This window comes from Catellatospora sp. NPDC049609 (assembly GCF_040675365.1).
Lineage (GTDB): Bacteria > Actinomycetota > Actinomycetes > Mycobacteriales > Micromonosporaceae > Catellatospora.
Genome location: NZ_JBFAOU010000001.1, coordinates 57,672 through 114,282, shown reverse-complemented (window position 1 = coordinate 114,282; position 56,611 = coordinate 57,672). Strand labels below are relative to the sequence as shown.

Annotated in this window: 51 protein-coding genes (1 of these 51 running past the window's edge); 22 read left to right on the top strand and 29 right to left on the bottom strand. The window is 72.9% G+C overall.

The features are described 5' to 3' along the window. The 3 genes in view from AB0J67_RS00485 to AB0J67_RS00475 are tightly spaced (each overlapping or abutting the next) and all read right to left on the bottom strand, a layout consistent with a single transcriptional unit that may run on beyond the window. On the bottom strand, window positions 1-709 hold the 5' portion of the coding sequence (locus tag AB0J67_RS00485) for an ABC transporter permease (protein ID WP_363474678.1). It extends 173 nt beyond the left edge of the window; the window shows 709 of its 882 coding nt (coding positions 1-709); its start codon is at window positions 707-709; the stop codon falls past the left edge of the window. Further along, a complete protein-coding gene (locus AB0J67_RS00480; protein ID WP_363474676.1) occupies window positions 706-1,638 on the bottom strand; it encodes an ABC transporter permease in 933 nt (310 codons plus the stop codon). Before AB0J67_RS00480 ends, AB0J67_RS00485 begins: the two co-directional genes overlap by 4 nt. After that, window positions 1,635-3,281, bottom strand: a complete 1,647-nt coding sequence (locus AB0J67_RS00475) for an ABC transporter substrate-binding protein (RefSeq protein ID WP_363474674.1) — start codon at window positions 3,279-3,281, stop codon at window positions 1,635-1,637. Before AB0J67_RS00475 ends, AB0J67_RS00480 begins: the two co-directional genes overlap by 4 nt. A 599-nt stretch (window positions 3,282-3,880) precedes the next feature. Here AB0J67_RS00475 and AB0J67_RS00470 point away from each other — a divergent pair. Next, the gene (locus AB0J67_RS00470; RefSeq protein WP_363474673.1) at window positions 3,881-4,303 is read left to right on the top strand and encodes an Rrf2 family transcriptional regulator; all 423 of its coding nucleotides are present in this window, start codon (window positions 3,881-3,883) and stop codon (window positions 4,301-4,303) included. An 83-nt stretch (window positions 4,304-4,386) separates the two neighbouring features. Here AB0J67_RS00470 and AB0J67_RS00465 read toward each other — a convergent pair whose 3' ends face one another. Genes AB0J67_RS00465 through AB0J67_RS00450 form a run of 4 tightly spaced genes read right to left on the bottom strand, consistent with a single transcriptional unit; the run spans window position 4,387 to window position 8,069 of the window. Further along, the gene (locus AB0J67_RS00465; RefSeq protein ID WP_363474671.1) at window positions 4,387-5,370 is read right to left on the bottom strand and encodes a sulfate ABC transporter ATP-binding protein; all 984 of its coding nucleotides are present in this window, start codon (window positions 5,368-5,370) and stop codon (window positions 4,387-4,389) included. Continuing rightward, a complete protein-coding gene (locus AB0J67_RS00460; RefSeq protein ID WP_363474669.1) occupies window positions 5,367-6,203 on the bottom strand; it encodes a sulfate ABC transporter permease subunit in 837 nt (278 codons plus the stop codon). The genes AB0J67_RS00465 and AB0J67_RS00460 overlap by 4 nt, the downstream gene beginning before the upstream one ends. Continuing rightward, window positions 6,196-7,041: a sulfate ABC transporter permease subunit CysT gene (gene cysT / locus AB0J67_RS00455; RefSeq protein ID WP_363474667.1), complete on the bottom strand. Its 846-nt coding sequence runs from the start codon at window positions 7,039-7,041 to the stop codon at window positions 6,196-6,198. Before cysT ends, AB0J67_RS00460 begins: the two co-directional genes overlap by 8 nt. Then, a complete protein-coding gene (locus AB0J67_RS00450; RefSeq protein ID WP_363474665.1) occupies window positions 7,038-8,069 on the bottom strand; it encodes a sulfate ABC transporter substrate-binding protein in 1,032 nt (343 codons plus the stop codon). Before AB0J67_RS00450 ends, cysT begins: the two co-directional genes overlap by 4 nt. Before the next feature lie 397 nt (window positions 8,070-8,466). On the opposite strand from AB0J67_RS00450, the gene AB0J67_RS00445 reads away from it, so the two are divergent. Next, complete coding sequence (locus AB0J67_RS00445) at window positions 8,467-9,057, top strand: antibiotic biosynthesis monooxygenase (RefSeq protein ID WP_363474663.1); 591 nt, start codon at window positions 8,467-8,469, stop codon at window positions 9,055-9,057. On the opposite strand, the gene AB0J67_RS00440 is transcribed toward AB0J67_RS00445, so the two are convergent. Next, on the bottom strand, window positions 8,996-11,566 hold the full coding sequence (locus tag AB0J67_RS00440) for a copper-translocating P-type ATPase (RefSeq protein WP_363474661.1): 2,571 nt from the start codon (window positions 11,564-11,566) through the stop codon (window positions 8,996-8,998). The genes AB0J67_RS00445 and AB0J67_RS00440 overlap by 62 nt on opposite strands. A 191-nt stretch (window positions 11,567-11,757) precedes the next feature. On the opposite strand from AB0J67_RS00440, the gene AB0J67_RS00435 reads away from it, so the two are divergent. Continuing rightward, window positions 11,758-12,729, top strand: a complete 972-nt coding sequence (locus AB0J67_RS00435; protein WP_363474659.1) for a hypothetical protein — start codon at window positions 11,758-11,760, stop codon at window positions 12,727-12,729. 245 nt (window positions 12,730-12,974) lie between these two features. Further along, complete coding sequence (gene poxB / locus AB0J67_RS00430; RefSeq protein ID WP_363474657.1) at window positions 12,975-14,714, top strand: ubiquinone-dependent pyruvate dehydrogenase; 1,740 nt, start codon at window positions 12,975-12,977, stop codon at window positions 14,712-14,714. A 19-nt stretch (window positions 14,715-14,733) separates the two neighbouring features. Here the strand turns inward: poxB and AB0J67_RS00425 are convergent, their stop codons facing one another. Together AB0J67_RS00425 and AB0J67_RS00420 are read right to left on the bottom strand one after the other, a co-directional pair. Continuing rightward, entirely contained in the window at window positions 14,734-15,471 is a 738-nt protein-coding gene (locus AB0J67_RS00425) for an ankyrin repeat domain-containing protein (RefSeq protein WP_363474655.1), read from the bottom strand. 41 nt (window positions 15,472-15,512) lie between these two features. Beyond that, window positions 15,513-16,451, bottom strand: coding sequence for a hypothetical protein (locus tag AB0J67_RS00420; RefSeq protein WP_363474653.1), 939 nt, complete (start codon window positions 16,449-16,451; stop codon window positions 15,513-15,515). Between the two features lie 183 nt (window positions 16,452-16,634). On the opposite strand from AB0J67_RS00420, the gene AB0J67_RS00415 reads away from it, so the two are divergent. Next, the gene (locus AB0J67_RS00415; RefSeq protein WP_363474651.1) at window positions 16,635-17,735 is read left to right on the top strand and encodes a hypothetical protein; all 1,101 of its coding nucleotides are present in this window, start codon (window positions 16,635-16,637) and stop codon (window positions 17,733-17,735) included. A gap of 133 nt (window positions 17,736-17,868) precedes the next feature. On the opposite strand, the gene AB0J67_RS00410 is transcribed toward AB0J67_RS00415, so the two are convergent. From AB0J67_RS00410 to AB0J67_RS00400, 3 genes are all read right to left on the bottom strand, one after another. Beyond that, window positions 17,869-19,716 (bottom strand): hypothetical protein, encoded by a 1,848-nt coding sequence (locus AB0J67_RS00410; RefSeq protein ID WP_363474649.1) that lies wholly within the window; start codon window positions 19,714-19,716, stop codon window positions 17,869-17,871. Window positions 19,717-19,853: 137 nt separating this feature from the next. Beyond that, window positions 19,854-20,597 carry an arylmalonate decarboxylase gene (locus tag AB0J67_RS00405; RefSeq protein WP_363474647.1) on the bottom strand — a complete coding sequence of 248 codons (744 nt, stop codon included), beginning with the start codon at window positions 20,595-20,597 and terminating at the stop codon, window positions 19,854-19,856. Then, complete coding sequence (locus AB0J67_RS00400; RefSeq protein ID WP_363474645.1) at window positions 20,594-21,154, bottom strand: TetR/AcrR family transcriptional regulator C-terminal ligand-binding domain-containing protein; 561 nt, start codon at window positions 21,152-21,154, stop codon at window positions 20,594-20,596. The genes AB0J67_RS00405 and AB0J67_RS00400 overlap by 4 nt, the downstream gene beginning before the upstream one ends. Window positions 21,155-21,224: 70 nt before the next feature. On the opposite strand from AB0J67_RS00400, the gene AB0J67_RS00395 reads away from it, so the two are divergent. Continuing rightward, a complete protein-coding gene (locus tag AB0J67_RS00395) occupies window positions 21,225-22,133 on the top strand; it encodes a DUF4437 domain-containing protein (protein ID WP_363474643.1) in 909 nt (302 codons plus the stop codon). 118 nt (window positions 22,134-22,251) lie between these two features. Here the strand turns inward: AB0J67_RS00395 and AB0J67_RS00390 are convergent, their stop codons facing one another. Next, window positions 22,252-22,860 (bottom strand): glyoxalase, encoded by a 609-nt coding sequence (locus tag AB0J67_RS00390; RefSeq protein WP_363474641.1) that lies wholly within the window; start codon window positions 22,858-22,860, stop codon window positions 22,252-22,254. A 151-nt stretch (window positions 22,861-23,011) separates the two neighbouring features. Continuing rightward, window positions 23,012-24,031 (bottom strand): phosphotransferase, encoded by a 1,020-nt coding sequence (locus AB0J67_RS00385; protein ID WP_363474639.1) that lies wholly within the window; start codon window positions 24,029-24,031, stop codon window positions 23,012-23,014. A 49-nt stretch (window positions 24,032-24,080) separates the two neighbouring features. Between AB0J67_RS00385 and AB0J67_RS00380 the strand changes: the two genes are divergently transcribed. The 5 genes from AB0J67_RS00380 (at window position 24,081) to AB0J67_RS00360 (ending at window position 30,281) form a co-directional block, all read left to right on the top strand. Next, window positions 24,081-25,199, top strand: coding sequence for a winged helix DNA-binding domain-containing protein (locus tag AB0J67_RS00380; RefSeq protein WP_363474637.1), 1,119 nt, complete (start codon window positions 24,081-24,083; stop codon window positions 25,197-25,199). A 97-nt stretch (window positions 25,200-25,296) separates the two neighbouring features. Next, window positions 25,297-26,076, top strand: a complete 780-nt coding sequence (locus AB0J67_RS00375; protein WP_363474635.1) for a hypothetical protein — start codon at window positions 25,297-25,299, stop codon at window positions 26,074-26,076. After that, entirely contained in the window at window positions 26,073-26,438 is a 366-nt protein-coding gene (locus tag AB0J67_RS00370; protein WP_363474633.1) for a GntR family transcriptional regulator, read from the top strand. Before AB0J67_RS00375 ends, AB0J67_RS00370 begins: the two co-directional genes overlap by 4 nt. A gap of 925 nt (window positions 26,439-27,363) precedes the next feature. After that, window positions 27,364-28,767, top strand: a complete 1,404-nt coding sequence (locus tag AB0J67_RS00365; RefSeq protein WP_363474631.1) for a glycoside hydrolase family 43 protein — start codon at window positions 27,364-27,366, stop codon at window positions 28,765-28,767. Between the two features lie 59 nt (window positions 28,768-28,826). Next, window positions 28,827-30,281 (top strand): family 43 glycosylhydrolase, encoded by a 1,455-nt coding sequence (locus AB0J67_RS00360; protein WP_363474629.1) that lies wholly within the window; start codon window positions 28,827-28,829, stop codon window positions 30,279-30,281. Between the two features lie 99 nt (window positions 30,282-30,380). Here AB0J67_RS00360 and AB0J67_RS00355 read toward each other — a convergent pair whose 3' ends face one another. The 6 genes from AB0J67_RS00355 to AB0J67_RS00330 form a co-directional block, all read right to left on the bottom strand. Continuing rightward, the gene (locus AB0J67_RS00355; RefSeq protein WP_363474627.1) at window positions 30,381-30,734 is read right to left on the bottom strand and encodes a nuclear transport factor 2 family protein; all 354 of its coding nucleotides are present in this window, start codon (window positions 30,732-30,734) and stop codon (window positions 30,381-30,383) included. Between the two features lie 115 nt (window positions 30,735-30,849). After that, complete coding sequence (locus tag AB0J67_RS00350; protein ID WP_363474625.1) at window positions 30,850-32,454, bottom strand: aminotransferase class V-fold PLP-dependent enzyme; 1,605 nt, start codon at window positions 32,452-32,454, stop codon at window positions 30,850-30,852. A gap of 64 nt (window positions 32,455-32,518) precedes the next feature. Beyond that, entirely contained in the window at window positions 32,519-32,989 is a 471-nt protein-coding gene (locus tag AB0J67_RS00345; protein ID WP_363474624.1) for a VOC family protein, read from the bottom strand. A gap of 129 nt (window positions 32,990-33,118) precedes the next feature. Then, window positions 33,119-33,874: an SDR family oxidoreductase gene (locus AB0J67_RS00340; protein WP_363474622.1), complete on the bottom strand. Its 756-nt coding sequence runs from the start codon at window positions 33,872-33,874 to the stop codon at window positions 33,119-33,121. Window positions 33,875-33,991: 117 nt separating this feature from the next. Beyond that, window positions 33,992-34,513 (bottom strand): GNAT family N-acetyltransferase, encoded by a 522-nt coding sequence (locus AB0J67_RS00335; protein WP_363474620.1) that lies wholly within the window; start codon window positions 34,511-34,513, stop codon window positions 33,992-33,994. 345 nt (window positions 34,514-34,858) lie between these two features. Then, entirely contained in the window at window positions 34,859-36,850 is a 1,992-nt protein-coding gene (locus AB0J67_RS00330; RefSeq protein ID WP_363474618.1) for a sulfatase, read from the bottom strand. A gap of 180 nt (window positions 36,851-37,030) precedes the next feature. Here AB0J67_RS00330 and AB0J67_RS00325 point away from each other — a divergent pair, with 180 nt between their 5' ends. From AB0J67_RS00325 to AB0J67_RS00300, 6 genes are all read left to right on the top strand, one after another. Further along, window positions 37,031-37,771 (top strand): hypothetical protein, encoded by a 741-nt coding sequence (locus AB0J67_RS00325; protein ID WP_363474616.1) that lies wholly within the window; start codon window positions 37,031-37,033, stop codon window positions 37,769-37,771. A gap of 108 nt (window positions 37,772-37,879) precedes the next feature. Continuing rightward, window positions 37,880-39,721, top strand: coding sequence for a choice-of-anchor B family protein (locus AB0J67_RS00320; RefSeq protein ID WP_363474614.1), 1,842 nt, complete (start codon window positions 37,880-37,882; stop codon window positions 39,719-39,721). Between the two features lie 10 nt (window positions 39,722-39,731). Further along, on the top strand, window positions 39,732-40,535 hold the full coding sequence (locus AB0J67_RS00315; RefSeq protein WP_363474612.1) for a hypothetical protein: 804 nt from the start codon (window positions 39,732-39,734) through the stop codon (window positions 40,533-40,535). A 111-nt stretch (window positions 40,536-40,646) separates the two neighbouring features. Then, window positions 40,647-41,279, top strand: coding sequence for a hypothetical protein (locus tag AB0J67_RS00310; protein ID WP_363474611.1), 633 nt, complete (start codon window positions 40,647-40,649; stop codon window positions 41,277-41,279). 115 nt (window positions 41,280-41,394) lie between these two features. Then, the gene (gene glsA, locus AB0J67_RS00305) at window positions 41,395-42,408 is read left to right on the top strand and encodes a glutaminase A (RefSeq protein ID WP_363474609.1); all 1,014 of its coding nucleotides are present in this window, start codon (window positions 41,395-41,397) and stop codon (window positions 42,406-42,408) included. Next, window positions 42,405-44,036 carry an MFS transporter gene (locus AB0J67_RS00300; protein ID WP_363474607.1) on the top strand — a complete coding sequence of 544 codons (1,632 nt, stop codon included), beginning with the start codon at window positions 42,405-42,407 and terminating at the stop codon, window positions 44,034-44,036. Before glsA ends, AB0J67_RS00300 begins: the two co-directional genes overlap by 4 nt. Window positions 44,037-44,234: 198 nt before the next feature. On the opposite strand, the gene AB0J67_RS00295 is transcribed toward AB0J67_RS00300, so the two are convergent. The 5 genes from AB0J67_RS00295 to AB0J67_RS00275 all read right to left on the bottom strand — a co-directional run bounded on the left by AB0J67_RS00295 (window position 44,235) and on the right by AB0J67_RS00275 (window position 49,482). Then, window positions 44,235-44,651 carry a GNAT family N-acetyltransferase gene (locus AB0J67_RS00295; protein WP_363474605.1) on the bottom strand — a complete coding sequence of 139 codons (417 nt, stop codon included), beginning with the start codon at window positions 44,649-44,651 and terminating at the stop codon, window positions 44,235-44,237. Between the two features lie 160 nt (window positions 44,652-44,811). Next, window positions 44,812-44,976: a hypothetical protein gene (locus AB0J67_RS00290; RefSeq protein WP_363474603.1), complete on the bottom strand. Its 165-nt coding sequence runs from the start codon at window positions 44,974-44,976 to the stop codon at window positions 44,812-44,814. Between the two features lie 53 nt (window positions 44,977-45,029). Beyond that, the gene (locus tag AB0J67_RS00285; protein WP_363474601.1) at window positions 45,030-45,563 is read right to left on the bottom strand and encodes a flavin reductase family protein; all 534 of its coding nucleotides are present in this window, start codon (window positions 45,561-45,563) and stop codon (window positions 45,030-45,032) included. 129 nt (window positions 45,564-45,692) lie between these two features. Continuing rightward, a complete protein-coding gene (locus AB0J67_RS00280) occupies window positions 45,693-47,645 on the bottom strand; it encodes an ABC transporter ATP-binding protein (RefSeq protein ID WP_363474599.1) in 1,953 nt (650 codons plus the stop codon). Window positions 47,646-47,679: 34 nt separating this feature from the next. After that, window positions 47,680-49,482, bottom strand: coding sequence for an ABC transporter ATP-binding protein (locus AB0J67_RS00275; RefSeq protein ID WP_363474598.1), 1,803 nt, complete (start codon window positions 49,480-49,482; stop codon window positions 47,680-47,682). 256 nt (window positions 49,483-49,738) lie between these two features. On the opposite strand from AB0J67_RS00275, the gene AB0J67_RS00270 reads away from it, so the two are divergent. The 4 genes from AB0J67_RS00270 to AB0J67_RS00255 all read left to right on the top strand — a co-directional run bounded on the left by AB0J67_RS00270 (window position 49,739) and on the right by AB0J67_RS00255 (window position 53,137). Next, the gene (locus AB0J67_RS00270) at window positions 49,739-50,917 is read left to right on the top strand and encodes an LLM class flavin-dependent oxidoreductase (protein WP_363474596.1); all 1,179 of its coding nucleotides are present in this window, start codon (window positions 49,739-49,741) and stop codon (window positions 50,915-50,917) included. Between the two features lie 9 nt (window positions 50,918-50,926). Further along, window positions 50,927-51,715 carry a hypothetical protein gene (locus AB0J67_RS00265; protein ID WP_363474594.1) on the top strand — a complete coding sequence of 263 codons (789 nt, stop codon included), beginning with the start codon at window positions 50,927-50,929 and terminating at the stop codon, window positions 51,713-51,715. Then, complete coding sequence (locus AB0J67_RS00260; protein WP_363474592.1) at window positions 51,712-52,770, top strand: DNA topoisomerase IB; 1,059 nt, start codon at window positions 51,712-51,714, stop codon at window positions 52,768-52,770. Before AB0J67_RS00265 ends, AB0J67_RS00260 begins: the two co-directional genes overlap by 4 nt. A gap of 61 nt (window positions 52,771-52,831) precedes the next feature. Beyond that, entirely contained in the window at window positions 52,832-53,137 is a 306-nt protein-coding gene (locus AB0J67_RS00255) for a hypothetical protein (protein WP_363474590.1), read from the top strand. Window positions 53,138-53,203: 66 nt separating this feature from the next. Here the strand turns inward: AB0J67_RS00255 and AB0J67_RS00250 are convergent, their stop codons facing one another. Then, window positions 53,204-54,037 (bottom strand): glucose 1-dehydrogenase, encoded by an 834-nt coding sequence (locus AB0J67_RS00250; RefSeq protein WP_363474588.1) that lies wholly within the window; start codon window positions 54,035-54,037, stop codon window positions 53,204-53,206. A gap of 274 nt (window positions 54,038-54,311) precedes the next feature. Here AB0J67_RS00250 and nhaA point away from each other — a divergent pair, with 274 nt between their 5' ends. Next, a complete protein-coding gene (gene nhaA / locus AB0J67_RS00245) occupies window positions 54,312-55,643 on the top strand; it encodes a Na+/H+ antiporter NhaA (RefSeq protein ID WP_363474586.1) in 1,332 nt (443 codons plus the stop codon). 13 nt (window positions 55,644-55,656) lie between these two features. Here nhaA and AB0J67_RS00240 read toward each other — a convergent pair whose 3' ends face one another. Next, complete coding sequence (locus AB0J67_RS00240; protein WP_363474584.1) at window positions 55,657-56,079, bottom strand: hypothetical protein; 423 nt, start codon at window positions 56,077-56,079, stop codon at window positions 55,657-55,659. 61 nt (window positions 56,080-56,140) lie between these two features. Further along, on the bottom strand, window positions 56,141-56,485 hold the full coding sequence (locus tag AB0J67_RS00235) for a metalloregulator ArsR/SmtB family transcription factor (RefSeq protein ID WP_363474582.1): 345 nt from the start codon (window positions 56,483-56,485) through the stop codon (window positions 56,141-56,143). Window positions 56,486-56,611 lie beyond the last annotated feature (126 nt).

The following is a 56,611-nucleotide window of genomic DNA, read 5'->3' as shown; positions in this document are numbered from 1 at the left end:
CCATGCCGAGGAAGCTCAACCCCGCCGCGGCCAGGATCGCCTCGCCGAGCCCGATCACCGCGAGCACCGGCACCGGGCCGAGCACGTTGGGCAGCACGTGGCGGGCCACCAGCCGGGCGCGGGACGCGCCGAACGATACGGCCTGCTCCACGTAGCCGGACCGGCGTACCACCAGCGTCTGGGCGCGGACCAGCCGGGCGTAGTGCGGCATCGTGGCGATGCCGATCGCGATGATCAGGCTGACCGTGCCCGGCCCGGCCAGCGCGATGAACAGCAGCGCGAGCAGCAGCAGCGGGAACGCCGACAGCGCGTCGAACGACCGGGCCAGCGCCTCGTCGGCCAGCCGGTGGGCCATCCCGGCGAGCACGCCGAGCAGCACCCCCGCGCCGGCCGCGAGGAGCGTCGCGGCGATGCCGATGGTCAGCGAGTGGCGGGCGCCATGCACGACCCGGTCCAGCACGTCGCGGCCCAGGTGGTCGGTGCCGAACCAGTGCCCCGCGCTCGGCGGCCGCAGCACGCCCAGCGGGTCGGCGGCCAGCGGGTCCCCGGCGAGCAGGCCCGGCCACAGCACCGCGAGCGCGGTCAGCGCCAGGAAGCCCAGCGCCGCCGCGAGCCCGGGGCGGACCGTACGCCGCCGGGGCGCGCCGGTGCCCGCGGCGACGGCGGCCAGGCCCGAGCCGGCGGTCCGGGTTGCCTGCGTGGTGGTCACGTTCCGCTCCTTCGCAGCCGGGGGTCGACGAGCAGGTACGACAGGTCGGCCAGGGTGCTGACGGCGACGTAGACCGCCGCCGACAGCAGCACCACGGCCAGCACCACCGGCATGTCCCCGGCGGTGACCGCCTGCAGGGTGACCTGGCCGAGGCCGGGCCGCCCGAACACCTGCTCGGTGATCACGGTGCCGCCGAGCAGGATGCCCGACAGCCAGCCGACCAGCGTGATCGCCGGCAGCAGGGCGTGGCGCAGCGCGTGCCGGGCCACCACGGCCCGCTCCCGGATCCCCCGCGACCGCGCGGTGACGACGAACGGCTCCTCCAGCGCCCGCTCCAGGCCGTCGCGCAGCACCTGCGCCAGCACTCCGGCGATCGGCAGCGCCAGCGTGACCGCGGGCAGCACCAGCGCGGCCACGCTCTGGCCACCGGCGACCGGGAACCAGCCCAGCTGGAACGAGAACACGTTGAGCAGCACGATGCCGATCAGGAATCCGGGGGTGGACACCAGCACCAGCTCGCCGGCCGACGCGCCGCGGCGCAGCAGCGGGCGGCGGCCCGCGGTCAGCAGCGCCACCACCAGGGCAAGCACCACGCCGATCAGCGCGGCGGCTACGGCCAGGGTGACCGTCGCGGGCAGGTGCTCGCCGAGGACGTCGCCCACCGGGCGCTGCAGCAGGTACGAGCGGCCCAGGTCACCGAGCAGCGCGCGGCGCAGGTAGTCGAGGTACTGCACCACCTCGGGGCGGTCCAGCCGCCACTCGGCGATGATCTGCGCGCGGATCACCGGGGTGTCCGGGCCGTCGCCGATGATGTTGTCCACCGTGTCGCCCGGGGCCAGCAGCAGGGCGAGGTAGGCCGCGGTGGCGGCGGCCCAGAGGACCACCGCCGCCGTGGCGAGGCGTCGCGCGACGGCCCGGACCAGGATCACTTCGCGATCCAGACGCCATAGGCCCCGGCCGGTACGCCGGCCGTGGGCTCGAACCCGACGCCGCCGAGGGCGCGCGACGCCGCGATCTGGTCGGCGGGCGCGTACAGCGGCACCACCAGCGCCTGGTCGGCCAGCACGACCCGCTGGATCTCGTGGTAGACCTTCACCCGCTCGGCCTGGTCGCCGGTGGCCTGGCCCTTGGCCAGCAACGCGTCGAGCGCGGGGTCGCGGTGGTTGGTCCGGTTGATCGCGCCGGTGGACGCCAGCAGCAGGTTGAGCGCCGCGCCGGCGTCGGTGTCGGCGCGGGAGTTGTCGAACACCTCGTACTGGTTGTCGGCGATCGCCTGCAGGGCCGTGCCCTGGTCCACCACGGACACCTTCAGGTCGATACCGGCGCTCTGCTTGACGGCGGCCTGCACGGCCTGCGCGAGGATGTCGCGCCGGTCGCGCACGTACGGGGCGGACTGCACCAGCCGCACGGTCAGGCGCCTGCCGTCCTTGGTGCGGAAGCCCTCGCCGTCGCGGGCGGTCCAGCCCGCCTCGTCGAGCAGCTGGTTGGCCTTGGCCGCGTCGAACCCGAAGCGCCCCTCGTAACCCTTGTCGTACAGGGGGCTGGTCGGGCCGACCACGCTCCACGCCCGGGTGGCGGTGCCGCGGTACACGGCCTGCAGCACGGCATCGACGTCGACGGCGTGCCGGAAGGCCTGGCGCACCCGCAGGTCGTCGAACGGGGCGTGGCCGACGTTGAGGTAGTACGAGTACGCCGAGCCGGAGTTGAGCGAGCGGTGCAGCGCCAGCTGCGGGGAAGCGGTGATCAGCTCCTGGTCGGTGGCGGGGACGCCCTCGATGAGCTGCACCTGACCCGAGGTCAGCGCGCCGACGCGGACCGAGGACTCCTTGAGGAAGCGGTAGACGACCTCGTCGAGGTAGGCCGGGCCGGTGTGCCCGGCGTTGGCCGGCGCCCACTGGTAGGCCGGGTTGCGCCGGTAGACGACCTGCTGGCCGGGAGTGTACGCGGACAGGATGAACGGGCCGGTGCCCACCACGTCCACGCCGCCGGCCTTGAGGTTGGCGGCCTGGCGCAGTGACTTCGGCGAGACCTGCGCGCCCTGCGGCGAGGAGAGGAAGTCCAGGATCAGCACGTCGGGGGCGGTCAGGTGCAGCCGCACCGTGGCCGGGTCGACGACCTCGACGCTCTTGAGGTTCTTCAGCTGGACGGCGGCCACCGTGGGGGCGTAGCTCGGGGCGAGCAGCTGGTCGAAGTTCGCCTTCACCGCCGCCGCGTCGAACCTCTCGCCGTCGTGGAACGTGACGTCGGTGCGCAGCTTGACGGTGTAGGTCATCCCGTCGGCCGAGGCCTGCCAGCCGGTGGCCAGCCAGGGCAGGTAGCCGCCCTTGTCGTCGTGGGTGAGCAGCGCCTCGAACGAGTTCCACACCAGCAGCCGGGCTTTGGCCTGGGCGTACTGGTGCGGGTTGAAGGTGATCGGTTCGGTCTCGACGGCCCAGGTGAGGGTGCCGCCGGTGACCGGTCGACCCGCCTCGCCCGAGATCGGCACGGGCTCAACCGGAGCGCAGGCGGTCAGGGCGAGCACGGCGGTCGTGGTGAGCAGGAGTCGCCGGAAGGGTCGGCGGGTACGGCGCATGGAGGTGTCTCCCGTCAGGGTCCGGACACGGTGCGGCGACCGCGGGGTCGGCGCGTCGACCGGCCGGTGCAGGCAGAGGGGTGGGGTGGGCGGCGTCCGGTCGCACCGCTCGTCGTCGAGCCGGTCTGCGTGCACGGATACGCCGGGACCCGCCAAGGCAGCTGGCGGTCCCGGAACGGGTGCTCAGCGGGTCAGCTCAGACAGGAGCTCGACCACACCCGACCGAAGTCGATGTAGGAGCGCGTCGTCAACCGCAGCTCTCTGGACATGTGACTAATGAAGCACGCTGCGTATAGGTGGCGTCAACGGTTCGGCGCGGTCTTGTCATTTTGCCCACTTTGGAGGCTGATTTCGTTGACGATATCCTACTTCTCCGATAGCATTTATAGATTTGATTTCGGGGTGACCGGGCCGTCCCGCTCGCCGGCGGCACAACGTGAAGGTCGTGACCGCACGCGGCGGTCACGACCTTCGCACCACTCGGCGCATTGCGCTCAACCCGTCAAACCTATATTATCTATCGACATTATAGGAATACTGCAGACAGCACCGTCCTGCTGCGACGGTGCCCGCTTCGTCCGGACAGGATCTGCGAGGCAGTGCACATCACGGCGCGACACGACTACGCGGTCCAGGCGATGCTGGCCATCGCCGCGGCCGGCGGCCGGCTCGTGACCACCAACGGACTCGCCGCCCGGCAAGGCATCCCCGCGACCTACCTGGCACCCCTGCTCTACGACCTGCGCCGTGCCGAGCTGCTCACCAGCCGCCCCGGCAACGACGGCGGCTACACCCTGGCCAGGGCGGCGGAGCGGATCACCGTCGGCGACGTGATGCGCGCCGTCAGCGGGGATCTGAGCAGCATCCGCGGCCGCCCGGCCGACTCGATCAGCTATGTCGGCGCGGCCCGCGCCCTTCCCCGGTTCTGGCAGTCGGTGCACTCGGCGACGGGCCGGCTGCTGGACAGCACGACGCTGCGCGACCTGCTCGACCAGCTCCCCGCGCCCGCCGCGGACGGCTGACCGGCGCGCCGCTGCAGACCTCCCGCGGGACGACGGTGGGCGCCTCCTACGGCCACCGCCGCCCCGCGGGTTCGTTCCTCCGGTCAGACCGCGCCGACCGCCTGCGACCGGTCGTCGGCCCCGGTGATCGCGGGCGCGACCCGCACCCGCACCTCGGAGCCGACCGCGATGCCCAGCGCCACGAACTCGTTGCGGTTGAGCGTGACGGTGACGGCCTGCTCCCCCACCGCCACCTCGACCCGGATCTCGAACCCGATCCGGGTGATCCGGGTGACCCGGCCGGTGAGCGCCGCCGGATCGCCGGCGTCGGTCAGCAGCTGCAGGTCGTGCGGCCGCACCAGCCGGTCGCCCAGCTCCGTGACCGGGCCGAGGAACCGCATGACGAAGTCGTTGGCGGGACGGTCGTAGAGCTCGTCCGGCGAGCCGATCTGCTCGACCCGGCCCTCGTTGATCACGACGATCTCGTCGGCGACCTCCAGGGCCTCCTCCTGGTCGTGCGTGACGAAGACCGTGGTGACGTGCACCTCGTCGTGCAGCCGGCGCAGCCAGTCGCGCAGCTCCTTGCGGACCTTGGCGTCCAGTGCCCCGAACGGCTCGTCCAGCAGCAGCACCGACGGCTGCACCGCCAGCGCCCGGGCCAGGGCCATGCGCTGGCGCTGGCCGCCGGACAGCTGCGCGGGCAGCCGGTCGGCGAACTGCGACAGGTGGACCAGCCTGAGCAGCTCGTCGACCCGCTCCCGGATCTCGGCCTTGGGCTTCTTCCTGATCTCCAGTCCGAACGCGACGTTGCGTGCCACGGTCAGGTGCTTGAACGCCGCGTAGTGCTGGAACACGAAGCCGACATTGCGCTTCTGCGGCGAGAGCCGGGTCGCGTCGACGCCTTCGATCTCGACCCGGCCGGTGTCGGCGGTCTCCAGCCCGGCGATGATCCGCAGCAGCGTCGACTTGCCGCCGCCGGACGGTCCGAGCAGGGCGGTGAGCCCGCCGGACGGGATGCTGACGGAGACGTCGTCGAGGGCGACGAAGTCCCCGAAACGCTTGGAAACTCCTGTGATCTCGATGCTCAACGGTCTTCCTTCGGACGGAGTGCGGAGACGACGATGATGCAGGCCACCGCCACCAGGGCGAGGAGGAAGGAGGTGGCGTACGAGCCACCCTTGTCGAAGTTGAGGTACTTCTCCTCCACGACCAGCGTGGCGGTGCGGGTGTCCCCGAGCACGTTGCCGGAGACGACCTTGACCGCGCCGAACTCGCCCAGCGACCGGGCGAGGCTGAGCACGACGCCGTACATGACGCCCCACTTGATCGAAGGCAGGGTGATGCGCAGGAACGTCTGCCACGCGTTGGCGCCGAGGCTGCGCGCGGCCTGCTCCTGCTCCTCGCCGACCTCCTCCAGCACCGGCACGACCTCGCGGATGACCAGTGGCAGCGCCACGAACACCGTGGCGAGCACGATGCCGGGCGTGGAGAAGATGACCTGGAAGCCGATGTCCTCCAGGGCCGGGCCGAACCAGCCGGTGCGTCCGCCGTAGACGAGCACCAGCGCCAGGCCGACCACGATCGGCGAGACGGACAGCGGCAGGTCCAGCAGCGCGCTGAGCCACCGTTTGCCGGGCAGGTCGTAGCGGACCAGCAGGATCGAGATCCCGACGCCGAACAACGTGTTGATCACGACGGCGATGAGCGCCACCCGGACGGTGAGGCTCAGCGCGTGCACGATGTCCGGGTCCTCGAGGATGCCGTTGATGTTGTCCATGCCGTCGGCGAAGGTGTTCTTGGCGACCAGGTACAGCGGCCACGCCACCAGGAAGAACAGGTACACGATGGCGATCAGGCGGACCAGGTAGGCCCCTGGACCACGACGGCCGCGCGCGTAGGAGCGCTGGGTCAGCTCAGCCACGGCGCACCATCCGGCGCTGGGCGGCGTCGACGAGGATCAGCACCGCGAACGAGATCACCAGCAGGATCGTGGCGACCGCCGCGGCGCTGTCGAGGTTGTCGTTCTCGATGCTGCTGAGGATGCGCACCGAGGTGACCTCCGTCTTCATCGGCAGGTTGCCCGACAGCAGCACCAGCGTGCCGTACTCGCTGACGCCGCGGGCGAAGGACAGGGCCGCGCCCGCCGCGATGGCCGGGGTGAGGCTCGGCAGGATGATCCGCCGGAACACCGTGAACCGGCTCGCGCCGAGCGACATCGCGGCCTCCTCCACGTCGCGGTCGAGCTCGGCCAGCACCGGTTGCACGGTGCGGACCACGAACGGCAGCGTGACGAACAGGAAGGCCAGGAATACCGCCTGCGGGGTGTTGGCGATGTTGACGCCGACCGGGCTGTTGTTGCCGTACAGCGACAGCAGCACCAGGCCCGCGACGATGGTGGGCAGGGCGAACGGGATGTCGATGAGGATCTCCAGGACCCGCTTGCCGAAGAAGCGGTCCCGGACCAGCACCCACGCGATCATGGTTCCCATGACGACGTTGATCAGCGTCACGTAGAACGCGGTGCCCACGGTGAGCTTGATCGCCGCGGCGGTCTGCTCATTGGTCACCGCCTGCCAGAAATTGCTCCAGCCGCCCGTCGACGCCGTGACGACCACGGCGGCCAGCGGGATCAGCACGAGCAGACTGAACCACAGCATCGCCACGCCGAACCCCAGGCCGGAGACCGGGGTCAGGGGGCGTCCATGCCGGATCGGCCGGCGGGAGACCGCCGGCCGATCCGAGGTGAGCGTTGCCGTCACTTGGCCTTGCCCGAGGCTGCGATGATCTTGACGATGACGCCCTCCTTCTCGTCGAAGAACTTCTTCGACAGAGCCGACCAGCTCTCGAAGTCCTTGGACACGGTGAGCAGCTTCTGCGGCGCCGGGAACGGGTTCGCCGGATCCTTGGCGCCCTCGACACCGGTGGTGTCCACGCCTTCGATGATCGGGCGGAAGCCCTTGAGCGCGAACTGGCGCTGGCCGTCCTTGCTGAGCACGAAGTCCAGCCACTCCTTGGCCTTGGGGTCGGCCTTGGTGAGGATGGCGCCCGGGTTCTCGATCAGGATGGTGGTGTTCGGCACGATCCAGTCGAACTTCTCGCCCGCCTGGGTGGCCAGGATCGCCTCGTTCTCATACGCCAGCAGCACGTCGCCGGTGCCGCCGAGGAAGGACGTGGTGGCGTCGCGGCCGCTGCCCGGCAGGGCGACGACGTTGGCGAACAGCTTGGTCAGGAAGTCGGTGGCCTGCGCGTCGGTGCCGCCGTTGGCGGCGATGTGGCCCCATGCGGCCAGCGCGTTCCAGCGGGCCGCGCCGGAGGAGGCGGGGTTCGGCGTCACGATCTGGACACCCGGCTTGACCAGGTCGTCCCAGCCCTGGATGTTCTTCGGGTTGCCCTCGCGCACCGCGAGCACCACGATCGAGGAGGAGACGATGCCCTTGTTCGGGCCCGCGTTCCACTCCTTGGCCACCAGACCGGCGTCGACCAGGCGGGTCACGTCACTGGAGACCGAGAAGTGGACGTAGTCGGCCTTGAGGCCGGCCACCACGGCCCGGCTCTGGTCACCGGAGGCGCCGTAGGAGGTCTGGAACTTGACGCCCTTGCCGGCGTCGGTCTTGTTCCACTCGGCGGCGATCGCCTTGTTGGCCTGCTCGGGCACCGCGAAGCCGACGATGTGCAGCGTGGCGTTCGAGCCGGGCGTGCCGCTGTTGTCGTCGCTGCTGCCGCACGCCGACAGCGCCAGGACGGCGGCGGCGGCGAGCGCGACGGTTGCTCTGATCCGGTTCTTCATGACGGAACCTGTCCTCCTCGGACGCGTGGAAGCACACCGCATCCCGCCGGAGCCACCAGCGAGATCGGCAAACATCAATGTAAGAAGGTGCGGCTGATCCGGTGCGAATGGTCGACCGGCACGTCGTACGCAGCACCGATGCCGCGCACCGAGCATTCAGGACACTCGGTTCACGCGGTCCGGCTCAACCACGGAACGAATATCCCACTAAACCGCTAGACTTTCAAGACTTTGCCGCCGCCCCCGGACCGGACGCGAATCTTATGTCCGGTTATGAGGCGAAGACCGTGCCCGAACGGATGAGCTGCGCATCAGACGCACGAGGCCGGGCAGTGACCCCGGTCCCGTCGGCGCGCACCGACCGGCCAGCCGCCGCGGCCCTCGGCAAGATAGAGGCATGACCAGCGACGACACGGCCGTACCAGTGACCATCGCCATCACCCGCCGGGCGGACCCCGGCCACGCCCGGGAGATGATCGCCTGGATGCGGGCCGGGACGACGCTGGCCGAGGAGTTCCCCGGGTTCCTCGGGGCGGGCTGGGTCCGGCCCGGCCCCGGCTCCACCGACTGGCACATGCTCTACCGGTTCGCCGACGCGGCGGCGCTGCACGACTGGGAGACCTCGTCGCAGCGGCAGTGGTGGCTGTCGTCGGCCCAGGGCATCGTGGAGCACACCCGCACCGAGCGGCGCACCGGCATCGAGGGCTGGTTCGACCCGCCGCAGGAGCACAGCGTCGAGGAGGCCAGGCCGCCCGCCCCGCCGCGCTGGAAGCAGGCGGTGACCATCTGGCTCGTGTTCTTCCCGCTCAGCCTGCTGGCCAACGCGGTGGCCGGGCGGCTGCTGACCGGGGCCTCGCTCCTCTCCCGCACCCTGATCATCACTTTGTGCCTGACGCCGCTGATGACCTACGTGATGCTGCCGTGGATCACCCGGCGGCTGGAGTGGTGGCTGCACGGCCGGCCCGCACCCTGGCGCCGCGCCCGCTGACCGGGGTGCGGCGCAGCAGCAGCGCGTTGCACGTGACGATGATCGTCGAGGCGCTCATCAGCAGCGCCGCCCACTCCGGGCGCAGCAGCAGGCCGAGGCTCGGATACAGCACTCCCGCCGCGACCGGGATCGCCAGCAGGTTGTAGACGGCGGCCCAGAACAGGTTCTGCTTGATCTTCCGCCGCACGGCGCGGGCGATGCGCAGCGCGTACGCGACGTCGGCCGGGTCGTCGCGGAGGAGCACCACGTCGGCCGTCTCCACCGCCACGTCGGTGCCGGCGCCGATCGCCACCCCGACGTCGGCCGAGGCCAGGGCCGGGGCGTCGTTAACGCCGTCGCCGACCATCGCGACCCTCGCCCCGGCCCGCTGCAACCGTGCGATGTGCCCGGCCTTGTCGGCGGGCAGGACCTCGGCCACGACCGTGTCCATGCCCAGCGTCCGGGCCACGGCCTCGGCGGTGGCGCGCTGGTCGCCGGTGAGCATCACCGTGCGCACCCCGGCCCGGTGCAACGCGGCGACGGCGGCGCGGGCCTGCTCGCGGACCGGGTCCGCGACGGCGAGCACACCGGCCGGTCCCCCGTCGACGGCGACGTACATCGCGGTCCGGCCGTCGGCGGCGAGCGCGGACACCCGCGGCCGCAGCGCGGTGACGTCGACGCCCTCGCGCTCCATGAGCCGCGCGTTGCCGATCAGGACCCGGCGGCCGCCGACCGTGGCGGACACACCGTGCCCCGGGAGCGAGTCGAACGCCTCGGGAGGCGACACGTCGATACCGCGCGCGACGGCCGCGTCGACGATCGCGGCGGCGAGCGGGTGCTGCGACGGCCGGTCGGCCCGGGCGGCCAGGCCCAGCAGCTCGTCGTCGGTGAACCCGGCGGCGGGCACCAGGTCGGTGACCTCCGGCCGGCCGCGGGTCAGCGTGCCGGTCTTGTCGAACACCACCGTGTCGACGCCGGCCGCCGCCTCCAGCGCGGTGGCGTTCTTGAACAGCACTCCCCCGCGGGCGCCCTGCCCGACACCGACGGTGATCGCCGTCGGGGTGGCCAGGGCCAGCGCGTCCGGGCAGGCGATGACGATCGCCGACACGGCGGCGGTGAGCGCGAACCCGGCGCCGTGCGCGCCCCACAGCGTCCACGCCGCGAACGTCAGCGCGCCCGCGGCCAGCGCGACGTAGACGAGATACCGGCCGGCGGTGTCGGCCAGCCGCTGCGCCGGGGCCTTCGACGCCTGCGCGTTCTGGACCATGGCGACGATCCGGGCCAGGGCGGTGTCGGCGCCGACGGCGGTCGCGGTGAAGGTGAACGCGCCGGTGGTGTTGATCGTGCCGCCGACCACGCCGTCACCCGCGCCCTTGGCGACCGGCACCGGCTCGCCGGTGATCATCGACTCGTCCACGTACGACGCGCCGTCGCGCACCGTGCCGTCGACCGGGACCTGCGCGCCGGGCCGGACCACGATCACGTCGCCGGTGACCACCTGGTCGAGCGGGAGCTCGGCGTCGCGGCCGTCGCGGCGTACCACCGCCGTGGGCGGCGCCAGGGACAGCAGCGCCGCCACGGCCCGGCCGGTGGCGAACCGCGAGCGCATCTCCAGCCAGTGCCCGAGCAGGCTCAGCGTGGTGAGCATCGCCGCGGCCTCGAAGAAGACCTCGTGGCCGCCGAGCAGGGTCGCGCCGAGCGAGTACAGGTACGCCACCAGGATGCCGACGGCGATCAGGGTCATCATGGTGACCTCGCCGTAGCGCAGGGACCGCGCGGCGGAGGACAGGAACGGCCAGCCGCCCCACCACACCACCACCGTGGCCGGCAGCAGGCCGAACCAGCCCATGGACAGCCCGAACGGCGGCTGCGCGGGCAGCCCGAACACCTCGCCGATCGGGGAGAACGCCACGATCGGGACGGTGAGGACCGCGCTGACGACGAAGCGCCGCAGCATCGAGGCGACCATGTCCGCCCCGTGCCCGGCATGCCCGCCGCCACCGTGCTGTCCGTGCGCCACGTGCCCGTCGCCACCGGGCTGCTCGTGCGCCGCGTGCCCACCGTCGACATGCCGTTCGTGCGCCGCGTGCCCACCGTCGACATGCCGTTCGTGCGCCGTGTGCCCGCCGCCGCCGTCGGGCCGGTCGCCCGCGCCATCGTGGTCCATCGGGGTGGCGTCGTGCGCCGCCGCGGTGTGGCTGGGATGCCGGGTGTGGATCTGCTGCTCGTCGGGGCGGCCGGCGGCGGGGTGGCCGGACTGGCAGCACGAGGCCGGGCAGTCGGCGCAGTCGCAGCCGTACCCCCGGCCGCTCAGCAGCCGCCGGATCGCGGCGGCGTCGGTGCGAGCCGGGTCGTAGGCCACGTGGAGCACGGCGCGGGTGCGGTCGGCGTGCACCGCCGTGATCGCGGGCTGGGCGGTGAGGAACCGTTCGAGCGCGGCGAGCTCGGTCCCGCAGAAGCAGAAGTCGAGCGCGACCTCGGCGACGCGGCCGCCGTGCTCGGGGCGGTGTCCTGGGTGCTCGTGCTCCACGCCGGCCTCCATCCTTGATCCACTTCGAACATACCCCCAGGTGAGGGACGGTTCTCCCCGACGGCGCGGAGACCGGCCCCGGCAGGAGCCGGGTGGTCCTTCCCACTTCGGTTCCGCACCGCTACCCCCAGGGGGTATGCTCCATTACGCGCTCAGGATACCCCATGGGGGTATGTCGCCAAGGAGGAGTGATGGGCAGCACAGCCATGAACACCCCGCTCAAACTGGGCCTGTTCGGGCTCGGCCTGGTCGCGGTGTTCGCCGCGTCGTTCGGAGCCGGTCACCTGGCCCGCCCCGCCGCCAGTAGCACCGCCCCCGCCGGCGCCGACCATTCGGGATCGGCCCACGGCGGCGCCACCGCACCGGCGGGCGTCCCGGCCGAGGTGCCCGGCGGGCTGCAGATCGTCCAGGACGGCTACCGGTTGCAGCCGCTGACCACCGCCCTGCCGACCGGGTCGACCGGCGCGCTGCGGTTCTCGGTGCTGGGCCCCGACGGCCGGCCGGTGACCGCGTACACGCCGACGCACGACAAGGACCTGCACCTGATCGTGGTGCGCCGCGACCTGACCGGGTTCCAGCACGTCCACCCGACGCTCGGCCCGGACGGGGTGTGGGAGACCGACCTGCGGGTGCCGGCCGCCGGGCAGTACCGGCTGTTCGCCGACTTCCAGCCCGCCGGGCGGGACCAGCCGCTGACCCTCGGCGCGGACCTGCCCGCCGCGGGCGACTACCAGCCCCGGCCGCTGCCCCCGGTGGCGCGCGCGGCGACCGTCGACGGCTACACCGTCACCCTGGACGGCGACCTGGTGCCCGGCACCTCGTCGCAGCTCACGCTGACCGTCGCCAAGGACGGCGCACCCGTCACCGACCTGCAGCCCTACCTGGCCGCGTACGGCCACCTGGTCGCGCTGCGCGACGGCGACCTTGCCTACCTGCACGTACACCCTGACGGCGAGCCGGGTGACGGGCGCACCGCGGCCGGGCCGCGGATCGTCTTCCACGCCGAGGTGCCCTCCGCCGGGGCGTACCGGCTGTTCCTGGACTTCCAGCACGGCGGCGTCGTGCGCACGGCGGCGTTCACCGCGGTGGCTGGGCCGGCCACCGCACCCGCCGCACCGGCGCCCGCGCCGAGCCCGTCCCACGCGCACTCGGGTGGGCACTGACCAGCACCGACGGCACACCGGCTCGGGCCGATCGGCGGCGCGCGGGCAGCCGGGGCGCGATAATGGAACCGCGCCGAGCCGCCTTTCACCATCCGATTCGCGGTCCCGCGGTCGGCGGCTCGTGGCGGATCTCGGTCGCACGATCGACGCCGATCCCACCCCCGGCGGCACGAGACCCGGCCGGACGATCCGGACACCGGCCGGCTCCGACCCGGACCCGCCACGTCCGGCGAACGAGGGGGCGGATGATGGTTAGCACGATGGCCGACCTGCTGGTCGCGACCCTGAAGGCGTCCGGCGTGCGCCGGGTGTACGGGGTGCCCGGCGACTCGCTCAACGGCCTGACCGACGCCCTGCGCCGCGACGGCACCATCAGCTGGCAGCACGTCCGCCACGAGGAGGCGGCGGCGTTCGCCGCGGCCGGCGAGGCGGCGGTCACCGGCGAGCTCGCGGTGTGCGTGGGCAGCTGCGGACCCGGCAACCTGCACCTCATCAACGGCCTGTTCGACGCGAACCGCAGCCGCGTGCCCGTGCTCGCGATCGCCGCGCACATCCCGCGCACCGAGATCGGCACCGGGTACTTCCAGGAGACCCATCCGCAGGACCTGTTCCGCGAGTGCTCCGTCTACACCGAGCTGGTCTCCGTGAGCGAGCAGCTGCCGCTGGTCATGGAGATCGCGATGCGTACCGCGCTGGCCCGCGGCGGCGCCTCGGTCGTCGTCATCCCGGGCGAGGTGTTCCTCGACGAGGCACCGGCCGGGGCCAAGCCGGCGTCGATCCGCGCGGCGTCACCGATCGTGCGGCCCGACGAGCGATCCCTGGCGGCCGCGGCCGCGGTCCTGAACGCGGCGGGCAGCGTGACGATCCTCGCCGGGGCGGGCTGCGCCGGCGCGCACGACCGGCTGCTCGACGTCGCCGGGGCGCTGCGGGCGCCGATCGTGCACGCCATGCGCGGCAAGGAGTACGTCGAGTACGACAACCCGTTCGACGTGGGCATGACCGGGCTGATCGGCTTCAGCTCCGGCTACCGGGCGATGGAGCACTGCGACACGCTGCTCATGCTCGGCACCGACTTCCCCTACCGCCAGTTCTATCCCGAGGGCGTCCCGGTGGTCCAGGTCGACGTGCGCGGCGAGCAGATCGGCAGGCGGGTGCAGGTCGGCGTCCCCCTCGTGGGCACCGTCGCCGACACCGTCGACGCCCTGCTGCCGATGCTCACCCCCAAGACCGACGCGACCCACCTGGACCGGATGACCGCCCACTACCGGCGCGCCCGCGGCCGGCTGGACCGCCTAGCCGAGAGCGCCGCCGACGAGTCGCCGCTGCATCCGCAGTACGTCACCGCCGTCGTCGACCGGCTCGCCGCCGAAGACGCGATCTTCACCGCGGACGTCGGCACGCCCTGCATCTGGGCGGCCCGCTACCTGCGCATGAACGGCCGCCGCCGGCTGATCGGCTCGTTCAGCCACGGGTCGATGGCCAACGCGCTGCCGCAGGCCATCGGGGCGCAGTCCGAACACCCCGGCCGGCAGGTCGTCACGCTGTCCGGCGACGGCGGGCTGGCCATGCTGCTCGGCGAGCTGCTCACCCTGCGCCAGCTGCACCTGCCCGTGAAGGTCGTGGTCTTCAACAACGGCTCGCTGTCGTTCGTGGAGCTGGAGATGAAGGCCGCCGGCTTCGTCAACTACGCCACCGAGCTGGACAACCCCGACTTCGCCGCGCTGGCCGAGGCCGCGGGGCTGTTCGGCGCGCGGGTGGAGAAGGCCGGCGACCTGGAGGCCGCGCTGCGGGCGGCCTTCGCGCACCCCGGCCCGGCCGTGGTCGACGTCGTCACCACCCGCCACGAGCTCGCCCTCCCGCCGAAGGTCTCGTTCGGGCAGCTCAAGGGCTTCACGCTGTACGCGACCCGGACGATCCTGTCCGGACGCGGCTCGGAGATCCTCGAACTGGCCAAGACCAACCTGCGCGACCTCGACATCGACTGACCGATGCCCCCGCCGGGGGTCACGCCTGTCCGCGCACCTGGTCCGCGCTGCGGCCACCGAGGTCGGCGAGCCAGGCGACGACGTGGTGTGCACCGCTGCGCCGCGCGGCGTCCAGCGGCGTGAGCTGGTCGTAGCCGATCCAGTCGCGATCGGCGCCGAGATCCAGCAGGTACGCCGCGGTCGGTTGCGCGCCGCCGTGGCAGGCCAGCCAGAACGCGGCGGTGATCTCCTCGGCCGGCGGCGGCGGCACGGCGGAGCACTGCTCCCGCACGGTGTCGAGCATGCCCAGCCCGGCGGCCTGCCAGAGGTTTGGCCGGGCACCGCGCGCGACGAGGCGGCGGGCCGCGTTCCACTGGGCGAAGGCGACCGCGTCGGCCAGCGGCGTGCCGTTGCCGATGACGCCGCCGTCGGCCTCGATGTCGGCCCCGGCGTCCAGCAGCGCGTCGAGGACGTCGACGTCGTCGTTGCTGGCGGCCCAGTGCAGCGGCCGCTCGGTGTGCGCACCGCCGGTGAAGCGGGCGTCGACGTCCGCCCCGGCCCGCACGAGCACGGCCACGGTGGCCGGGCCGTTCGGCCGGTGGCCGGGCCAGTCGGTGGCGACATGCAGCAGCGTGCGGTATCCGCCGCCGTCGCCGAGCCGGGCGCCCGCCAGCCGCGGGTTGTCCGCCAGCAGCCGCGTCAGGGTGTCCGTGTCACCCGCCTGGATGGCGTGCACCGCCGCGGACGCGAGCGGGTCGCCGGGGTCGAGGTCTGTCATGGGGTCCTCCTGCCGGGTCTGCCCCCGAGTACATCATCTCGTCAGGTTCTCGGCAGCCCCAGCAGCCTGCGCAGGGTGCCGCGCAGCACGTCCAGCTCCGCGTCGGTGGCGTAGACCTGGTCCTGGTCGAGGGTGACGCCGATCAGGTGCCGCGCCGGCTCCCGGCTCAGCTCCTGGTAGTAGAGCGCGCCCTGCTCCACGTCCAGCACGATGCGCACGAGACGGCCCGTGTGCAGCCGATCCAGCCTGCCGCGCAGGCTGTGCCGCAGCTCGATCAGCGCCAGGCCCTCGTCGTGGTACATCTCCCGGCGCTGGTGCGGGTTGAGCTGCCGCACCCGGTAGGCGTTCTGCTCGAACACGTCCACGCTGAACACCCGCTGCGCCGGTGCGTCCGGCGCGGCGTCCGGCGGCTCGTACACCGCGAGGTAGTGCAGCCGCTGCACGCTCAGCGCGTCCCGGCACGCCTCCAGCATCGCCCGGTCGCTGGAGTCGGCCTGGTAGTGCCCCGGCACCGTGGACACGGCGATCTCCTCAGCCGCCGGCCGGGTGGTCGCCGGGTTCTCGATCACCTCCGCCACGTCCTCGACCCGGAAGTAGAAGCAGCCGATCGCGAACGTGGTGACGCCGAGGATAAGCGCCGCCATGCCGACCACGTCCTGCACGATCTCCTTGGCGAACAGGTCGTTGGCCGCCGCGACCAGGAAGCCGTGGATGGCGCTGCCCAGCCCGGCCAGGATCAGGAACGCGCCCCGCGCGCGCTGCACGTTGAGCCAGCCCGGCCGGGCGAGGTAGAGCAGCCCGGCGGTCAGCCCCACCACGACCACGGCGATCCCCGCCCGGCCGAAGTTGAACGGGTCGCCGCTGACCATCGCGAGCAGCATCTCGAAGATCAGGGGCAGCGCGACGGTGCTGGCCAGGATGCCCGCCATCCGCTGGGACCAGTTGACTCTCGTGACCGGCGGTGACTCGGCAGCCGACATCGCGCACCTCGCAGGCGGAAGGGGTAAGGGCGCGATCATCGTAGGTAGCCGGCGCGAGCCGCTCAATGGCCACATCGGACAGAGCCGGTCCTGGTGCACGAGGTCGCTAAGCTGTCCTGTCGACGGCCGGCCCGGCGCGGAGGCACCGTCGCGACGGAGCCGACCCGCGATGAGGGGAACCACATGCGCCGCATCGGCCAGCTCGGACTGTTCATGGCCGTCGGCCTGGCGATCGCCTGGGCGCTGGACCTCGACGTGGCCGCGCTGTCCCACTCCCCCGGCTACCGGCTCGGCGCGTACGCGCTGCTGGCGATCGGTCTCTACGGCGCGACGTACGGCATCGACCTGGGCCGGGCCCGCGACGACCGGCGCGTGATCACCCTCGCGGTGACCGTCGGCGTCGGCGGCAAGGCCCTGCTCATCGGCGGCAGCCTGGCGCTGGCCTGGCAGGATCCGCTGTTCCTGATCCTCGGCGTCGCGGTCGCGCAGATCGATCCGCTCTCGGTGGCCGCGCTGCTGAACGACAGCCGGATGAGCGAGCGGGCCCGCACCGTGCTCGCGGCCTGGTCGTCGTTCGACGACCCGGTGACGGTCCTGCTGGCCGTGTACGCCTCGGCGGTGGCGGCGACCGCCTTCGGGCTGGGCGGGGCCGCCGGCCCCGGCGGCGGCACGCTGCTGTGGTACGCCGCCGACCTCGCCGGCAACGCGGCGCTGGCCGCCGCCTGCTGGGCGCTGTGGCGGCTGGCCGGCGACCGGGCGGCGCTGCGGTACGCGATCCTCGCCGCCGCCTTGGCCGCCGCCGTCGCCACGGGCTGGATGCTCGCCGTCGCGATCATCGGCCTGTTCGCCCGGCCCGCCGTGCTGGAGCCGTGGATCCCGCGGCTGACCCAGGTCGCCATGTTCGCCGCGGCCACCGCGCTCGGCGCGCTGCTCATCGACGGGGTGTCCCTGGCGCGCGGGATCACCCTGGGCGTGGCGGCCTACGCCGCGCAGGCGCTGGCGGCCTGGCTGCTGACGCGGGGCATGCCCCGCGCCGACCGCTGGCACCTGGCCGCCGCGCAGCAGAACGGCATCACCGCCATCATCCTGGCGCTGACCCTCCAGATCGACTTCGACGGCGTCGTCGCCGTGGTCGCCCCGGCGATCGTCACCGCCAACCTGCTGCACGCCGGGGTCAACCACCTGCTGGACCGCCGCCTGGCCCGACCGGCCGCGGTGCCCGCACCCCGGGCCGCCGACGATCTCGTCCCAGGTCCCGAGGAGCTGCCCGGCACCGGCCACTGACCCCGCGATCCCCACCGGCGTGCCCCGGCCGGACCCGCCAGGCCGCCGGCAGGTCCCGCACCACGACGCACGAGCCGTGCCCTCGGCACCGGGTGCCACCTCCGGTGCGGGCCCGGCGGGCAGTCCCGTGGGCTCAGTCCGTGGAGATCACCACGATGCTGTCGGCGACGTCCAGGCACACCGGCTGCGACCTGCGCGGGTTGAGCACCACGCCGTACGCGGGCGGCTGGTCGGCCTCGCGGCGGGTGCGGTAGCCGATCGCCGACTCGCCCCGCCGCCGCGCCGACTCGACCACCGTCGCGAACGTGACCTCCGCGCCCGGCTGGACGTAGTCGGCCGCCGGCTTGAGGTGGATCTCCGCACCGGACGCCTCGAACAGATCGGCGAACACGTCGTACAGGTGCCGGTTCTCCGCCAGCTGCGTCATCAGCAGGCTGATCAGCCGGGCCGAGACGACGAAGTCGTCGGCCTTGGTGACCTGGGCGACCTCGCGGTTGCTGTCGTCGTTCATCTCGGTGACGATCGAGTACGGCTCGCCGAGGTTCACCTCGATGTCGCGCAGGTGCAGCAGCGTCACCAGGGTCCGGTCGTCGGCGTGGTCGGGCGCGGCGGTGTCGTCGGACAGCACGATGATGTGCTGGTATCCGCCCAGGTCCAGCGACTCCAGGTCGCGGCGGCTGGTCGGCTGGCAGCGCTTGAAGCCGACGGTCAGGTTGCTGCGCTCGACCGCGAGCGCCTCCTGCGGCTCGCGCGGCGCGGCGACGTCGAGCGCGGAGCCGGGCTCGGCGAACCGGTCGAGCAGGTCGAGGGCGCGCTCGGCGCGGGAGTTCCAGCCGACCATCAGGGTCCGGTCGGGGGCCTGCTTGCTGTCGGGCACGAGCACGATCGCGTCGGCGTCCACCCGGGGCGGCGTCGCCGCCAGCTCGATCAGCAGGTCGTCCTCGGCGACGAGGATGACCTCGTCGGTGCCGGTCAGGACGGTGTCCATGGGCGGGTTGACCGCGATGGCGCCGTCGGCGCGGCGCAGCCCGATGGGCGCGCCCGCCTCGAACGCCCCGAGGATGTCGCCGTAGCTGCGCCCGGCCAGCGACGGCTCGGCCCGCAGGTAGATCTCGTTGCCGGCGAAGTCGAGCAGATCGGTGCAGACGGTCGACAGGCCGGACTGCCGGTGGGACTGGACCACCATCCGCACCGCGATGTCGTCGGCGTCGACCACCAGCGCGTGCCTGCCGGCGGCGAGCCGGGCCGCCGCGACGTTGGCCGACTCCTGCACCGCGGCGACCACGTGCGGCCGCACCGCGGGCCAGGGCCGGTTGTTGAGCAGCAGCAGCACCTTGATGACGTCGATGTCGGGGTCGTCGTCGGCCGGGGACAGCACCATCACCGCCCGCGCGGTGTCGAGGCTGACCAGGTCGAGGTCGGCCCGCTTGAGCGGGCTGCCGGAGCGGCACACCACCCGGGTGCGGCCGGTGTCGCCGACCCGGGCCCGGAGCTGGTCCTCCATGTCGATCTTGTCGCGGTCGGCGAGGATCACCACGCTGGTCCGGCGCGAGCTGCGGTTGGCCGCGGCCAGCTCGGCCACCACGGTGAAGACCTGGTCCGACCAGCCCAGCACCACGATGTGCCCCTGGGTGATCACCGGCGAGCGGCCCTTGCGCAGGTTGGTGATGGCGTCGTTGAGGCCGGTGGTGAGCACGCCGATGAGCGAGCTGACGATGAAGATGCCGCCGACGGTGACCACGAGCATCAGGCCGAGGAAGACCGGCCCGCCGCCGTCGCCGCCCATGGTGCCGGGGTCCAGGGTCCGCATCAGGCTGTCCCACAGCACGGCCGCCCAGCCGCCGCTCTTGCCGGTCTCCTCGGCGGCGAACAGCGCGGCCAGTCCGGTCACGACGGTGATCAGCGCCAGCGAGGCCAGCCCCAGCCAGCCGATGAGGGCGGGGGTGCCCCGGTCCATCGTGCCGTCGAACCAGACACGCATGCGTCGCCGCATTCCGAGCCGCACCACCGTTGGATCTCCCCACCGCCGAACGCCACCGGCCGTCACCGGCGGTCCACATTGCAGGCACATCCTAGGAATGCCCGTCGCGGCCGCCGCCCGCAGCCCACCGTTCGCGGTCAGTGCTCGCGCAGCAGCCGCCCCGCGCCGTCGACCCGGTCGGCGAGGCCGTGCTCGCGCAGCGCGTGCCACAGCGTCGCGGCGTTGATGGCGAGCACCGGTTTGCCGAGCTCCTGCTCCAGCCGGTCGGCCAGGGCCACGAACGACAGGTTGGTGCCCACCTGCACGATCGCGTCGACGTCCGGGGCGTCGAGCGAGGCGACGACCTCCCGGAGCCGGTCGTCGGGCACCTTGGCGATGTCCATGGCGGTCGGGCAGCGCAGGCCGGTGACGGCCGCGACGTCGAACCCGGCCTCGGTGAAGAACCGGCCGACCTCGCGGTCGGCGATCGGCTGGTACGGCGAGAACACGGCGATGCGCCGGCAGCCCAGCTCGTGCAGCGCGGCCCGGCAGGAGCTCGCGCCGGTGGTGACCGGCAGCCCGGTGCGCTCCCGCAGGCGCTGCTCGAAGGCGGCGTTGCCGGCGACGCCGCCCCAGAAGGTCTCCGCGGACATGCCCATGACCATGCGGTCGGGCTCGGCGGTGAGCACGTCGCGCACGGCGGTGTCGATCGAGGCGCGGATCTGCCCGAGCAGGGCCTGGAAGTCCTCGTCGTCGCCCATCACCGGGTTGGGGATGTACATCGAGCCCGCGCGGTAGGCGATGCCCGGCACGCGCGCCGACCAGTAGTCGTGCTCGACGACGGTGTTGGTGCTGGGCACGATGACGCCGAAGACGGCGCGCGGCCCGACGGCGTTGGTCACGGCCGGACCACCTTCGCCACGACGTCGTCGACGATGCGGTGCGCCCGGTTGCGCGCGGTCGGCCGGTCGAGCAGCAGCGCGTCCAGCAGCAGCGGGGAGGCGATCACCGCGACGGCGTCCTCGCGCTCGGTCGCGGGCACGCCCGCCGCCCGCAGCACCGCGTGGAACGGCGCCAGCAGGTCGCCGACGTACCGGTGGCGCAGCAGGGCCGCGTCGGGGTCGGCCGCGGCGGCGACGACGAGGGCCTGCAGGAAGGCGCCGACGGGCCGGTCCCGCAGCCGGTTGCACAGCTGGTCGACCTCGGCGTGCAGGTCGCGGGCGAGGTCGCCGGACGGCTCGGCGGGCGGCAGCGGGGCGACGTCGATCAGCGCGGCCAGCACGGCGCTCGGGGTGGGCCAGTGGCGGTAGATCGTCGAGCGGGACACGCCGGTGGCCTGGTGCAGCCGCTGGGCGGTCAGCGCGGTGGCGCCCTCGGCGAGCAGCAGCTCCAGGGCCGCGGTGAGCACGACGGTGACGGTGTCGGCGGTGGGGCCGGCGGGGCGGCCAGGTCGGTTCACAGGCGTTGACGCTACACCTTGTACTCGAATCTGTTAAGCGATACGTTCTGCACCGGAAATAGTCACGCACATGGAGGAGGCAGCCGTGCGCCCGCACGTGGAGATCATCGACGAACGCGACCTCATCTGGCACGTCGCGGAGTTCCAGCACGCCACCGGCAGCGCCGAGCAGCGCAACCTCAGCTACGACGAGGAGGACGGCTCGGCCTCGCTGAAGGTCCGGTTCACCGGCGACTGGTCGCGCCCCGGCGGCGTGCACCGCGCCGACACCGAGTGGTACGTCCTGTCCGGACAGGTCACCATCGGCGACACGGTGCTGGGCCCGGAGGGCTACTGGACCGCACCCAAGGGCGTGTGGACGCCACCGGTCACCGCCACGGCGGGCACCGAGATCCTGCTGTTCCGCGAGTACGGCGACTGGCGTTTCGACCTCGCCGACACCGGCCTGGACACCGTCCGGCCGGACCAGGTGCTCGTCGTGCGCGACAGCGCGCAGATGCCGTGGATCGACGTCAAGGACGGCAGCCCGATGCGGTTCGACCTGGGCGGCACGCCGGTCCCCGGGCTCTACATCAAGCTGCTGCACCGCGACACGCAGACCGGCTTCTACACCCGGCTCATCAAGGCCAAGCCCGGCTGGCGCGAGGTGCCGCTGGCCCACCACCCCTGCTCCGAGGAGGCGTACTGCCTCGACGGCGGGTTCGACTACAACTTCGGCAAGATGTGGCCGGGCACGTACTTCTGGCGCCCGCCGCTGATCCGCCACGGCGACTTCACCGCCGACGCCGAGACCGGCTGCACCTGGATCGTGCGCTCCGACGCCGACCTGGTCGACTGGTACACCGACAACGCCCGCGTGGTGATGGAGGGCGACGCCACGAACTGGGGGGACGGCTTCCCGCACAGCGCCGCGCCCCGGTTCATCGAGCCGGTCCGCTCCCGCAGCATCGGCCGCTGGACCGACCCCACCCACCAGTGACGGCCGGCCGGGCGGCGTGGGGACGGCGGAGACCTGAGCAGCGCCGAGTGGGCTGTGCCGGAGCCGTTGCTTGCGGCACAGCCCACTCGTGGCGGTCAGTGGTGTGACCCCGCAGCACCTAGGCGGACGCGGCCTCCCACCGGAAGCCGTCGAGGTCGACGAAGCCTCCGGCGTCGCTGCCGACGGTGATGCGGTGCGAGCCGGAGCCCTCGGGTGACACGCCGGAGTCCTTCGCAGCGAACTTGCGGCTGTAGAGCGCCATCTTGATGGTCGAGGTGCCGAACTCGACGTACTTGCTGCCGAAGCTCTTGGCCACCGGCAGGCCGCGGTCGGCGTAGAACTGCCTGGTCGCCTTGACGTCGCCGACGCCGAGCAGCAGCACGACATCGGTCACCTGCCGCGTGGCGGGGCCGGAGTTGTTCTTCTGCGCCGACGCGAGCTTCCAGATGGTGCCGAACGGGTCCTGCAGGGTGCCGCCGTAGCCCCAGAAGCTCTTGCTCGCCGGCTTGAGCGTCGTCGCCCCGGCGGCCAGGGCGGTGCCGAAGAAGCTGTCCACGTCGCAGGGCTCGGGCACGACCAGCGAGATCACGTAGCCGCGGAACCCTGCCGACGGTTCGTCGCCGGCCCGCACGCGGATGCGCTCGCCCAACCCGAAGGCCGCGGTGTAGAACGCCGCGGCGGCGGCCGGGTCGGTGACTTCGAGGACGAGGTGGTCGATGGAGGTCATGGCGTGCTCCTTCGGGAGGCTGTCGTGGATCGCTGTGTCTGAACAAAGCCTCGCCTCCCGGGCCGCCCGCCACATCCGTGGTGACCACGGAAGCCGCCACGGAACCGACGTACCGAGCCACACGCAGAGCCACGATCCGCCAGCCAGCGCCCTAGCCGTCGTCGCGGCCGGTGAGCGCGGCGACGACCGCCGGCCGGTTGCCGGTCCACCAGCGAAAAGTCGCCGCGTTGCGGACGTAGAAGTGGTCGAACGCGGTGACCCCGTCCTCGTAGCGGCGGTTCAGCGGCCAGAAGCCGGTCAGCCAAGACCACCACATCCGGTGCTCGGCGTCGGCGAGCCGGCCGGCGGTCAGCGGCCGCCGCTGCCGGTAGCCGCGCACGAACGCCGCCGTACGCGGCAGGTCGAGGCCGCCGTCGCCGCTGAAGGTGAGCAGGCACGTGCGGATCAGCTCGGCCGCCGGCGAGCGGACGCCGATGCGGTCCCAGTCCAGGACGGCGCTGATCCGGCCCCGCTCCCACAGCACGTTGTTGTGGTGGAAGTCGCCGTGGACGCCGCCCCGCGGACCTGGCTCCTCGCCCGCCGGCACGAGCAGGGCCGGGGCGGTGAGCAGCTCGCGTCGCCAGGTCAGATCGCGCACCGCGAGCTCGTCGATCTCGTCGCGCTCCGGCCTGCGGGAGATCGTCGCCAGCAGCGAGTCCAGACAGGTCAGCGTCCGGCCCGCGTCGGCGACCGCGCCGCCCGGTTCGGGCGCATGCGGCCAAGGCACGGCGGACAGCGCCACGTGGATGCCGCCCAGCAGGTCACCGAGCGCCGCGGCCTGCCCGAGGCTCATCGCGGTGCCCGCGAGGTGTTCGCCGGGCGCCCAGGCGCTGACCGTGAAGCGGGCACCGTCCACCGTGCACGTCGGATCGCCGCCCGCCCGCTCCAGCGGCCGCGGGACGGGTACGCCGCGGTCGATGAGCGACTTCACCGTGCGGTGCCGCTCGTGCACGTCGCCCGCGCTCGGATCCTGCAGTTCCTTCACGGCGTAGGCGCCCGTGGTGGTCTCCACCCGCCAGTTGCGGTTCATGGCGCCGATCGGCAGGCCGCGCACCTCGCCCACCTCGCCCAGCCCGTACGCGGCGCAGACCTGCGCCAGCCGCACGCGATCCTCGTTCTCCCCCGCGTCCATGGCGACAGGGTACGGCCGCGGGTCGGACCCGGCGGCTACGGTGACGCTCGTGCCCGACAACCCGCGCGACGACGCCGTCCCCGACCGACTGCTGCGGGCCCGCGCGCAGGCCATCGGCGGGGGCGTCCGGCTCGGCTCCGCCGCGGCCGTGGTGGAGCGGGTCTTCGCCGTGCAGGCGCAGGACGCCACCGCGGCGGAGCTGGGCGTCCGCGCCCGCAGCCGCGGCCTCACCGCCGAGGACGTGCGCCGCGCGTACGAGGACGACCGCAGCATCCTGCGCGGCTGGTTCATGCGCGGCACCCTGCACACCATCCCCGGTAGCGACGCCCGCTGGGTGCTGCGGCTGCTCGGCCCGCGCGTCATCGCCGCCACGGCGAGCCGCTACCGCCAGCTCGGCCTGGACGACGACCTGCGGGAACGCGCCGACCGCCACCTCGCCCGCGCCCTGTCCGCACACGGCCCGCTCACCCGGGCGGAGCTGGCCGAGCACCTCGCGAAGCTCGGCGTCGACCCGGCCGGGCAGGCGCCGTACCATCTCATCCGCCACGCGACCCTGTCCGGTCTCGCCTGCCACGGGCCGCGCCGCGCGGGCGAGACCACCTATGTGCTGCTCGACGACTGGCTGCCCGAGCGCGGCGGCGAGCAGCCGTCGCCGCAGGACGCCGCCGCCGAGCTGGCCCGCCGCTACCTGCGGGCGTACGCACCGGCCGGGGTGGCCGACTTCGCCACCTGGTCGGGGCTGCCGGTGACGGCCGCTCGGCGCGCCTGGGCGCAGCAGGCCGGCCTGCGCGTGCGGCCCGACGGGTCGGCCGTGCTCGACGAGGCGGCCGGCGAGGTGCCCGGCGCGGACGCCGCCGACGTGCGCCTGCTGCCCGCGTACGACGACTACCTCACCGGCTACCGGAGCCGGGACGCGGTCGTGGACACCGCGTACCAGCAGCGGGTCTTTCCCGGTGGCGGCGTCATCCGGCCCGCGGTCGCGGTCGACGGGCTCGCCGTCGGCACCTGGGCGCGGCACGGCGCCCGGGGCGTCCGCGTGGACGCGTTCGCGGCACTGCCGCCCGAGGTGCAGGCCGGGATCGAGGCCGAGGCGGCCGATGTCACCCGCTTCCTGCGCACCCTTCCACCGGCAGCCCTTGCCGTGGGCCGGGACCCCGCCGCGTCCTGAGCCGACGGCGGTGACGGCGGCCGACCGGGGCTTGACTTTGTCGCATGCTATGACTCATCTTATTGAGACGAAGCTTGCGACAAACGGAGGTGGTGGCATGCGCCAGGCAGATCTCATGGAGGCCGGGCGGTGGCTGGCCCGGCACGGCCTGGCCGACGCCGAGCCGACCCCGCTGCTCGCGGAGCGGCTGGCGGTGCGGCGGCGCGCCAAGGTGGTCGACAGCCTGCTGATTGCCGCCTTCCTGATGGGCGCGGCGCTGACCCTCGCACTGGCACTGCCCAACGACGCCACGTCGTCCCGGCTGTCGCTGCCGGCGCTGGCGGCACTGGTGGTCGGACTGCTCGTGGGGCAGTGGCTGCTCGGCTGGTGGGTGCGGCGCGCCGACCGGCGGGCCGGCGCGCGGCTGTCCCGGCGGGTGGCCCACCCGGTCGAGCTCGGCTGGCCGGCGGTGCTGGGCAGGCCGTTCGCCGTCTTCGCCGTCGCCACCCTCGCCGGGGCGATGCTGCTCGCGGTGAGCGTGCTGACGGTGGCCGACCCCGGCCTGCGCTCCCGGGCGATCGTCGTGCTGATCAGCCTCGCCGGCGCCGGCGCCGGCGTCCTCATGCAGCTGCGCCAGGTGGTGGCGAGCCCCGCGGTGGCGGAGGACGCGACGTCGCTCGCGGCCGACGTCATCATGCGGGTCGAGGACGCCCGCGCCCTCGTCACGCCCAGCCTGGTGTGGTCGCTGCCAGCCATCTTCCTGTACGGGGAGTCGCTGGGCTGGTGGAACGCGGTCTCGCTGGCGCTCGTGGTGGCGGGCGCCGTCGCGCTCTGCCTGATCCACCTCCGGACCGCGGACGTCGCGACGACGGCACGGCGAGCCACGGCCAACCGATGATCGTCATCGACGCGGGCTCGCCGACACCGCCGTACGAGCAGCTCCGCGCCCAGCTCGCCAGGCAGATCCAGGAACGCTCGCTCGCCGTCGGCACGAGACTGCCGACGATCCGCCGGCTCGCGGCCGACCTCGGCCTCGCCGTGAACACCGTCGGCCGGGCGTACCGGGAGCTGGAGGAGGCCGGGCTGATCGAGACCCGCGGCCGGGCCGGCTCGTTCGTCTCGGCCGCCGGCGAGCAGGCCCGCGAGCAGGCCCGCCGCGCCGCCCAGGACTACGCGGGGCTGGTCGCCAGCCTCGGCATCGATCGCATCGAGGCGATCCGGATCGTCGAAGCGGCCCTGGGCCCCGCTCCGGGTCCGTGACCCCCGCCCGGCCCCCGAAGTCCTTTGTTAGCGCGCACATTCTCCCCACCCGTGTGGCCGAAACAAATATCGGCCACCTTCAAGCCCATGACCAGCAGGTACGATCCGATGCCCGATGACGTGACGTTGACGGGAACGTATCGACGGTGTTTCATGATGGAGCCGACCGATGAGATCGCTAACACAGGCGGGATACACCGGCCGGTCACCGGCGACACTTTCACCGCAGGACGAGTCCGCCAGTGGCTCCACCCGGCCCCCCGGAGCGCCCGAGAGCGCACCCGGGACCACCGCACCGGCTTGCCATCGCCCTCATCGTCCCGGAGGAGCCATGCACGACCGACTGCGCGCCGTCCTGCGCGCCGCCACCCGTCCGGCATCGCGTGATGCCGCACCGCCCCGTGTCCGCGGCCTCCACCCAGCGCTGACCTGACCGGCGGTCCGGTGCGCGGCGCCGAGCCCTCCCGCGACACCGGCATTCACCCGTCCACGCGGCCGGCGCCGAGCAGGAGCCGGGCGACCGCCGACACCGCATCGCCGGCCAACCCGCAGGTCGAGACGCATTGCCCTCCACCAGCAGGTCGTGGCCGCCTCGCCGACCGACCCGCAGGTAGCGGACGGTGTAGCAGCGGGCGAGCGGCGGTGCGGGAGCGCCGCGTTCCGCTGCGCACGGGCCCGCCCCGTTGACCGAGCACGCGGTCTCGGCAAACCCCTACCGATCGCCCCGCACGGCGACGGCAGTCGCATCCGCACAGCGTTCCCGCTGACGTGCGCCTCGCCCCGCCGACGGGTCGGTGCATCGTGCCCGCCCCGCCCGCGGCGCGCCGTTGCGCGAACCGACCGCCGACCGCCTTCCCGCCGCACCGCCCGGATCCGCCCCGGCCCGCCCGACGGCCCGGCGACCACCACCACGGAGGAAGCATCCATGACCACCAGACGTGAACTGCTCACCGGCCTGCTCTCGGCCGGCGCGGCCACCGCCGCGGGCGGGCTGGCCATCGCCGCCACCGGCGCACCCGCCGCGGCCGCGGGACCCTTCGGCGGCTACGTGATGGGCTACTTCACCGAGTCCCCCAACCGCCTCGCCGACAACTACGGCCTGCATCTGGCCGTGAGCACCGACGGCCTCACCTGGACACCGCTCAACCAGAACAACCCCGTGGTCACCCCCACCGCGGGCACCGGCGGGCTGCGCGACCCGTTCATCCTGCGCAAGCAGGACGACACCTTCGTGGTGGTCGCCACCGACCTCAACGGCACCGACTTCACCCGGCCCAACCAGTACATCCACGTCTGGGACTCGGTCGACCTGCGCAGCTTCACCGGCTACCGGCGGGTGCGGATGCACACCATGAACACCCACACCTGGGCGCCCGAGGCGTTCTGGGACGCCTCCCGCGGCCAGTACGGGATCATCTACTCCGCCCACAACGGCGTACGCGACGTGTTCATGGTCAACTACACGAGCGACTTCGTCACGGTCGGCGCGCCGCAGGTGTTCTTCGACCCCGGCTTCAACGTCCTCGACGCCACCATGCACCTGGGCGGCGGCACCAACTACCTGTACTACAAGAACATGGCCAACGGCCGCCTCTACGGCGCCCGGTCCAGCACCCTCAACCCCGGCAGCTTCAACAGCGGCACCTACACCGCCGGGGTCGTCAACGGCGGCATCGAGGCCCCGATCGTCGTCAAGGCGTACGACCGCAACGAGTGGTGGCTGTGGGGCGACTCGTTCAGCCCCGTCAACGGCGAGTTCTACGTCTGGCGCAGCGGCAACGTCAACGCCGACGGCTGGACGCCGCTGGCCAAGGCCCAGTACACGCAGCCGCTGAACGCCAAGCACGCCACCATCGCGCCGATCACCGCCACCGAGCGGACCAACCTGCTCAGCCGCTGGGGCGCCCCGGCCTGGCACCGGATCAAGTCGTACAACTTCCCCGACCACCTGATCCGCCACTCGGGCAACGCGGGCCGCATCGACCCCTACCCGTTCGACCCGTACGCCGACGCCCAGTGGCGGCTGCGTCCGGGCCTGGCCGACGCCGCCGGGGTGTCGTTCGAGTCGGTCAACCACCCCGGCCGCTACCTGCGCCACAGCAACTACGTCATCGGGCTGGCGGCCAACGACGGCAGCGCGCTGTTCGCCGGCGACGCGACCTTCCACCGCACCGCGGGCCTGGCCGACAGCTCCTGGACGTCGTGGCGCTCGCACAACTTCCCCACCCGCTACCTGCGCCACGCCGGTTACCTGCTGCGCATCGACGTCCTCAGCGCGTCCTCCCCGGCGGGCGACCGGGCCGACGCCACGTTCCAGATCGGCTACTGAACCCCGGCCCGCCTGCCCGCGGCCCCGCCACCCCCACCTCCCACCCTGAAGGAGTCGACATGCGCAAACCCCTGCTGCGCCGGGCGCTCTCGCTCGCCGCGGCCACCGTCCTGGGCCTGTCCCTGGCCGTCGCCGTCCACCCCGAACGCGCCTTCGCCGCCCCCGGCCCGTCGTTCACCAACCCGGCCGTCGACGTGCCCAACAGCGCCGACCCGACCCTGACCTACTACAACGGGTACTACTACTACGTCGCCACGACCTGGTCGTCCGATGTGGTCATGCGCCGCTCGCAGACCATCTCCGGGCTGCGCGGCGCCGCCGAGCAGGTCGTCGTGCGCACCGGCGGCAACACCATGTGGGCCCCGCACCTCGAAATGATCAACAACCGGTGGTACCTGTACTACTCCGTCGAGCAGTCCGGCGGCGCCCGGCGCACCCACGTCGCCGAGAGCGCGGGCACCGACCCGCTCGGCCCGTACACCATCCGGGGCATCCTCAACCTGATGCCGAACAACGGCTGGGCGATCGACGCGGCCGTGCTGAAGCTCAACGGCGCCAACTACCTGATGTTCTCCGCGTTCGCGCCGAGCGACAACCTGCAGTCGCTGTACATCGCCCCGCTGACCAACCCCTGGACGGCCGGCGCGTTCGGCACCCGGATCTCCGCCCCGACCCTGTCCTGGGAGACCCAGAACGGCGCCGTCAACGAGGGCGCGTTCGCCCTGCAGCGCAACGGCCGCACGTTCATCACGTACTCGGCCAGCCACTGCAACGGCCCCAACTACAAGATCGGCATGCTCGAGTACACCGGCAGCAACCCGCTGGCGGCGAGCTCGTGGACGAAGTCCCTTAACCCGATCTTCCAGCGCAGCGACGCCAACGGCGTCTACGGCCCCGGCCACCACTCCTTCTTCACCTCGCCCGACGGCACCGAGACCTGGATCGCGTACCACGCCAACTCCTCGGCCAGCCAGGGCTGCGGCACCACCCGCACCACCCGCGTGCAGAAGATCTCCTGGAACGCCGACGGCACACCCCACCTCGGCGTCCCCGCCGCCCTGTCCACCGTGCAGCCCGGCCCGTCGGGCGAGCCCAACGCCACCCCGGTCGAGATCCGCAACCGGCACAGCAACCTCTGCCTCGACGACTACAACTTCGTGACCACGCCCGGCGCCGAGGTCCGGCAGTGGACCTGCAGCACCGCCACCGTGCAGGACTGGTATCTCACCCCGCTCGCCGACGGCTGGTACCAGATCAGCAACCGGCACAGCGGGCTGTGCCTGGACAACAAGGACTTCGCCACCGCGCCCGGCTCGGTCGTGCAGCAGTGGACCTGCAACGGCCTGGCCGTGCAGCAGTGGCGCATCACCTCGGTGGGCAGCGGGTACTCCACGCTGACGAACCGGCACAGCGGCCTGTGCCTGGACGACTACAACTGGGGCACCTCCCCCGGCGCCGAGGTGCGCCAGTGGACCTGCCTGAACAACAACGCCCAGCACTGGCGCATCGCCTAGCCACGGCACGCACGGCGCCCGATCCGGCCGGCTCGGCGATCGAGCCGGCCGGGCCGGGCGCGACCACCGTGGCGGCCGCGCCGACGCCGTCGCGCGCCGTCAGGGAGCCGCGCGGTCGGGCTCGTCGAACTCCACCGTGAGCTCGGCGACCTGCGCGCCGGACCAGTGCACGGTCATGGTGCCCGTGCCGCCGGCGTCCCAGCGGAAGCGGGCGCTCGCGGTGTCCGGGGTGTCGGCATGGACCGAGGTGACGGTCATCGTGTCGTCCGGCGGCCGCAAGCGGTACGCCTCGACGATCGCGTCACGCCCGACATACGGACCGGCCGGGACGTTCACGAACATCATGACGGCGTCCTCGGCGAACGTCGCCAGGAAGCCGCTCCAGTCTCCACTGCGGACGGCGTCGTTGAACAGGTCGACGTGCGCGCGCAGGGCGTCGTCGAGCGCGGTCACGGGGCGCACCCCCTCGGCTGTCGGGCACCGGACATGCCCCGATCCTGCCCGACCCGCGCCACATCCGCAGCCCCGGCGGAGCGCGCATCGGCTGCCGACGGGCGGTGACGAGCGTCTACACCCGCGCCGCGGCCGCGATGCGCGTCGCCTCGGCGAGCGCGGCGACCAGGCCGCGCAGGGTGGGCCAGGTCCAGTGGCCCATGAGGCTGATCTGCAGCCAGTTGCGCCGCCGCAGGTAGCCGCTCTGGTACGCCAGCAGGTACCCGGCCGCCTCCAGGCGTGCGCCGACCCGCGCCGCGTCCAGCTCCGGGGGCAGCGCCAGGGTGACGACGCCCGGTGCGACCTCCTTCGGCGGGGCGGTCACGGTCAGCCCGAGCCGGTCCAGCCGCGCGCGCAGCCAGGCCGCGGCGCGGTCCAGCTGGGCGTACCGGGCCGGCCAGTCCGTCGCCGACAGGGCCGCCTCCAGCGCCGCGACCAGGTTCGACGACTGGGTGTACGCCACCCCGTCCGCCTCGGCGTAGCACCCGAGGTCCAGGTAGCGCGGGATGCGTCCGGGCGCGGGCCGCGGCGGCCGCCGCAGGAACACCATGGACAGCCCGGGGTACCCGCCCAGCGCCTTGCCGCTGGTGCCGGTGGCCAGGTGCGCCCCGGACAGGTCCACCGGCACGGTGCCGATCGAGCTGATCGCGTCGACGCACAGCAGCACGCCCGCGTCCGCGCACAGCCGGGTCAGCCGCGGCAGGTCGAGCAGCTGCCCGGTGGAGGTCTCGCAGTGCACCGTCCACAGCCAGCCGCCCGCGGGCAGCGCCGCGACCGCGCGCTCGATCTCCGGCCAGGGTGTCGGCGCGCCCCACGGCCCCGCCAGCACCGTGTGGTCCAGCCCGGCCCGCGCCGCGTGATCGGCCAGGCGCTCGCCGAACTCCCCGTACGCCAGCACGACGCCGGGGGTGTCGAGCAGGCGCAGCTGTGCCGCGACGGCGTCGTTGGCGACGGTGCCCGAGCCCAGCAGCAGCTGGGCGTGCCGGGCGCCGACCAGGTCGGCCAGCCGCCGGTGCACGTCCCGCACGGACCGCAGGTGCGCGTCGGAGCGGTGGTACACCGGCGGCCGGGCGAACGCCGCGGACACCGCTGGCGCCACCGCCACCGGCCCCGGCAGCAGGTTCTCGGCGGTGCCCGCCGTCGGGGTCAGGCCGGTCCAGGTCAGCCGGCGGCCGTCCTCGATGGTCAGGTACATGGGCTGGAACTGCGCTCCGGGCGCCCCGGTGAGCGGGCCGAACGGCACGCAGCCCATGCGGCGGTACATCGCCAGCGCCCGGGTGGTGCCCGACAGCACCGCGAGGTCGCAGCCCTGCGCGGCGAAGTGCTCCGCGATCATGCTCAGCAGCCGGGGCAGGATGGTGCCGCGGCGGTAGCGCGGGTCGACGGTGAGCAGCCTGATCTCGACCGGCGTGCGCCCGCTCGGCAGGTAGTCGTCGAGTCCGGACAGCTTGCCGTCGAGCGAGAAGGGCCGGGCGCACCGTCCTGCCACCATCGCGACGACGTCGGCGCCGTCGAGGCATACGGCATAGGTGTTCTCGGTGTGGAACCGGTCGACGAGGCGGCCCTGCGGGTCGGGCGGGTGCTGCGGGATCTCACCGGCGAAGGTGCGGTGGTTGAGCCGGTGGATCGCCTCCTCCTCGGCGAGGGTATCGGCGATCTTGTATCGCAGCGTCTCCGGCATCCGGGCAGGATACCGCCGCCGGCGGGTCGGCGCGGCAGAACACGAACGAGTGTCGCGATCGGTGTCAGCGCCCGGGGGCGCGCACGTTGACCTCCTGGAGCACCCAGCCGTTGCCGTCCGGGTCCTGGAAGGTGGCGTAGGAGCCGTAGTCGGCGTTGCCCGGGTAGACGCCGGGCACCCGCGGTGCGCCGACGTCGTGGACGACGTCGCCGTCGGCGTGGCCGTGCTGGAAGATCGCGTCGCCGTCGTGGAACACCTCGGACACCTCGATGCCGCGGTCCACCAGCTCCGCCCGGGCCGCCTCGATGTCCCGGACGATCAGGTAGATGCCCTGGAACGAGCCCGGTGCGGCGTTGGTCATGCCCTTGCCGATCATGATCGAGCACTCGGAGCCGGGCGGCGTGAACTGCACGCACCGGAAGTCGTCGTTCGGCACGGCGTCGATGTCCATCCGGAACCCGGCCTGCTCGTAGAAGGCCTTGGCACGGTCGACATCCGAGACGGGCAGCACCAAGACTTCGAGTTTGAGGTCCATGCGAACGTCCTTCTCTCGTGAGCGTGCCGACCCTGACTCAGCAGCCCGACAAAAACTGACATCTCAGCGTATGACGGTGCGCTCGCAGCCGTAGGCGAGTCGGACAACACCCGTGCGGCGGCGCGCGCCTCACCCCGCGGGCAGGACCTGCTGACCACCGTCGATGTCGTACGTCGCGCCGGTGAGCGCCGTGTTGGCCATCAGGTGCACGGCGAGCGCGGCGACGTCGGCCGGCCCGACCACGCGCCGGATGGGCAGCGCGGCGGCCAGCTGCGCGCGGCGCTCGTCGAGCCGGTCGCCGAGCAGCTGCGCGGACAGCGGGGTGTCGACGAAGCCCGCGGCGATGATGTTGACCCGGATCGGGGCGAGCTCGAGCGCGAGCCCGGCGGTCATCGCGGGCAGCGCGGCGGTGCCCATGGCGGCCACGACCAGGCCCGGAGCCGGCCGGCGGGCACCGGTCCCGCCCATGAACAGCAGCGAGCCGCCCGGCCGCACGGTGCCGGTGGCATGGCGGGCCACGTTGATCGGCAGCCACATGTGCTCGTCGAACGAGCGGCGCGCCTCCGCGACGTCCATCTCGGCCAGCAGGCCGTAGTACGGGCGGCCGGCGGTGATCATCACGTGGTCGACCGGTCCGGGCAGCTCCCGGAAGAAGCGGTCGAGCGCGGCGGGATCGGTGGCGTCGAAGGCGGCGCTGCCCGCCGCGCCGAGCTCGCCCGCGGCGCGCGCGAGGCGGTCGGGGTCGCGTCCGGTCACGATGACGTCGGCGCCCTCGGCACGGGCCAGCCGAGCCGTTTCGAGCCCGATGCCGGCACTCCCGCCGATCACGACGACGGTCTGCCCCGCCAGCGCCGGTTCCCGCCGGGCGGCCGCGGTGGTGGCCATGAGTCCTCCCGTTGCCGAACCATGCCGCACCCTCCTGGACTCTAACGGCGAGCACGTCCGCCCGTGCGGAATCTGCCAGGTCGCAGTGCCTGCGATGGCTGTGGCAGCGGATCGAGGTCAGCGGTCCAGCGTGATCCAGTAACGGCGCTGCGGGCCGAGCTCGGTGTCGCGGAGGCCCTCCAGGACCCCGCCGTTGCGCTCGATCGTGCGGGCCGAGGCCACGTTGTCCACGGCGCAGATCATGAGCACCCGGTCGACGCCCAGGACGTCCCTCGCCTCGCCGAGCATCTCGCCCAGCGCCCAGGTCGCCAGGCCCCGTCGGCGCGCCGACGGGCGTACGCCGTAGCCGATGGAGCCGCGCAGGTCGTCGAACTGGTGCCGCAGCGCGAACCCGCCGAGCACCCGGCCTTCCTCGACGAGCCAGCGCAGCGAGCCGTGCGGTTCGTCCGGGCAGGGCTGCCCGGCGGCGTGGGCCAGCCGCGTCCGCTGGTGCACCCAGGCGGCGAAGCCCTCGGGCGAGTCCACGTCGTCGTCGGCGTCCAGGCCGAAGCCGTCCTCGTGCAGGCCCGGCCCCCACTCGTCGCGGCAGTCGAGGAAGGCGGTGTGCAGGCGGGTCGTCGCCAGGATCAGTTCAGGCATGGGCGCCACCGTAGCCACGACCCCGCCGCCGAACGACCCGCTCATTTCCGACATCGATCATGCCCAGAAGCCGCGCCTGCGCCCTCGACCCCCGATCCGTTGAGGGGAGTACCGCCACCCCCTCCAGGGAGCCCCACGGCATCACCAGCATCCCTTGCGGAGCACTCCCGCGCAGCGCAAACCCCAACAGCCGCCGACCTTCCCCACCGCGCGCATGTGACCTGCCCCACTTTTCCGCCACACCGCGACGGTGCAGATCTCCGGTTCGGGTCGGAAAGCCTGGTCAGACCGCGGTTCCGGACCGAAAACCGCGATCTCCACCACCGCCGATGCCCGACCACCGGATCAGCGGCGGCGTACGGCGAAGCGCTCCACCGCGAGTGTGCCGCCGTCGAGCCGGACGCCGAAGCCGTACCGGTACTGCGCGCGCACGGAGGGGTCGTCCAGGCGCACGTGGCGGCCGACGTCGGCGGTGAACAGGTACTGCCACCCCTCGGCGGCGATGGCGTAGGCGGTGATCTCGTCGCGGTGCAGGACGCAGGCCAGCCGGGCGTTCGGCCCGGGATAGTTGATCTTCCCGTCGAGCTGGGTGACGCGCTCGCCGGTCAGCGCGCCGCCGATCCGCACGTCCCACCCTGCCCGCTTGAGCTTGTGGTTGTACCAGGCCAGCACGTAGTTGCCCGCGTCCTTGACCAGCCCGGCGAACAGGCTGTCCTGGCTCGTCGCCGCCGCGTTCGCGTAGTAGCGCTGGCTGACGATCGCCGCGACGTTCGTGTGCGTGGCGGCCACATCGGAGCGCAGCAGCGCGAACGCCGGTGCGCCCCCGGCCGCGACGGTCAGCAGACCGCCCGCCGCCGCGACCGTCCCGGCGCGCTGCTCCGGACCGGGCGCCAGCACGGTGAAGCCGCCCAGCCCGGTGTCGAACTCCCGCTCGACCACGAGCACCGGCAGGTTGGCCGGTGACGGCTCGGGCGGGAAGAAGTCGACGTCGCGCAGGTGCGCGTCCAGCGCCGCCCGCAGCTCCTGCGCCTTGTCGGGCAGGTCGGCGGCCAGGTTCGTGGTCTCGCCCTGGTCGGCGACGAGGTCGTACAGCTCGGTCCGCCCGTCGTGCAGGTAGCGCAGCAGCTTGTGCCGCCCGCGGCGCACGGACGCGGTCGGCGCGCCGGGGTTGTGCCAGTGCGGGTACACCCAGAACAGGGTGTCGCGCTGCGGCGCCGCGCCGCCGGTGAGCAGCCCCGCGAAGCTGACCCCGTCGAACCGCGCGCCGGCGGGCGGGGCCACACCGGTGGTGCCGAGCACCGTCGGCATGATGTCGACCGTGCTGAACGGGGTGTCCACGACGCGCCCGCCCGGCCCGGCCGGGTGGTAGGCGATCATCGGCACCCGCACGCCGCCCTCGTACAGGCTGGCCTTGGCCCCGCGGAAGGGAGCGCTGGTGGCGACGCCGCCGTCGCCGCCGTTGTCCGACAGCAGCAGGATCACCGTGTTGCCGGCGATGCCGAGCCGGTCCAGCGTCGCCCGGATCGCGCCGACCCCGTCGTCGATGACTTCCAGCATCGCGGCCAGCACCGGGCTGCGGCCCTTGTCCCCGGCGTTCGGCTTGGCCGCGTACTTGTCGACCAGTGCCTGCGGGGCGGCCAGCGTCGTGTGGGTGGCGTAGTGCGCGAGCTGGAGGTAGAACGGCGTGCCCTGCTGGTGCGCGGCGGTGATGAAGTCGACCGCCTCCAGGTTGAGCCGGTCGGTGAGGTACTCGTTCGCCAAGCGCTGCGGCAGGTCGGGCAGCATGAAGTACGGGTGGAAGTAGTCGCCCCCGGCGATGTACTTCTGCTCCGAGGCGATGACGTCGGTGAACCCGTGCGACCAGGGGTTGCCGGGGCGTTCGCGGACCGGCCCGGCGTAGGTCTCGGTCAGGTGCCACTTGCCGACGAGCCCGGTGCGGTAGCCGGCGTCGCGCAGCGTCGCGGGCAGGGTGCGCAAGCCGGCCGGCAGGAAGTCGTCGCCGGACGGGCCGAGGAACTCGGTGATGCCCACCCGCGCCGGGTACTGCCCCGTCATGATGCTGGCCCGGGTCGGCGAGCAGACCGGCGCGGCCACGTACCCGGCGGTGAAGCGGGTGCCGTCGGCGGCCAGCCGGTCGATGTGCGGCGTCTCGTTGAAGGTGTTGCCGTAGCAGCCCAGCTCGCGGCGGGCGAGATCGTCGATGAGCACGACGATCACGTTGGGCGGCGCGGCGGCCGCGGCGGCCGGCGCGCCCAGCGCCCAGCCGGTGGCCGCGCCGAGCCCCGCGGCGCCGAGCCCGCGCAGCACGCCCCGCCGGTCGATTCCCGCCTCGATCATGGCACCGTCCCGTCTCCGCGGCGCTCGGTATGCCGCGGACGCGACGCTACAGCCGGCGGAATCCGCCGACAATGAGGGATGAATAGAAATATATTATCTCTTTGTGAACAGCCGTGGCGCGGGGACCACCGCCACCGCTGCTACCGTGAGCGACCGGTTCCGGCGGGCGGAGGTACGGCGATGACCAGGGCGCTCCGGCTGATCGGGTACTGGGACGGCCCGGCGGCGCCCGACGGGCTCCCCGACGTCTGCGAGTTCGTGGACGCCGCCGCCGACCCCGCAGTGCAGCGGTCCGTCGCCGCCTATCTGCGATCCGGCACCGTCCGCGCCGCCGCGGCGGGCATCTCGCGGTGCCGCTTGTGCGGTGGCCGCAACGGCAACACCGAGCAGACCGACGGGGCGCACTTCATCTGGCCCGAGGGCCTGGCCCACTACGTCGAGGCACACGGCGTCGTGCTGCCGGACGAGGTCGCCGCAGTCGCCGCCGGCGGCCCGGCACCGACCGGGGACCCGGACCTGGACCTGGACCGGTTGCCGGACGCCGGCGAGCTGACCGTGGACCTGCGATGGTGGCGCAGCCGCCCCGGCGTGCCGCGCCCGGCGGGCGCCGCGACCGCGCACCTGCTCGGCTGCCGTCGCAACCCGGCGGTGGCCGGCTGGGACCTGCCCACCACCGCCGACATCCACGTCGACCGCGTGCCGCCGGACGCCGTCGCGATCCTCGCCCGGTTGCGCAGGCTGCTCGGCGCCGAGTGGCCGGTATCCGGCCTGCGCGGGCTCATCGCCGGGCAGCCGTTCCTGGCCGTCGCGGGCGGCGACCCGCACGCGCTCCACCGGGCGCTGACCGCGTCACCCGAGCTGCGGCCGTTCCTGTTCTACGCGGCCGACGGCGGGCTCCTGCCGGTGTGGTCGGACGGCTGACCACGAGCTGCGGCGGCGACGGCTCCGGCGGCATCCTCCCGACGCTCGTTGTGGTTGAAACATTCGCATGTGACGATGAGGCTCCCCCACCGAAGGGAGTCCCCCACCATGCGACGTGTCCTGCGAACAGCCGGCGTCGTGGCTGGCCTGCTCGCCCTGACCCTGTCGGCGACCGCGTCCTGGGCCCACGACCCGAACTCGCCCGAGGGCCGCGAGGAACTGCGGCGGATCATGGAGAACTACGAACCCGCCGTGCGCGCCCCGGAGGGCGCGAGCGCCCTCGCCGCGACGGCCTGCACCGGCGGCATGGCCGGGACGTACCCCTGCCGCAACGTCGACCTGCTCAGCGTCCTGCCGCTGGGCAGCATGGGCGGCGGCAACGGCAACAGCATGTGGGGCTGGACCGACTCCTCGACCGGCAAGGAGTACATCATCTTCGGCCGGAGCACCGGCGCCTCCTTCATCGACGTCAGCAACCCCACCGCGCCGGTCTACCTGGGCAACCTGCCGTCGTACAACGGCACGTCCAGCTCGTGGCGCGACGTCAAGGTGTACGCCAACCACGCCTACATCGGCGCGGACAGCATCAGCACCCACGGCATGCAGGTGTTCGACCTGACCCGGCTGCGCACCGTGACGACCCCGCAGACGTTCACCGCCGACGCGCGCTACACCGGCTTCGGCAACTCGCACACCCTCGCGGTCAACGAGCAGACCGGCTTCATCTACGCCGTCGGCACCAACACCTGCAACGGCGGCGTGCACATGGTCAACGTGCAGAACCCGAAGTCACCGGTCAACGCGGGCTGCGTCAGCAACGACGGGTACACCCACGAGAACCAGTGCGTGGTCTACCACGGCCCGGACACCACCTACACCGGGCGCGAGATCTGCTTCAACTACAACGTGGACACCCTGACCATCGTCGACGTCACCAACAAGGCCGCGCCCGTGCAGCTGTCGCGCACCACCTACAACGGTGTGGCCTACTCGCACCAGGGCTGGCTCACCGGCGACCACAGCCGGCTGCTGATGGACGACGAGCTCGACTCCGACCTGCCCGGCACGAAGACCTTCATCTGGAACGTCTCCGACCTGAACGCGCCGGTCAACACCGGCGTCTACACGTCCCCGACGATCCAGGCCACCGACCACAACCAGTACATCATCGGCAACAAGGTCTACCAGGCCAGCTACCGCGCGGGCCTGCGCATCCTCGACATCACCAGCATCGCCTCCAACAACCTGCAGGAGATCGCCTACTTCGACATCTACCCGGCCGCCAACAACACCGGCTTCAACGGCGCCTGGAACGTCTACCCGTTCTTCGCCAGCGGCACCATCGCCATCAGCGGCATCGAGCAGGGCCTGGTCCTGGTCAAGCACAACCCCGTGGTCGAGCCGCCCACCACGACGGTGTGGAGCGACACCTTCGAGACCGCGACCGGCTGGACGGTCAACCCCAACGCCACGGACACCGCCACCTCGGGCACCTGGGAGCGCGGTGACCCGGAGGCCACCAACTCCAGCGGCGTCAAGCAGGTCGGCACCACCGTCAGCGGCACCAACGACCTGGTCACCGGCCGGCTCGCCGGGTCCAGCGCGGGGGCGTACGACATCGACGGCGGCGTCACCAGCATCCGCTCGCCCGCGGTGACCCTGCCCGGCAGCGGCGTGCTCAAGGTGTCGATGTCGTGGTATCTGGCGCACGGCAACAACGCGTCCAGCGCCGACTACTTCCGGGTCAGCATCGTGCACAACGGCGGCACGACGCAGCTGTTCCAGCAGGCCGCCGGGGCGACCGACCGTGACGGCGCCTGGGCCACCGGCACCTGGGACATCTCCGCGTACGCGGGCCAGTCGGTGCGCATCCTGGTCACGGCGGCCGACGCCTCCGGCGCGAGCCTCGTCGAAGCCGGCGTGGACGATGTCAAGATCACGCAACAGTAGGCCCTACCTGGTGCTGGGCGTGGCCTTCCTGGCCACGGTCGCGTACGTGCTGACCGTCCTGCCCGGACGGTCGGCACCACCCGTGCCGACGGCGGCGGCGCCCCTGCCGTCGCCGTCGCCCAGCCTGCACGGCGACGGCCTGTCCGACAGCCATGACGGCTACCTCATGCGGGCCGTCACGCTGCCGGCCAAGCGGGGCAGGGCGGTGCCGGTCGCGTTCCGCATCCACGGGCCGGACGGCACCCCGCAGACCGGGTACGAGACGCTGCAGACCAAGCCGCTGCACCTCTACCTGGTCCGCGACGACCTGAGCGGCTACCAGCACCTGCACCCGGAGCTGCGCGGCGACACCTGGACGACCACCGTCGACATCACCGACGGCGGCGCCTACCGGTTCTACGCCGAATTCGTGCCGCAGGGCGGCGACGTCGCCGGGCACACCACCACGCTCGGGCTGCACTTCATCATCCCGGGCGACACGAAGCTCGCGCCGCTGCCCGCACCCGCGCCGTCCAGCGTCACCGCCGGAAAGTACGTGGTCAACCGCCTGGACGGCACGGCACACCTGCGGGTCGGGCGGTCCAGCCTGCTGCGCTTCGAGGTCCCCGGGGCGAGCCTGGAGCCGTATCTCGGCGCGCTGGCGCACATGTCGGCGTTCGAGGTCCGCACCCAGGCGCTCACCCACCTGCACCCGGCCGCCGAGGAGCTGACCTTCCACGTCCAGTTCGCCAACCGGGGCGAGTACCGGCTGTTCATGGACTTCCAGGTGGCGGGCAAGCCGCAGCGGGCCGCGTTCACCGTGTTCGTCACCTGAGCGGACGGGCACCGGGCGCGCCCACGCCCGGTTGTCCGGCCCGCCACCACGTGGTACGAAGATCGAGCACGAACCGCCAATGTGGAGTGTCGAGCGACGGAGGAGCAGCGCATGACAGCCATCCATGAGGCCGACGCCCAGGCCCCGGCGCGTCGCCGCGTCGAGCCGTACTCGGCGATCGTGGTGGCACTGCTCGTCGCCGGGTTCGACGTGTGGATGCTCGCGACGATCCCGGTGCAGCCCGCCGCCATCCTGGTGGCGGCGTCGACGGTGTCCTACGTCGCGTGGCTGCTCACCACGTACCGGCATCCGGTGCGGTCGCGCCGGATCGTGGCGGTGTACCTGTGCTGTGTGGCGTTTCAGCTGGTACACATGGCCGAGGAGTACACCGGCGGCTTCCCGCACGAGATCGTCGAGCTGTTCGACTCGCCGCGGTCGTGGAGCGAGCGGAGCTTCCTGCTGACCTTCGTGTTCGGGTTCGGCGCGCTGTGGTGCCTGGCGGGGGCGGGCGCGCTGTTCCAGGTGCGCGTGGCCAACTACATGCTGTGGTTCTACGCGCTCGGCGCGGGCCTGATCAACGCGATCTCGCACTTCGCGTTCCCGATCATCAGCGGCTGGGCGTACTTCCCCGGCCTCTACACCGCGACCGGGCACCTGGTGCTCAGCGTGCTGCTGATCGTCCTGCTGGTCCGCGAGTACCGCCAGGTCCGCGACGGCGCGGCCGGCGTGCCGACGCGGGACTGAGCACGGCTGCGCGCACAGGTTCGCCTCCAGGTCGTCGAAACATACAAATCACGCCACACCGGACACCGTCGCACCTAGAATGGCGTGCGGAACGTGTCCGTGGCGGGGGTGAGGGGTGGAGCTGGACGTCGGCGATGTCGGCCAGGCCGTGTCCACCGGCACCCTGCCCGGCTGGGACCGGGTCGAGGAGCTCGTCGCCGCCGCCTGGCACCGCAACCGCGACCTGCGCGCGGGCGAGGTCGCCGACTACATCCCCATCCTGGCCGAGGTCGACCCCGAACTGTTCGGCGTGTGCGTCGCCGAGGTCGACGGCGGCATCCACCTCGCCGGCGACGCCGACCACCCGTTCTCCATCCAGTCGATCTCCAAGGCCTTCGTGTACGCCCTGGTCTGCGACGCGGTCGGTCACCAGGTCGTCCTGGACCGGGTCGGCGTCGACAACACCGGCCTGCCCTTCAACTCCGTGATGGCCGTCGAGCTCAACGACGGCCACCCGCGCAACCCCATGGTCAACGCGGGAGCGCTCGCGACCACCGCGCTGGTGCCGGGCGCGACCCCCGCCGCGAAGTGGACGTTCATCCAGGACGGACTGGCCCGCTTCGCCGGCCGCCCGCTGCCGCTCGACGAGCAGGTGTACGCGTCCGAGGCCGCCACCAACCAGCGCAACCGGGCGATCGCCCGCCTCCTGGAGAGCTACGGCCGCATCGACACCGACCCGCTCGCCGTCGTCGACGTGTACACCAGGCAGTGCGCCCTGCTCGTCAGCGCCCGCGACCTCGCGGTGATGGGCGCGACCCTCGCCGACGGCGGCGTCAACCCGGTCACCGGCGAGCGCGTCGTCGCCGCGTCGGTCTGCCAGGACACCCTGGCCGTCCTCGCCGCCAGCGGCCTCTACGAGCGCTCCGGGGAGTGGCTCTACGAGATCGGCGTGCCCGGCAAGTCCGGGGTCGCCGGGGGGATCGTCACCGTCGCGCCGGGCAAGGCTGGCATCGGCACGTTCTCCCCGCGGCTGGACGGCGCCGGCAACAGCGTGCGCGGCCAGCGCGCGACGGCGTACCTGTCCCGGGCGCTGGGGCTCAACGTGTTCGCGTCCGACGTCCGGACACCCGACGGCAGGAGCAGCACATGACCACCACCGCCGCGCGCCCCGCCGCCGCGACCCGGGCGTCGTGGACGCCGATGATCTGCCTGTTCCTCGCCCAGGTGCTGATGTCGTTCAACGTCGCCGCGCTGCCCGTCTCCATCGGCGGCATGGTCGAGGACTTCGGTGTGCCGCCCACCGCCGTCAGCACCGCCATCGTCACGTACGGCCTCGCCGTCGCGGCGCTGGTCATGGTCGGCGCGAAGATCGGCCAGCGGCTCGGCTGGGTGCGCGTCTTCCGCGCCGTCGTCGCCCTGTTCGCCGTCGCCGAGCTGGGCATGGTGCTCGCGCCGACGGTCGGGTGGGTCATCGCCGCGCAGGCCCTCGCCGGGGCGTCCGCCGCGATCATCGTGCCGTCGCTGGTCGCCCTCATCGCCGAGAACTACCACGGCACCCAGCAGGCCACCGCCATCGGCTCGCTCGGCTCGGCCCGCGCCATCTCCGGCGTCAGCGCCTTCTTCATCGGCGGCGCGCTGGGCACCCTCGTCGGCTGGCGGCCGGTCTTCGCGATCCTGCTCGTCATCGCCGCCGTGGTCTTCGCGCTGAGTTTCACGCTCCGCTCCGACCACGGGAACCCGGCGGTCACCATCGACCTGGTCGGCGCGCTGCTGATCGGCGCGGCCGTGGTCATGCTCACCCTCGGCTTCAACAACCTCAACGGGTGGGGCCTGCTCACCGCCGACGCCGGGGCGCCCTTCGACGTCCTCGGCGTTTCCCCCGCGCCGCTGCTCATCGTCGCCGGCATCATCCTCGGCCAGGGATTCTTCGTCTGGACCCGGCGGCGCACCGAGACCGGGCGGGTCCCCCTGGTGAGCCTGTCCGTGCTGGGCTCGCCGCAGGAACGCGCCGCCGTGTACGCCATGTTCACCGTCGTCGCGCTGGAGGCCGCGCTCAACTTCACCGTGCCGCTCTACACCCAGATCGTGCAGGGCCGCACGCCGTTCGACACGGCGCTGGCGATGATGCCGTTCAACCTCACCGTCTTCGTCGCGGCCCTGGCCGTGGTCCGGCTCTACCGCAGGTTCACACCGCGCACGATCGGTGTCTGCGCCTTCATCCTGACCACCGTCGCGCTGCTGTGGCTGTCGTTCGTCGTCACCAACAACTGGGAGACGCTGCCGACCATCGTCGGGCTCATCGTGTTCGGCGCCGGACAGGGCGCCCTGGTCACCCTCGTGTTCAACGTGCTGGTCACCGCCTCGCCCAAGGAGCTCGCGGGAGACGTCGGCTCGGTGCGCGGCACGACGCAGAACCTCGCCTCCGCGGTCGGCACCGCCGTCGCCGGGGCCCTGCTGGTGACGCTGCTGAGCGTCAACGTCGGGCAGGCGGTGGTCCGCGACGTGCAACTGCCCGACTCGCTGATCGCGCAGGTCGACCTCGACAACGTCAACTTCGTGAGCAACGACCGGCTGCGCGAGGTGCTGTCGCGCACCGACGCCACCCCGGCGCAGGTCGAGGCGGCGGTGGCGATCAACACCCGCGCCCGGCTCAACGCGCTCCGGTTGGGCCTGCTGTTCCTCGCCGCGATCAGCGCGCTCGCCATCCTGCCCGCGAGCAGGCTCCCCAACTACCGCCCGCACGAGATCCCGGAGCCCGCCAACACCTCGGACGACTGACCGAACGCGCCCCTGGCTCCTATCGGCCTATCTGGACAAATCTGGTGCGCAGGCCCCTCTCCGGCAGCCACGCCATCCCGAATCGAGTGTGCCCGCGGCACGTTCTCCGGTGTGCGCGACCGCGGCTCACGTTCCGATCACCGGCTGTCGCAGCGGCGCCGGCCGAGGCGCGGTCACCGGAGAACGGCGCGTGCCGCGCTAGGCGGGCTCCCACAGCAGCAGCTGACGGTGGTGGCTGAAACCGTTGCGCAGGTAGAAGTCCACCGCCCGGCGGCCGGAATGGACCGAGACGTGCAGCAGGTTCCGGTGCCGGGCCTCGTCCAGGATCGCGGCCATCAACTCGCCGCCGATGCCGCGGTTGCGGTACGCCTCGCGCACCTCGACGGCTTGGACGTCGCCGTACCGCCGGTCGGGCGCCTTGCTGCCGGGCACCCGCTCGGCGACGAGCAGCCAGGCCATGCCGACCACGTACCCGTCGATCTCGGCCACGAACGGCAGATGCGTCTCGGCGTGGGCGGCGACCCAGTCGGCGTACGCCGGGAGGGCGTCGGATGCGATACCGCGCAGCTCGGCGAGCGCCGCCACATCCGCCACGCCGGCCTTCCTCACGATCATCCGCCGGAGTCTAGGCGAATCCGGCCACCGCCGACGACCTGCCGCCGGGCGATCAGGCGGCCTGGTGGCGGCGCGGACAATGTGGTCGCGGAAGTCCTGGCGCCCCGTCACTCGACGGGCCGTCTGCTGCCCGGCGGACAGCAGACGTCACGCGCCCGGCTCAGCCGTGGTCTATCCGGATGAACTCCGAGCCGTAGTTGACCGCCCGGATCTGCTCGACCTGGGGGTCGGGGTCGACCGTCTCCACCATCTCCGCGGGGTCGACGCGCTCTGGCAGGGTGCGCCACTTCTCGGTGGGCACGCGCTCCTCATTCTCCGCATCCATGACCCGGACTGTAGCGCCGTCCGCAAGCCCGCGCCCACCCCCTTGCGGCGCCGTCAGGACGCGAGCTGGGTGTAGTCGCCCTGGTGGTAGAGCAGCGGCTCGCCGGCGCGTTCCTCGGCGCGGACCGGCCGCCCGATGACGACCGCGTGATCCCCTACCGGGATGCGTTCGACGATCTCGCAGGTCAGCGTGGCGAGCGTGCCGTGCAGCAGTGGCACGCCGTACGGGCCGAGCCGCCAGGTCGCGAGGTCGGCGAAGCGGTCGACGCCGCGGGTGGCGAAGGTGCGGGCGAGCTGCTCCTGGTCGGCGGCCAGCAGGTGGATGGCGGCGTGCCGGGCGCGGGAGACGGCGGGCCAGCTGGTGGAGTCGCGGTCGAGGGCGAACGAGACGAGCTGCGGCCGCAGCGAGACCGACGTGAACGACGTGGCGGTGAAGCCGACCGGGCCGCCGCCGGCCGGGCCGGGCACGGTGACGACGGTGACCGTGGTGGCGTGGTGGCGCAGCAGGCCCAGGTAGCGGTGCAGTTCGATGCCGCCGACGGGCGTGGACTCGGCGATGGTGGTGGTGGGCAGGGCGGTGAGGGTCATGACGTGCCTCTTCCGGGAGGGGGGTGGGGGTCGAGGGTCGTCACCGGGGACATCGTCTGGCGCTCATGGCCCGACGCTAGCAGCAGGTACGCATAAAGTCATCATCTCCTACCGGATTTATAGACTATTTCACTGGTGGCTCGCCCAGGTCGCGAACATGTCCGCGTACCGGCCTTCGGCGACCAGCAGCTCGGCGTGCGATCCGATCTCGACGACGCCGGTCTCGTCGAGCACCACGATCCGGTCGGCCCGCATCGCGGTGGACAGCCGGTGCGCGATGAGCAGCGCGGTGCGGCCTTCGAGCAGCCGGTCCAGGGCGTGCTCCACCCGCAGCTCGGACTGCAGGTCCAGGTTGGACGTCGCCTCGTCCAGCACGACCACCCGCGGCTGGGCCAGGAACGCCCGAGCCAGTGCCAGCAGCTGCCGCTGGCCGGAGGACACGGACTGGCCGCGCTCGTGCAGCGGCGTGTCCAGCCCCGCCGGGGTCCGCTCGACCAGCTCCCGCAGCCCGACGGCGTCCACGGCGGCCCAGATCTCGTCGTCGGACGCCTCGGGGCGGGCGAAGGCGATGTTGTCCCGGATCGAGCCGGCGAACATGAACGGCTCCTGCGGCACCACCCCGATCTGGCGGCGCAGCGAGGTCAGGCTCACCTCGCGCAGGTCGTGCCCGTCGATGAGGACCCGGCCGGAGTCGGGGTCGTGCAGGCGCGTGACCAGCTTCGCGAGGGTGGACTTGCCCGCGCCGGTCGGGCCGACGCAGGCGATGGTCTCCCCCGGCTCGATGCGCAGGGTGATGTCGCGCAGCACCGGCCGGGCCGGGTCGTACCCGAAGGTGACGTGCTCGAACACGATCCCGCCGGCCACCGGCGGCAGCGTGCGCGCGTCGGCGTGCTCGGGCACCGACGGCGCGAGCGCCAGCAGCCCGCTCAGCTTCGCCACCGCGGCGCGGCTCTGCTGGTAGTTGGTGTAGAGCTGCACCAGCTGCTGCACGGGGGCGAAGAAAGCGTTGAGGTACAGCACGAACGCCGTCAGCACGCCGACGGTGAGCTCGCCGCGCAGCACCATCCGCCCGCCGATCAGCAGCAGCGCGGCCATGCCGAGCATGCCGATGACGGACGTGCCGGGGCCGTAGATCGCGCTGATGTGACCGGTGAAGTCGTTGGCGTCGCGGTAGCGGCCGACCACGGTCCGGTGCTGGGCGATGTTGCGCTCCTGGCGGTGGTGCGCGGTGACCACCCGCACGCCGTGCAGGCTCTCGGCGAGGTCGGTGAACATGGCGGCGATGGTGTCGCGCTGGCGGGCGTAGCCGACGTCGGAGGCGCGGCGGAACCACAGCGACGCGGCGAGCAGCGCGGGCACCACCAGCAGCATCGTGATCGCGGCCAGCCCGGCGTCGTAGTGGACCAGCACGGCGGTGACCACGAGCATGGTCAGGCCCTGCACCGCGAACTGGGCGAGGCCCTCCTGCAGCAGCTGCTGCAGCGACTCGATGTCCGACGACATCCGGGTCATGATGACTCCGGCCTTCTCGTCGGTGTAGTAGTCCATGGACAGCCGCTGCAGGTGCGCGAAGACGCGTACCCGCAGGTCGCGCATGCCGTCGGCGGCGAGCCGGCCGGTCTGGCGCATGCGGGCGGTGGTGGCCACCCACCCGGCGAGCACCGCGGCGACGAACGCGCCGGCCGACCACAGCAGCACGGGCAGGTCGCGGGCGACGATGCCGTGGTCGATGCCGACCTGCACCAGGTAGGGCCCGGCCTGCAGCAGCAGGGTCTCGGCCAGGATCGTCGCGCAGGCGGCCAGGAACAGCCCGCGCCTGCGGGTGAGCAGGCCGAGCATGCTCAGCGGCGGGTCGTCGCCGGGCCGGTGGGTGAAGCGGTCGGCCGAGGTGCCGTGATCCGGTTCGCTCTCCTCCAGCCGGCGTACGCCCTCGGCGAGCTCGTCGGGGATGCCCGCGAAGGGCAGCCCGGCGTCGCCGCCGCGGCGCGCGCCACGGCCGGCGCCGACGGCGGACAGCCCGCCCATGGGTCCGGAGCCCGGTCCGGCGCCGGGCCCGCCGAAACCGCCGCCGAACATGCTCATGAGCCGCCCTCCCCGCGCGCCGTCGTGCCTCTGTTCATGCCGCCACCTCCTGGTCGATGCCGCTGCCGCGGTCGGCGTGCAGGGTGGCCAGCACCTCGCTGTAGCGGGGCTCGGTGGCCAGCAGCTCGGCGTGGGTGCCCTGGGCGGCGACGCGGCCGCCGTCGACGAGCACGACGGTGTCGGCCAGGGCGATGGTGGACAGCCGGTGCGCGACGATGATCGTGGTCCGCCCGTGCAGCAGGCCGCGCAGGGCGTCGTGGATGCGCTGCTCCACGTGGACGTCGACGGCGCTGGTGGCGTCGTCGAGCACCAGCACCGGCGGGTTGACCAGCAGCGCGCGGGCGATGGCGACGCGCTGGCGCTGCCCGCCGGACAGGGTGTAGCCGCGCTCGCCGATGACGGTGTCGTAGCCGTCGGCCAGGGCGCGGACGAACCCGTCGGCCCCGGCGGCCTCGGCGGCGGCGACCACGTCGGCGAGCGGGGCGTCGGGGCGGCCGAAGGCGATGTTGTCGCGGATGGACACCGAGAACAGGAACGGCTCGTCGGGGACGACGCCGACCTGCGCGCGCAGCGTGTCGAGGGCGTAGTCGCGCACGTCGCGGCCGTCGACGAGCACCTGCCCGGCGGTGGTGTCGTAGTAGCGGGCGAGCAGCTTGCCGATGGTGGACTTGCCGGAGCCGGTGCGGCCCACGACGGCGACCGTGGTCCCGGCCGGGATGCGCAGATCCAGGCCGCTCAGCGCCACGGTGCCGTCCGGGTACGCGAACTCGACCCCGGTGAGCTCCACGTCGCCGCGGATGCGGGTGCGGACCGGGTCGGGCCGTTCGGTGATCTCGCTGCGGGTGTCGAGGACCTCGTAGATGCGCTGGGCGGACGCGGCGGCCCGCTGGCCCATCATGATCATCATGCCGAGCATGCGGAACGGCGGCTGCAGCATCAGCACGTACGAGTTGAACGCGACGATCGCGCCGACCGAGGTGTGCCCCTCGATCACCATCCAGCCGCCGCACAGCAGCACCATCGCCAGGCCGAGCCGGGGCAGGTTCTCCAGCGTCGGCGACCAGCGGCTGCGGATGTGCGCGTCGCGCCGGTACGCCCAGCGCACGCTGTCGGCCGCGGACGCCAGCAGGGTCACCTGGCGCTGCTCGCCCGCGAACGCCTTGACGATGCGCACCCCGTTGATCGCCTCGTCGACGGTGGTGGCGACGCGGGCGAGCCGGGCCTGGATCAGCCACGACACCGGGAAGATCGCCTTGCGCATCCACACGCCCATCAGCGCGATCACCGGCATCGTCGCCATCGCCACCACCGCCAACGGCGCGTCGATCGACAGCATCAGCCCGAACGCGAACACCGCGATCAGGCACTGCACCAGGATCGACGGCCCGAACGCCAGGTACATCTGCACCGCCCGGATGTCCGAGCTGGACCGCGACATCAGCTCGCCGGTCTGCACCCGGTCGTAGAAGCCGTACGGCATCCGGATCAGGTGCGTGTACATGATGTTGCGCAGGTCGTACTCGATCTCGTACGCGGTGCGCAGCAGGTAGCGGCGGGCCAGGTAGTTGACGAACCCCTGCGCGACCGCGAGCCCGGCCAGCCACCACACGTACCGTTCCAGGCTTGCCGTGCGGGCGACCAGCGCGTCGTCGATGCCCAGCCGCATCACGTTCGGGATCTGCACCTGCACCAGCAGCCCGACCAGCGACAGGCTCAGCGAGGTGAGCAGCAGCCACCGGTGCGCCAGCACCACCGGCAGCGCGCGCCGCAGCCATGACCTGCTCTGGTCGGGATCGATCGTCGACTTCGGGGCACGGTAGGGCGGTGGCGCTGACATCACACTCCAGGGGTGCAGGGGCGAGCGGGCGCGGATGCCGAGGCCACACGCGACCGGTGGGCACCTGCGGACGCGGCATCTCCACGATGGCACGGCCCGACGTCCGAACGCGACGTTCACTCGTCCCCGATACCCGGTCAGGTGTCACCCGGCGGGCGATCGGAATCATACACAGCCTGCATCTCCCATAGAAATAATATGAAATATTCGCTCGATGGATTGTGCCGCTCGACCTGGACGTGCCAGCATCCCGGTCATGGCCAGCTCCATGTCGGCTCCCTCGCCGCTTACCTTCCACTGGTTCCTGCCCACCTACGGCGACAGCCGCTTCATCGTCGGCGGCGGCCACGGCCTGCCCGCCGGGGTCGCCGGCGGCGCCCGGCCCGCGACCCTGGCCTACCTCGGCCAGATCGCCCGCACCGCCGAGCAGCTGGGCTTCGTCGGGGCGCTCACCCCGACGGGCGGCTGGTGCGAGGACGCGTGGCTGTCCACCGCCATGCTCACCGAGGTCACCGAGCGGCTGAAGTTCCTGGTCGCGTTCCGGCCCGGCCTGCTGTCCCCGACGCTGGCCGCGCAGATGGCCGCCACGTTCCAGCGCCACTCCGGCGGCCGCCTGCTGCTCAACGTCGTCGTCGGCGGCGAGAGCCACGAGCAGCGGGCGTACGGCGACTGGCTGGACAAGGACGCCCGCTACGCCCGTGCCGACGAGTTCCTGCACATCACCCGCTCGCTGTGGCGCGGCGGCACGGTCGACCACATCGGCGAGCACCTGCGGGTCGAAGGCGCCTCGCTGCCCCGCGTGCCCGACCCGGTCCCGCCGATCTACTTCGGCGGCTCGTCGCAGGCCGCCGGACCCGTCGCCGCCAGGCACGCCGACGTGTACCTCACCTGGGGCGAGCCGCCCGCGCAGGTCGCGCAGAAGCTGGACTGGATCCGCAAGCTCGCCGCCGACGAGGGCCGCGAGCTGCGCTACGGCATCCGGCTGCACGTCATCGCCCGCGACACCGCCGACGAGGCCTGGGCCCAGGCCCGCAAGCTGCTGGAGGGCATCAGCGACGACGACATCGCCGCGGTGCAGGCCGGCCTTGCCCGCAGCGAGTCCGAGGGGCAGAAGCGCATGCTCGCCCTGCACGGCGGCAAGCGCGACAGCCTGCAGATCGCGCCGAACCTGTGGGCCGGGGTCGGCCTGGTGCGCGGCGGCGCCGGCACCGCCCTGGTCGGCAGCCACACCGAGCTCGCCGACCGCATCGCCGAGTACGCCGACCTCGGCATCAGCGAGTTCATCCTGTCCGGACACCCGCACGTCGAGGAGGCGTACTGGTTCGGCGAGGGCGTGCTGCCGATCCTGCGCGAGCGGGGCCTGTGGACCCACCCCGCGGGTGATCCGGCGAAGGAGTTGCCGAAGATCCCCTTCGCCGCCGACCGGTCCCGGTAGGCGGCGGCCATGACCGGATCGACGAACCGCCAGGGCGCTGCTAGCCACACCTGCCCGCCGGTGCCGTCGACGGGCCCGTACGGCGGGCTGATCCCCCACGCCGTACGGCCCGACCGCTGGTGCTGGGCGCCTGACCTGGGGTTCCACCACAGGTCGGCCCCACACCGGCGGGTCCGGCTCCGACCGGCCGCGGGCCTGCTCACCCGCGGCCGCACCATCAGCCCGCGCCGCGCGGTGGCGCTGGGCGCCGCGGGCGCGCCCGCCGACCTGGCCCACGCCTTCAGCGAGCTGGACAGCTGGGTGACCTTCCCCGACGCCGAGGTCTTCGCCGAGCTCGGGCACGCCGTGTCGCGGCTACCGGGGGCCGGGGCGGACGAGCACGTCCAGCGGACGGTCGTGCTCGACGCGCTGGACCGCGTCGACGTGACCCTGATCCCGCCGTCGTGGCAGGGGCCGCTGGCCGTGGCCGCGGCCGGGCAGGCGGCGTCGCCGGAGGAGACGGCCCGGATGCGTGGCGCGTGCGACGCGGCGTACCGCCGGCTCACCCGGTTCGAGACCGGCTGGCCGCTGCAGCGCACGGACCGGCAGGCCTGGTGGGACTACGCGGCCGCGCGGGCGTGCACCACGCTGCTCGACGGCGACGGGGTCGGCGCGGCGCGCGCGGTGACCGACCTGTACGGGCTGACCACGCCCGACCCGGAGCAGGCCACCGCTTGGCTGCGGGAGCTCGCCGCGTGCTGCGCGCGCCTGGCCCAGGACTCCGGGCAGCCCGACCGCGGCGGTCGACTGCCGGCTTGAGCGGTCTGCGGGTCGGGTATGAGCGCACCATGCGCCTGCGCCGTAGTGACCTCTCCCGCCCCGGCATCACCCGCCGCCGCCGGGGCAGCGGCTTCTCGTACTCGTACGAGGGCGACAGGGTGACCGACCGGGCCACGCTGGCGCGCATCGCCGCGCTGGCGGTGCCGCCGGCCTGGCAGGAGGTCTGGATCAGCCCCGACGAGCGCGGCCACATCCAGGCGGTCGGGGTGGACGCGGCCGGCCGCCGGCAGTACCGCTACCACGACCAGTGGCGGGCCCAGCGCGACCGCAAGAAGTTCGCGCACCTGGCCGACCTCGCCGCCGCGCTGCCGCGGCTGCGCGCGCAGGTCGAGCAGGACCTGTCCGGCCGGGGCCTGTCGCGGCGGCGGGTGCTCGCCGCCGCGGTCCGGCTGCTGGACCGTACGGCGGTGCGGGTGGGCGGCGAGCAGTACGCCGTCGACGACCCCGACCTGGGCGAGGCGACGTTCGGGCTGGCGACGATCCGGCGCGACCACGTCAAGGTGCGCGGGGACGAGCTCACCATGAGCTTTCCCGCCAAGGGCGGCGTTGAGGCGACGGTGAGCGTCGAGGACGGCGCGGTCGCGGCGGTGGTGCGGGCGCTGCTGCGCCGTGCCGATCCCGGGGAGGAGCTGTTCGCCTACCGCGAGGGGCGCGCCTGGCGTGACGTGAAGAGCGGCGACGTCAACGACTACCTGAGCGAGATCAGCGGGGCCGACGTGACGGCCAAGGACTTCCGCACCTGGCACGGCACGGTCGCCGCGCTGGTGAGCCTGTGCGCGGCGGGCCGGTGCGCGACGGCCACGGGGCGCAGGCGGGCGGTGGCCGACGCCATGCGCGCGGCGTCGCAGCTGCTGGGCAACACCCCGGCGGTGGCCCGCGCGTCGTACGTCGACCCGCGGGTGGTGGACGTGTTCGGCGCCGGCACGCTGGCACCGCCGGAAGGGATGGACGCCGACACGGACGTGGAGACCGCGTTCGCCGACGCGGCGCTGTGGCAGCGGGCCGAGCAGACCGCGATGGACGTCCTGTCCTGAAGGCCGCCGGTGCACCGGGCCGGGCGTGTGAGATGCCGGCCGGCCGGGTACGGGGCCACACATGAGCGAATCCAGGTTCACCCCGCCCGCCGAGGACTTCGAGCCGCCGCCCGAGGCGGAGCCGCTGCCCGAGCCGTCCGACGGCGACCTGCCCGAGCACGCCGACGACCAGGTCGCGCAGGACCGGCACGTCTCCACGGGTGACGAGCCGGACCGCGACCCGCAGACGATGCCCGGCGACCGCGACACTCCGCCGCAGGGCATGGACGACTACGGCACCACGGCCGGCGGTCAGCGCCGGAGCGGCACGCTCGGCGACCGGCTCGCCCGCGAGGAGCCCGACTCCGTCGGCGAGCCTCCGGACTGAGCCGGCCGGGCACGCCGGACGCCGTGCGGCCACCCCGACGAGGTGGCGCACGGCGCCGGGCGGGCGTCAGAGGATCGGCTTGCCGCCGGTCACCGGCACCATCGCGCCGGAGATGTAGCTGGCCTCGTCCGAGGCGAGCAGCACGAACACGGGTGCGACCTCCTTGGGCTGGCCGGGCCGGCCCAGCGGGGTGTTCTTCCCGAACTCCGCGACGTGCTCCGGCGGCATCGTGGACGGGATGAGCGGCGTCCAGATCGGACCGGGCGCGACGCTGTTCACCCGGATCCCGCGCTCGCCCAGCAGCTGGGCCAGCCCCGCGCTGAAGTTCGCGATCGCGCCCTTCGTCGTGGCGTACGGCAGCAGCGTGGGCCGCGGCATGTCGGAGTTGACCGACGCGGTGTTGATGATGGAGGCTCCCGCCGCCAGGTGCGGCAGCGCCGCCTTCACCAGCCGGAACATCGCGGTGATGTTGACGTCGAAGGTGTGCTCCCACTCGTCGTCGGAGATCTCCTCCACGCTCTCGTGGGTCATCTGGTACGCGGCGTTGTTGACGAGCACGTCGATCCCGCCCAGTTCGCGGACCGCCGTGTCGATCAGCGCCTTGCAGTCCGCGCGCCGGGACAGGTCGCCGGGGACGAGCACGGCCCTGCGGCCCGCGTCCTCGACCAGCTTGGCGGTCTCGCGAGCGTCCTCATGCTCGCTCAGGTACGCGATGACCACGTCGGCTCCCTCGCGCGCGAACGCGATGGCGGTCGCGCGGCCGATGCCGCTGTCCGCGCCCGTGATCACGGTCCGCTTGCCCGCCAGCCGCCCGCTCCCCTGGTAGCTCTGCTCCCCGTGGTCGGGCTTGTGCTCCATCGCCTGGAGCGTGCCGGGGGGCTGCTGCTGGGGCTCATTCATGATCGTCTGCCTCCTGACCTCGCCGGGGACTCGCACCCGCACCGGGCCGAGCGGACGCGGCACGAGACGCCGCGTCCTACGTTAGGCATGCCCCGCGCTCGACCTGCGGAAACCGCCGCGCGCGAAGTCCCGCCCGCCCGACGGGAAGCCGGTCCCGCCGGTCCTGGCAGGCGCCCGGATCGCCCGGCCGGGCGATCTTGCCGGTAGAGTGGGACGCGGTGTGCCGGGAAGTCTGGTCGGCGAGTTCTGTCCGCCTGACCGGAGGAGACCCGCCATGATCGAGCCCACCCGCGGGAACGTCATCTTCGGGCGGGGCTCCTGGGCCGAGCTCCGGCGGCTGACCGCGATCCTGCGCCTGGAGACCGTCGGCGGCGCCCTGCTGCTCGGTGCCGCCGTCATCGCGATGGTCTGGGCCAACTCACCGTGGGCGCCCACCTACCAGGCGCTGCGCGCATACTCGGTCGGGCCGCAGGCACTGCACCTGCACCTGCCGCTGGGCGTATGGGCCGCCGACGGGCTGCTGGCCGTCTTCTTCTTCGTAGCCGGGCTGGAGCTCAAACGCGAGTTCGTCGCCGGAGACCTGCGCCGGCCCAGCCGCGCCGTGGTGCCCGTCGCCGCCGCGGCGGGCGGCGTCCTGGTGCCGGCGCTCATCTACGCCGCCGTCAACCGGGCCGACGCCGCCGCGCTGCAGGGCTGGGCGATCCCCACCGCGACCGACATCGCCTTCGCGCTGGCCGTGCTCGCCGTCGTCGGGCGCAACCTGCCGTCGGCGCTGCGCACGTTCCTGCTCACCCTGGCCGTGGTCGACGACCTCATCGCCATCGTCATCATCGCCTTCGCCTACACCAAGACCCTGCACCCGCTGCCGCTGGTCGCGGCGCTGCTGCCGCTGGCCGCCTTCGCCCTGGCCGCGCAGCTCCGCAGGAGCTCGCCGTGGCTGCTGGTCCCGCTGGCGTTCGCCACCTGGGCGCTGGTGCACGCGTCCGGCGTCCACGCGACCGTCGCGGGCGTGCTGCTCGCGTTCACGGTCCCCGTCCTGCCCCGCGGCGGGCGCGGCGCGGCCGGCGACGGCATGGCCGCGCGGTTCGAGCACCGGCTCCGGCCGATCTCGGCGGGCCTGGCCGTCCCGGTGTTCGCGCTGCTGACCGCCGGGGTGCCGCTGGGCGGCCCGGCCGGGCTCGCCGCCGCCCTGTCCTCGCCGGTGTCGGTGGGCATCGTCGCGGGCCTGGTGGTCGGCAAGGTGATCGGGGTGCTGGCCGCGACCGTGCTCGTCGCCCGGTTCACGGCGGCGCGGCTCGACGACGGCCTGTCCTGGGCCGACGTGGCCGGGCTGGCGATGCTGACCGGCATGGGCTTCACGGTCTCGCTGCTGATCACCGATCTGGCGTTCGGGCCCGGCTCGGCCACTGCCACGGACGCCACCATCGCCGTGCTGGCCGGCTCGCTGGCCGCGGCGCTGCCCGCGGCCGTGGTGCTGCGCCTGCGCGACCGGGCCTACCGCCGGCTGGCGGAGGCCGAGGCCGTCGACGCCGACCACGACGGCATCCCGGACGTGTACCAGCGGCCCGCCGACGCCCCCGACGCCGCCCTGCCCGAACAGCGCTAGCCCGCCGGGCGGCTCAGGCGTACCGGCAGGCGTCGTGGTGGCCGGACGTGCCCGTGCCCGCGCACACCGGGCAGGCCTCCCCCGTGATCATGCGGTGGGAGACCAGCACCGACTCGTGCACGATGCGCCGCCCGGCGGCCATGCCCCGCCGGTAGTCGGCGTCGGCGGCCCGGACCGGGTCGTACGGGATGTGCACGGGCGTGCGGCGCCGGCCCGCGGCCATCGCGGCCAGGCGCGCCACGAGCTCCTGCTCCACCCGCCGGCCGTGCGCGACGCCCTGCCGGTAGCGCTCGCCGGCCGGGCCGCCCGGCTGCGCCTGCTGGGGTGCCCGCTCGTCGTCGGCGCAGGCCAGGCAGGCGAAGAGGTGGACGATCGCCGCCGCGTCCTGTCCGGGGTGTGCGTGCGGTCCGACGCTCGCGTCGCCGGGGGACGTCATCGCCACCGCGCTCGGGAGCGGGCGGGGACTTCCCGCCGGGCGGATCGGTGCCGGGGAGCGGCTAGACGTGGCTGCCCGCCTGCGCGGCGCGCAGATCGTCCAGGAGCCCGACCTGGGTCGCGATGACCTCGGTGAGGATGCGGCGCGCGACGGCGAGCAGCTCGGCGACCTGCGGGCTGACCAGCGAGTAGTAGACGGTCGACCCTTCCTTGCGGGTCACCACCAGGTTCATCTTGCGCAGGACCGCCAGCTGCTGGGACAGGTGGGCCGACTCGAGGCCGACCTCGGGCAGCATCTCCCCGACTGAGTGCTCGCGCTCGGAGAGCAGCTCCAGCACACGGATGCGGGCCGGGTGCGCCAGCGCCTTGAAGAACTCCGCCTTGGCCTGATACAGCGGCTTGCTCACCGATCCACCTCCCCTGTTGCAGCAAACCGTACCCGCCCGTGCGGGTGGGTCGCGTGGGGGCGGGCCGGTCGGTCGTCGCGTGACTTGTTCGCGCCACCACCTCAGACTACAGAGAATCTGAAGTTG

Excerpts from the sequence above, each read along its gene's own strand:
- AB0J67_RS00475 (WP_363474674.1), bottom strand. The coding sequence starts at position 3,281 with ATGCGCCGTACCCGCCGACCCTTCCGGCGACTCCTGCTCACCACGACC.
- nhaA (WP_363474586.1), top strand. The coding sequence starts at position 54,312 with ATGATCGAGCCCACCCGCGGGAACGTCATCTTCGGGCGGGGCTCCTGG.
- AB0J67_RS00265 (WP_363474594.1), top strand. The coding sequence starts at position 50,927 with ATGACCGGATCGACGAACCGCCAGGGCGCTGCTAGCCACACCTGCCCG.
- AB0J67_RS00385 (WP_363474639.1), bottom strand. The coding sequence starts at position 24,031 with ATGGACGCGGGGGAGAACGAGGATCGCGTGCGGCTGGCGCAGGTCTGC.
- AB0J67_RS00350 (WP_363474625.1), bottom strand. The coding sequence starts at position 32,454 with ATGCCGGAGACGCTGCGATACAAGATCGCCGATACCCTCGCCGAGGAG.
- AB0J67_RS00340 (WP_363474622.1), bottom strand. The coding sequence starts at position 33,874 with ATGGCCACCACCGCGGCCGCCCGGCGGGAACCGGCGCTGGCGGGGCAG.
- AB0J67_RS00295 (WP_363474605.1), bottom strand. The coding sequence starts at position 44,651 with ATGATCGTGAGGAAGGCCGGCGTGGCGGATGTGGCGGCGCTCGCCGAG.
- AB0J67_RS00435 (WP_363474659.1), top strand. The coding sequence starts at position 11,758 with ATGGGCAGCACAGCCATGAACACCCCGCTCAAACTGGGCCTGTTCGGG.
- AB0J67_RS00300 (WP_363474607.1), top strand. The coding sequence starts at position 42,405 with ATGACCACCACCGCCGCGCGCCCCGCCGCCGCGACCCGGGCGTCGTGG.
- AB0J67_RS00325 (WP_363474616.1), top strand. The coding sequence starts at position 37,031 with ATGACCAGGGCGCTCCGGCTGATCGGGTACTGGGACGGCCCGGCGGCG.
- AB0J67_RS00255 (WP_363474590.1), top strand. The coding sequence starts at position 52,832 with ATGAGCGAATCCAGGTTCACCCCGCCCGCCGAGGACTTCGAGCCGCCG.
- AB0J67_RS00395 (WP_363474643.1), top strand. The coding sequence starts at position 21,225 with ATGGAGGAGGCAGCCGTGCGCCCGCACGTGGAGATCATCGACGAACGC.
- AB0J67_RS00420 (WP_363474653.1), bottom strand. The coding sequence starts at position 16,451 with ATGTCGGCTGCCGAGTCACCGCCGGTCACGAGAGTCAACTGGTCCCAG.
- AB0J67_RS00320 (WP_363474614.1), top strand. The coding sequence starts at position 37,880 with ATGCGACGTGTCCTGCGAACAGCCGGCGTCGTGGCTGGCCTGCTCGCC.
- AB0J67_RS00410 (WP_363474649.1), bottom strand. The coding sequence starts at position 19,716 with ATGCGTGTCTGGTTCGACGGCACGATGGACCGGGGCACCCCCGCCCTC.
- AB0J67_RS00270 (WP_363474596.1), top strand. The coding sequence starts at position 49,739 with ATGGCCAGCTCCATGTCGGCTCCCTCGCCGCTTACCTTCCACTGGTTC.
- AB0J67_RS00280 (WP_363474599.1), bottom strand. The coding sequence starts at position 47,645 with ATGAGCATGTTCGGCGGCGGTTTCGGCGGGCCCGGCGCCGGACCGGGC.
- poxB (WP_363474657.1), top strand. The coding sequence starts at position 12,975 with ATGATGGTTAGCACGATGGCCGACCTGCTGGTCGCGACCCTGAAGGCG.
- AB0J67_RS00335 (WP_363474620.1), bottom strand. The coding sequence starts at position 34,513 with ATGCCTGAACTGATCCTGGCGACGACCCGCCTGCACACCGCCTTCCTC.
- AB0J67_RS00445 (WP_363474663.1), top strand. The coding sequence starts at position 8,467 with ATGACCAGCGACGACACGGCCGTACCAGTGACCATCGCCATCACCCGC.
- AB0J67_RS00375 (WP_363474635.1), top strand. The coding sequence starts at position 25,297 with ATGCGCCAGGCAGATCTCATGGAGGCCGGGCGGTGGCTGGCCCGGCAC.
- AB0J67_RS00415 (WP_363474651.1), top strand. The coding sequence starts at position 16,635 with ATGCGCCGCATCGGCCAGCTCGGACTGTTCATGGCCGTCGGCCTGGCG.
- AB0J67_RS00250 (WP_363474588.1), bottom strand. The coding sequence starts at position 54,037 with ATGAATGAGCCCCAGCAGCAGCCCCCCGGCACGCTCCAGGCGATGGAG.
- AB0J67_RS00275 (WP_363474598.1), bottom strand. The coding sequence starts at position 49,482 with ATGTCAGCGCCACCGCCCTACCGTGCCCCGAAGTCGACGATCGATCCC.
- AB0J67_RS00370 (WP_363474633.1), top strand. The coding sequence starts at position 26,073 with ATGATCGTCATCGACGCGGGCTCGCCGACACCGCCGTACGAGCAGCTC.
- AB0J67_RS00285 (WP_363474601.1), bottom strand. The coding sequence starts at position 45,563 with ATGACCCTCACCGCCCTGCCCACCACCACCATCGCCGAGTCCACGCCC.
- AB0J67_RS00450 (WP_363474665.1), bottom strand. The coding sequence starts at position 8,069 with ATGAAGAACCGGATCAGAGCAACCGTCGCGCTCGCCGCCGCCGCCGTC.
- AB0J67_RS00365 (WP_363474631.1), top strand. The coding sequence starts at position 27,364 with ATGACCACCAGACGTGAACTGCTCACCGGCCTGCTCTCGGCCGGCGCG.
- AB0J67_RS00390 (WP_363474641.1), bottom strand. The coding sequence starts at position 22,860 with ATGACCTCCATCGACCACCTCGTCCTCGAAGTCACCGACCCGGCCGCC.
- AB0J67_RS00240 (WP_363474584.1), bottom strand. The coding sequence starts at position 56,079 with ATGACGTCCCCCGGCGACGCGAGCGTCGGACCGCACGCACACCCCGGA.
- AB0J67_RS00330 (WP_363474618.1), bottom strand. The coding sequence starts at position 36,850 with ATGATCGAGGCGGGAATCGACCGGCGGGGCGTGCTGCGCGGGCTCGGC.
- AB0J67_RS00345 (WP_363474624.1), bottom strand. The coding sequence starts at position 32,989 with ATGGACCTCAAACTCGAAGTCTTGGTGCTGCCCGTCTCGGATGTCGAC.
- AB0J67_RS00290 (WP_363474603.1), bottom strand. The coding sequence starts at position 44,976 with ATGGATGCGGAGAATGAGGAGCGCGTGCCCACCGAGAAGTGGCGCACC.
- AB0J67_RS00310 (WP_363474611.1), top strand. The coding sequence starts at position 40,647 with ATGACAGCCATCCATGAGGCCGACGCCCAGGCCCCGGCGCGTCGCCGC.
- AB0J67_RS00425 (WP_363474655.1), bottom strand. The coding sequence starts at position 15,471 with ATGACAGACCTCGACCCCGGCGACCCGCTCGCGTCCGCGGCGGTGCAC.
- AB0J67_RS00360 (WP_363474629.1), top strand. The coding sequence starts at position 28,827 with ATGCGCAAACCCCTGCTGCGCCGGGCGCTCTCGCTCGCCGCGGCCACC.